Here is a 57,671-nt window from a genome sequence, read left to right on the forward strand (position 1 = left end):
GAAAAACATTTTTGTTCAACGGAAATAACCAGCCGGTCGAGCAGTTTGGTGCGTCGCTGAACCGCTTTTAAATATCCGGGGTGGTTGCCGGGAACCAGCAATGCGTCCACCCCGGAAATTTGTATCAATGCCAGCACAAAATCGAATTGCTCGCGCTGTAAAATCGACTGCACCGCACGGTCGTAATACCAGATGCGGATGGGTTTGGGCACACGTTTCATCGAACACCGGATCACCCGAACGCCATCGGGCAATTGCTCGTTGTGCTCAATTTTGGAAACGATCACGGTCACTTCGTGCCCGCGGGCAGTCAGTTCGTCGATGTATGAAAACAACCGCGTTTCCAGTCCGCCCACCCGTTTCAGCCGGGTGTGAATCAGCGCAATTCGCATTCGCGCTATTTCTCATCCATAAACGGATAACGCCAGTTGGTCGGCGGCACAAACGTTTCTTTGATTGTGCGTGCGGTCATCCAGCGGAGCAGGTTCATGGCGCTGCCGGCTTTGTCGTTGGTGCCGGATGCGCGGCCGCCGCCAAACGGCTGCTGCCCGACCACTGCGCCGGTGGGTTTGTCGTTGATGTAAAAATTGCCCGCCGTGTTGCGCAGTGCGTTGCTCATTTTCACGATTGCGGCGCGATCCTGTGCGAAAACGGCGCCGGTGAGCGCATACATCGAGCAGGTGTCGCACAATTCCAGTGCTTCGTCGAGCTTGTTATCGTCGTAAACAAAAATGGTCAACACCGGTCCGAAAATTTCTTCCTGCATGGTTTTGAAATTCGGGTTGGTGGTGACGATCGTGGTCGGTTCGATGAACCAGCCTTTGCTGTCGTCGTATCTGCCGCCGGTGAGGAATTCAGCGTCGTCCGATTTCGCAGCGTGATCGATATATTCGGTTATGCTTTTGAACGCGCCTTTGTCAATTACCGCTGCCATAAAATTGGTGAAATCTTCAGGATCGCCCATTTTAATCTGTTTGACTTCTGCGACATATTTTTCGCTGAATGTGCCCCATAGCGATTTCGGGACATACATCCGTGATGCAGCAGAGCATTTTTGCCCCTGATATTCGAACGCGCCGCGAACCGCAGCGATGACCAACGCATCCACATTGGCGGACGGATGCGCGAAAATGAAGTCTTTTCCGCCGGTTTCACCGACGATGCGCGGATAGTATTTCATGTTGTGAATGTTGTCGCCAACGGTTTTCCACATGTCCTGAAAAACGCCGGTGGAGCCGGTAAAGTGGATGCCCGCCAGATCCGGGCTGGCCATCACCGGGTTTCCGACCTGAGCGCCGGAGCCGGGCACAAAGTTGATGACGCCTGCGGGAACGCCGGCTTCTTCCAGCATTTTCATGATGTAATATGCGGAAAGCACCGCGCTGGATGCCGGTTTCCACAGCGAAACGCAGCCAACCATTGCCGGAGCAGTCGGTAAATTACCGCCGATCGAGGTAAAATTGAATGGGGTTATCGCGAACACAAATCCTTCCAATGCACGGTATTCCATGCGATTCCAGATTCCTGCGCTGGATTCCGGCTGATCGCCCATCAGTTGCGCCATGTAATGGGCGTTGAATCGCCAAAAGTCGATGAGTTCGCAAGCGGCATCAATTTCCGCCTGAAATACGGTTTTGGATTGATTGAGCATAGTTGCTGCGTTCAGCGTGTCGCGCCACGGTCCGGCGAGCAATTCCGCTGCTTTCAGGAATACGGATGCGCGGTGTTCCCACGGCATTTCCGACCATGTTTTGCGGGCTTTTTGCGAAGCCTCAATTGCCATTTGAACTTCTTTTTCGCCGGCTTTGTGATACACGCCGAGTTTCAGTGAGTGATCGTGCGGGCAGCGCAACTCGGCAGTGTTGCCGGTGCGGATTTCTTTTCCGCCGATGATCAACGGGATGTCGTGCTGTATTTGGCGCATCTCCGCAATTTTCCGTTTTAACGATGCTTTTTCCGGCGATCCGGGCGCGTAGGATTTGATCGGCTCGTTCACCGGTTTTGGTACTCTAAAATAGGCGTTGGACATGTTGCAGCCTCCGTCTTCAGTTGTTGATTGTATGTTTGGACCTCAATTTTAAGCCTCGAAATTTTAGACCTTTTCGAAGAATAGTCAAGTGAATTCACAGAAAGCGCTGCCGCTATGTTGCATTTTCTGCAAATCTGGCGTATGCAAAGTTTTAATCCGGTTAAGCTTGCCATATGTCATTGCAAAAAACCTTAATTCCGCATATATTTTCACGTCGCCAAATTATCGTTAAAAAAACCGTTAAATCGGAGAAAAAATGTCCGGCAAAGTTTTTTTTGCAGTGCTGAATCTGGGATTGGGACACGCCACCCGCAGTTTGCCGATCATCCGTGAATTTGTTCGCCGGAAATGGGAAGTGCTCATCGGCAGCAACGGGCGGGCACTGGCGTTGCTCAAAAATGAGGTGCCGGAAGCCCAGTTTGTGGAAACACCGTCGTATGAATTGACATACGCCAAAAATGATTCGACCAGTTTTGCACTGTTTCTGCAATCGCCCAAATTTTTGCGAGGCATTCGCGATGAACATGCTTTTTGCGAATATATTGTATCGCGTTTTCAGCCGAACCTAATTATCAGCGACCAATGTTACGGCATTCATCATCGTCGGGTGATTTCGTTTCTGATCAGCCACCAGATTTATTTTGAAATGCCCTCAGGTTTCGGCGTTGCCCGGAAAACCGTGGGGCGATTCAACCGCCATTATTACGAAAAATTCAGCAAAATTATCATCCCCGATTTCCCGGATGGCGACGGCGGCTTGCTCAGCGGCAGGCTCAGCGAAGTGCCGGATATGCGCCATAAATATGTGTTCGCCGGATTATTTTCCAGCGTACGGAAAACGGAAGTGCCATTGGAAATTGATGTGCTCGTCAGCATTTCCGGACCGGAACCGCAGCGCACTATTTTCGAAGAAAAGGTATTGCGGGAAGTTGAGCGCATTCCCGGCAAAAAAGTGGTGCTGCTCGGCAAAAGCGAATCTCAGGAAGTGCTAACCGACCGCGACGATTTGAAGGTATATTCCCATATGCCGCGCGAAAAAATGGCGGATTTAATGAACAAATCCGGTTTAATCGTATCGCGATCCGGCTATTCCACGTTGATGGAACTGGTGGAATTGGGCAAACCCGCTCTTTTTGTGCCAACGCCAGGACAAACGGAACAAATTTATCTGTCCAAACGAATGCAGGAAAAACGCTGGTTTTATTCGGTACCGCAAAAGGAATTATCGCTACGGCGCGATGTGGAAATCGCCCGCGATTACGCCGGATTGTTCAAACCGAAAGTTACCCAATGGACAATCAATCGATTGTTCGATAAAGTTTTCCGGCTGAATGCGCCGCAAGAAGTTGTGCATTCCCGGTAAATGTGAGAAACTTTTTTGACCGCTGCTCCATACAACAAAGCATCGGAATTTAACCAACTGGCAGTACGAATGATCTTTGCGCAACACTATTTAAAAAGTTGCGCCTATTTGCTGATGTTCGGCTCTTTGATATGTGCTTGCGCACCAAAATCGATAGAAGAACCTCGACCGTCAGCATTGGCGTTGCTTTCACTTGCGGAGTATGAAATCCGGCTGGAAAACTATGCCGCAGCGATTCCGCACCTCGATTCTGCATTGGCGATAAATCCAAAATTAGCAAATCTTTACGTGCTGAAAAGTGAGGTGTTGGAAAAAACCGGCGATTACAATTCGGCGATAGCGTCGCTCGAAAAATATCTGGAATATCGCAGCAATCATCCGCCCATTTGGAAGCGAATTGCCCAACTGCACATCCGTGCCGGTCGCTATGAGCAAGCGCATATTTTTTTCAAACGCTATTTGGTGGCCAATCCGGATTCGGTAAATACCTATCTGGATCTTGCTGAAACGAATTACCAAATGGGTGAATATCAAACCGCGCTGAATTATTTGCTGGATTACCGGAACCGGATTGCGCAGCCCGCCGCAGCATATTGGCGGTTACAGGGTTTTTCGCTGTTCAAGATAAAAGAATTTGATGCCGCCATTGCGGCGATAAACCGCTACATCGCCATGACAAAACCGGAGCCAGAAGCCATCAAGTTTTTGGGAATGGCCAAATTCGAAACCGGATTGCAGGAAGAAGCGATGACGTTGCTGAACAGCAATAATGTCGATTTATCAAAAGATGCCGAAGTGTATGTATACCGGGCAAAATATTTTTCGCTGCGTAACAAAAACGAGGCAGCTCGCGAACAGTTAAATTACGCAATTCAATTGGATGGTGAATGTAAAGCAGCCTGGTTTGAGCGTGCGGTTCTCGAATATAAATCGCAACAATTTGCGGCAAGCCAACGTTCTTTTGAGCGATTGCTGCAAATCGATCCGGAATTTTGGGAGGCGTATCGCTATTTGGGATTTATCGCGGAAAAGCAGTCGGATATGGAAACCGCCGGATCACATTATCGAACTTATATGAAACACACAGAGAATGATACAGTTGTCAGCGCCCGAATGGACGCATTGAAGCGCCGCCTGGATAAATAACCCAACCGGTATTATTAACAGAGGAAACCGATGAGAAATTTTCAAATGATTATTGTTGCGGTGTGTTGCATGGCTGCAATCCAATTGTGGGCAGCGCCGGACAGCACCAATTTTGGGCAGGTGACGCTTCAGGTGAATGATGCACCGGCGCAAACGTTTCGCGCCAAAAGCAGTAAATTGTATCGCAATGTGGCAATCGAATTTCAGGATGTGCTGCAAGTGCAATCCAAATCTGAGAATCATCAATATTATTACGCACAATTTTCCGAAGGCGAATCATCCGTTTTGCATTTGATCATCGAATCTGATTCACTGCCTTCGGATAAAATGGTACCTGCTAATTACGATATTTACATCGATTTAGGAAAAAATTTTGCGGGAACGGTAGATTTGGCAACCCGGGATTCGGCAGTTTTTGTGTTTCCGAACGGCAAATTTCCGGAAAATGAAATGTATTCCAGCAACCAATCCGGCACAATTTCCATCGACGATACCGAGCAGGCATATGGCGTCAGCGGTGCGTTTAACACCACATTCAATTTTCCATCGATGAATGCTGCGGGAACGGACACTTACAAATTGCAGGGCGAATTGGTAATCCCAAATCAAAACCTGATCACCGGCGGCAAAACCGGTTTTCTCAAACCGGGAATGAAACGCGGGCAATATACCCGTAACATTTTGATTGCAGTGGGTTTAGCTGCTGCAATTACGGCACTTGTATTTATACCACAATAATGAACACCATCTGGCAACGCATCATTTTTCATGTGGATATGGACGCCTTTTTTGCAGCGGTTGAGCAATTGCTCAACCCGTCGCTGCGCGGGAAACCGGTAATTATCGGGGCGGATCCCCAAAAAGGGAAGGGGAGGGGCGTTGTTTCCACTGCATCGTACGAAGCGCGGGTTTTTGGCGTGCATTCCGCAATGCCGATAACCCGGGCGTGGCAATTGTGCCCGCATGGTATTTATGTGAAACCCAACGGCAAGCTCTACGGCGATTATTCCCGGCGGATATTTTCCATTCTGGAAACGTTCTCTCCAAAACTGCAAAAAATCAGTGTCGATGAAGCATTCATGGACATGACCGGGCACGCCTCTTTTCGCGGAAAAAAACCGGATACCGAACAAATTCGAGCATTGGCAAATCAGGTAAAATCAGCGATTTACGACAACACAAAACTGCGCGCGTCAATTGGCGTTGCGGCGACCAAAAGCATCGCCAAAATTGCCTCGGATTTTCAAAAACCGGATGGATTGACCATCGTCGAGCCCGGAAAAGAACACGAATTTCTTGATCCGTTGCCAGTGCAACGCATTTGGGGAGTTGGCAAAAAATCGCTGATTTCGCTGGAAAAAATAGGCATTCACACCATCGGGCATTTGCGGCAATATCCGGCAGATGCGCTCACCAAAAAATTCGGCAAAATGGGCGACCATTTGCACAGAATGGCCAACGGCATCGACGAACGCGAGGTGCATGACCGCGATCCGGTGAAATCGGTCAGCCACGAAACGACATTTTTTGAAGATCAAACCGATCGCGAATTTTTGATCAGCACCTTACTAAAGCTTTCCGAAAAAGTCAGTACACGATTGCGGGAACAGCAGTTGCGCGGCAAAACGGTTCAGCTCAAACTGCGGTTTTCCGATTTTTCAACCTTTACGCGTGCCAAAACCATGCAGCAATCCACTCATTTAACCGGCGATATTTTTGCGATCGCCAAATCGCTTTTTGAGGATTTTAACGACGATCGCCCGGTGCGATTAATTGGCGTCGGCGTCAGCCATTTGGTCAGCGAGGAAGGATTGCAGTTGTCGTTGTGGGATCAGGATCAGCAACGAAAAGAGAAGCTGGAAAAAATAATGGATTCATTGCAGGCGAAATTCGGCAAATCTGCGCTAACGCACGCACAAACGTTATCTGCAAAGAAAAATAAATCCGGCAAAAACAAATCTTGATTACAGTAGTATTTAATAGTGAAAAATCCGGATTTACCAAACCGATTCTGTGAGTTATGGCGGAATGACGGGGTAAATTTTTTCTTTTTTTATCGCAGCGCAGCTAATCGCGCCGACAATTTACGACAGTTGAACATCGAAAGGGATCAGGACGTTTTGATGGCGTATCGAGAAAAAAACATGAATTTCTGGTGGTATCAGGCACCACCGGTAATCATTGCAATTTGCATATTTATTTTATCATCATTTTCAAAATTACCCACGATGGAGTTGACCTTCAAATGGCACGATAAAGTAGCGCATGCCATCGCTTACGGTACATTTGCATTCTTTATCGCGCGGGCGTTTTATTACCAAAACCGTTTCCCCGGTTGGCGACGAAATATGGTGATTTTGGCTATCGTTATCGCCACAGTGTACGGGGCGCTGGATGAGTTTCATCAATCCTTTGTTCCCGGCAGAATGGTTGATTTTTGGGACGGCGTTGCCGATGCTGTAGGAGCGACAATCGGCGCATTTTTCTTTCGCTGGGTGTTGACGCGGCGCTGGCTCCCGGCACTCTGATCGCAGCAACGATTTTTTTTTGCTGTTTGAGAAAGCAGCGACAGCGATTATTTTAATACGCTGCGCAAGCTCGTTGCACCAAATTAACATTCAGGACAAGTTGACATCAGGACAACAGGCCTGATCTTCGGGAGGGGAAGAACTGGGATGGGTAATCTCCCATCTGCGGATCGTCATACTGGATCAGGAGAAATTATGATTGAAACCAAAGCAAAAAATGTAAAATTGAAATCGATAACGCTGACGCGTGAACAAATTATCCGGGATTACCGGGTTGCCTACCAAAGCCGCCAGGCCAGCCTGATCGGGCGCCGCGAAGTTATGGGCGGGAAAGCCAAATTCGGGATTTTCGGCGATGGCAAAGAGGTTGCTCAAGTGGCAATGTCGCATGCATTTAACAAAGGCGACATTCGTTCCGGATACTATCGCGATCAAACCGTGATGTTTGCGTTAGGCGTGCACAGCATTCAGGAATTTTTTGCCCAATTATACGCACATGCAGATGTGGAAGCCGAACCCTTCAGCGCCGGACGACAGATGAATTCGCACATCGCGACACGCATGCTGGACGACAACGGGCGCTGGAAAAATCTCACCGAAATGTATCAGTCTTCTGCCGATCTATCGCCGACCGGTGCGCAAATGCCCCGGCTGGTTGGATTGGGTTATGCCTCAAAATTATATCGTGAAATTCAGGAATTACAACAGTTTACCCAGTTTTCAAAAAATGGGAACGAAGTTGCATTTGGCACCATCGGCAACGCCAGCTGCGCGGAAGGTATGTTTTGGGAATCCGTAAATGCCATCGGTGTTTTGAAGGTGCCGGTTGTCCTCTCTATTTGGGATGACGGCTACGGCATTTCTGTGCCGAATGAAATTCAGATCACCAAATCTAACGTCGGTGAAGTGCTGCGCGGATTTCAGCGTGAGCCCGGTTCAACCGACGGATTCGATATTTATGTAGTGAAAGGCTGGGATTATCCGGCGTTGATCGACACCTTTCAGAAAGCGACGGAAATTGCCCGCCGCGATCACATTCCGGCAATTTTGCATGTGACAGAAGTGACTCAACCGCAGGGGCATTCCACCTCCGGCAGCCACGAACGCTACAAATCCCGCGAAAGGTTGCAGTGGGAACGCGATTTCGATTGTCTGGTGAAAATGCGGGAATGGATGCTCGCTGAAGGCTTTGTCACAGAATCCGAAATCGATGCGATGGAATCCGAAGACCGTCAACTGGTCGAAGATTACCGCACACAGGCGTGGGAAGCGTTTCAATCGCCGATACGCAAAGAGATTGCTGCGGTAACCGATATGTTCCGGAAAATGGCTGAACAATCCGCGCATGCATCGAAATTGCAAAGCCTGGCATCGCAACTGGAGAGCAAGCAAATTTTGCTGCGTCGCGATATTTTTGTGGCAGTGCATCAGGCATTGCGACTTACCCGGAGCGAAAATTCTGCAATCCGGGAAAAATTACTGGCGTGGAAACACAGTCACTACGATGAAAACGCCAAAGAATACGAAACACATTTATATAGCGAATCAACTGAATCGCCATTGAATGTCACAGAAATTGCGCCAAAATACGGCCCCAATTCTCGCCGCGTAATGGGTTTTGAATTGTTGAACACCTTTTTCGATGCTGCGCTGGAACGCGATCCCCGGTTGGTCGCCTTCGGCGAAGATGTCGGATATCTCGGTGATGTGAACCAGGGATTCAAAGGTTTGCAGGGTAAATATGGTGAATTCCGGGTGTCGGATACCGGTATTCGCGAATGCACAATTATCGGGCAGGCGATCGGTCTGGCGATGCGCGGACTGCGCCCCATCGCCGAAATTCAGTATCTCGATTATCTGATGTATGCTTTGCAAATTATGTCCGACGATTTGGCAACGTTGCACTGGCGCACCAAAGGCGGGCAAAAAGCACCGGTTATCGTGCGGACACGCGGTCACCGGCTGGAAGGCATATGGCACGCAGGTTCACAGCTTGGCGGCATTTTGCACCTCGTTCGCGGTATGCATGTGATCGTTCCGCGAAACATGACCCAGGCAGCCGGGTTTTACAATACCTTGCTAAAATCTGACGATCCGGCAATCGTTATCGAAGTGCTGAACGCCTACCGCATCCGGGAAAAATTGCCGGAAAATATTGCAGAAATGACCATTCCATTGGGCGTTCCGGAAATTATCCGGGAAGGGAAAGATGTAACCATCGTAACGTATGGCGCGTGTTGCCGAATCGTTTACGATGCCTCAGAATTGCTGGCAGAAAACGGCATCAGCGCAGAAGTTATCGATGTTCGCACATTGCTGCCATTCGACCGGTTCGGCGTCATTGGCAAATCGCTTCAAAAAACCAACCGCATTGTATTTATCGACGAAGATGTGCCCGGCGGCGCAACCGCATACATGTTGCAGCAAGTGCTGGAAAAGCAAAACGGATACAGCTTGCTCGATTCTCCGCCGTTGACGATTACCGCAAAAGCGCATCGCCCGGCATTTGGATCAGACGGTGATTACTGGTCCAAACCGAACACCGAAGATGTGTTCGATGCCGTTTATCGGCTCGTCCACGAATCAGATCCGGGGCGGTTACCCCTCTTTTTTTAGCAGATTCCAACAAAAAAATAAGCGCGCAATTTCTTTTCCCAGATTGCGCGTTTTGACATTAAATAGATCAAAACATGATCAAAATCATTTTCGCTTGTGATTTGAATCATGGTTTTATAACTTTATTGCCGTTATGGGAATGATTTCACAATAATTTATCGTGTTTTCGTAAAGATTTTTATTTGTGGAATATGATTTTATTTCTATATTCGGCAGCTAAGTCAAACATTTTTGCAACGCGAAAAGCTGTAACGTCTCAATTCCGTAAGCAGGAAGGATTTTCAGATGTATTTGTTCAAAAAAACTGATGTAAAACAAGAATTTTCTCACTTAAAAACCGGTTTTTGGGCTCTGGCGTTATTGCTGATTTTCAGTTTAACAGCCAGCGCAGACACAGATCCTGCAAATGTTCCGATTGGTGTAAATGAACATTTGGGTAAAACAATCAACATGAATTATTCATTTGTCGATGAACATGGTGACACGGTTACCATCGCTGAATTGGTTGACAAACCTACCGTATTTTCCTTTGTGTATTATACATGCCCGGGAATCTGTTCGCCGTTGTTGAGTGGTTTACAGGAGTCGCTGAACTCAGTGAAATTAGAACCGGGACGCGATTTTAAGGTCATTACAATCAGTATCAACGAAGATGAAGACCATATTTTAGCGCAGGAAAAGAAAAACAATTATTTCCAACGGTTCGATCGGGAATTTCCGGAAGATCAGTGGCACTGGCTTACCGGTGATCTTGAGAACATCAACGGCATTACATCGGAAGTTGGGTTTGCGTTCGAACGCAGGGGCGATGATTTTGCACATTCAGCTGCACTGGTTGTTGTTTCGAAAGACGGTAAAATTGCCCGCTATCTTCACGGTGTCGATTTTAATCCGTTTGACCTGAAAATGGCATTGCTGGAAGCCGGCGAAGGTAGAACCGGGCCGACCATTGCAAAGGTGATCAAGTTTTGTTTCAGCTACGATCCCGAAGGCAGAAAATATTATTTCAATTTTTTAAGGGTGACAGGAAGTATCACGTTACTTTTTGCCACCGTGTTTTTTGTAATGTTAATTGTCAAATCAAAATCTAAACGTGCGGAAGGATAATACGTATGGCAAGTGTTACGTATTCGGATGTTCAGCATAAGGAGCCGAACTACCTCGAATACAAAGGTAAGCACAGTGGCATTTTCGGATGGATTTTATCCACCGACCACAAACGCATCGGTATATTGTACTTGATTGGCGTTTTGGCTGCTTTCCTTACGGCTATTGTATTCGGATTTTTAATGCGTTTTGAGCAACTCACCATCGGTGAAACGATTATGAGTGCTCGGATGTACAACACGGTTTTTACCATGCACGGCGTTTTCATGATTTTTCTGGTGATCATTCCGGGTATTCCGGCGACACTGGGTAACTTCATGCTACCGTTGCAATTAGGAGCAAAAGACGTTCAGTTTCCACGATTGAATTTGCTGTCGTGGTGGCTTTATGTCATTGGCGCAACAGTTGTTTTGGCTGCACTGTTCACCGCCGGCGGCCTGCCGGATACCGGATGGACATTTTACGCGCCATACAACACTGCAACGACAACAAATGTTCCATTGGCAGTTACCGGCGTGTTTATTCTAGGATTTTCCTCTATCCTGACCGGCTTGAACTTTGTGACTACAATGCATCAGATGCGCGCACCGGGAATGACGTTTTTCCGGATGCCGTTGTTTTGCTGGAGCTTGTATGCAACCGGATGGATTCAGATTTTGGCAACACCGATTTTGGGTATTACCGCATTGCTGGTTTTGGTTGAGAGAACCCTGAATATCGGCGTGTTTAATCCGGCTTTGGGCGGTGATCCCATTTTATATCAGCACTTGTTCTGGATTTATTCGCACCCTGCCGTTTACATTATGATTTTACCGGGAATGGGCGTCATTTCCGAAATTCTTCCCACTTTTGCACGCCGCACGATTTTCGGTTACAAAGCGATTGCATATTCAAGCCTCGCTATTGCGTTAGCCGGCTCGCTGGTTTGGGGACACCATATGTTTACCAGCGGTCAAAGTTTTACTGCAAACTTTATCTTTTCGTTATTGACCTTCCTCGTCGGGATACCGACTGCCATAAAAGTATTGAACTGGGTTGCCACGCTTTACAAAGGATCGATTCACGTTGAACCGCCGCTATTGTTTGCCGTTTCGTTTATTATCCTGTTTTCCATTGGCGGTTTTACCGGTCTGATGCAGGGAATCTTGGATCTGGATATTCACCTGCATGATACCTACTTTGTTGTTGCCCACTTTCATTATGTTATGTTTGGCGGAACGATTATGGCATTGTTTGCCGGTTTGCATTACTGGACGCCGAAAATGTTTGGAAGAATGTATAACAAAGGTTGGGCTAACTTCTCGTGGGGAGTTCAGTTTATCGGGTTTAACATGTTGTATTTTACCATGTTAGTGATGGGTTATGAAGGCATGCCCCGTCGATATTACGATCACCTCGAGCAGTTTCATGATGCCCACGTGCTTGCCACAGTTGGTTCATGGGTACTCATTTCAGGTATTCTGATTATGTTTATCAACCTTTTCCACGGGATGCTGAAAGGTGAAGCTGCACCGAGCAATCCATGGAACGGAACAACGCTGGAATGGACAGCCGTTGACGGACTTCCCCCGCTGGAAAATTTTGATGAAATTCCGGTAGTGACCGGTGGACCGTACGATCACAATACGAAAGCGGAGGTAGCATAATGAGTAGTCATGCACAAGTTGCCGGCGCACACGGCCACGAACATGGGCATGGACACGCGATGGTTGCCCACAAACATCCCAGTGATGTTATCGGTGCAAAAATTGCGATGTGGATGTTCCTATTTACCGAAGTTCTGTTATTCGGCGGTTTATTTATCGCTTATGCCGTTTATCGAGCCAAATATCCGCTGGATTTTCATAATGCCGCAATCGAATTGAATACCGCATTGGGCGGGCTGAACACACTGGTTTTGTTGACCAGTAGCTTGACGGTGGCTGTATCTATCGAAGCATTACAGCGCGGTAATCGCAAGTTGTCCATCTGGATGCTGGTGGTTACGATTGTTTGCGCAGCAACGTTTATTGTCATCAAATATTTCGAATGGGGACACAAATTTCATATCGGGTTGTATCCCGGTTCGGAAGAACTGCTTTCCCACAGCAGTGGTGAATACGTATTTTTCAGCCTTTATTATGTAATGACAGGCTTGCACGGTGTTCACGTTTTGCTGGGTATAGCTGTTTTGGGCACGATGCTCTATTTTATCGCCCGGAAACCCCGCGATCTGGAAAAAATGAATTACGATATTTTAAAGCCGATTCGCGGAAAATCCCGGCTCGCCGTTGTCGATGAACATGGCAAAGAGCTTGGAAATGTGCTCAATATTGATGGCACTACCGAATATATCGAAATCAAAGTGATATCCGAGCCAACTGCGGATAAAATCAATCCGCGCCATATTATCCAGTTGGAAAACTCCGGCTTGTACTGGCACATTGTTGACGTCATCTGGATTTTCCTCTTCCCATTGTTTTATCTTATCACATGATGCTGCAAAAAGGAGAAAAAAAGAATGTCTCAGCACAGTCAACATGAACATCATTCCCCGGGATACGGTGGATATCTGGTCGTTTGGTTTGCATTGGTCGTCCTGACCGGCATAACCGTGGTTGTTGCCGGTGTGCAACTCCATGCGCTGACGGTTCCGGTTGCATTGGGGATTGCCGGCTTTAAAACGATGCTCGTCGTTTTGTACTTCATGCACATTAAATACGAACCGATGCTTTTCAAATTCATGTTAGTGGTTTGTTTGATTACTTACGTGATATTTATCGGTCTGACATTTTCAGATTTCGGCTTCCGACCGGCATAATTAACGAATCGAATTTTGGAGAATAAACATGGGTTTTACAGACACATTCAATGATACTTTTGCATTTGTGTTCTGGGTGTCGGTAGTGTTGATGATTGCGATAACTTTTGCAATGGTGTATTTTATGGTTCGATATCACCATTCCCGCAATCATCAGGCCGAAGACATTCACGGACACTTCGGGCTCGAAGTAACCTGGACAGTCATCCCCACAATTCTGGTTATGGCCATGTTTTATTATGGCTATGTGGGCTACAAAGAAATGGATACAATTCCGGAAGATGCCATGGTTGTGGAAACCACCGGACGCATGTGGTCTTGGGCATTCAAATATGACAATGGCATTGAAACAGACACTCTGGTTGTGCCGCAAGGCAAAGCGGTTCGTCTTAACCTCGGCTCAACGGATGTGATTCACAGCTTCTATATTCCGGCATTCAAAATCAAAAAAGATGTGGTTCCCGGCGTGAATACCACAATGTGGTTTCAACCGGATACTGCTGGAACTTACGATGTTTTTTGCGCAGAATATTGCGGCGACCGGCATTCATATATGCTTACCAAGCTGAAAGTTTTGCCGAAAGCGCAATACGATAATTGGTACAGCACAACAGGTGCACTATTTACCAGCAATAGTTCAGCCAGCGGCAGCGGTGAGATCGGCGGAAATAACAGCGCCCGTGGCGAAATGTTAGTGAAAACAAAGGGTTGCGCTGCCTGCCATACCTTTGACGGCACAACGCTTTTAGCGCCTTCATTAAAAGGTGTTTATGGCAAAACTGAAACCGTGATTACCGACGGTAAAGAACGCACGGTAATAGTTGATGAGGAATACCTTATCCGTTCAATCAAGCAACCGGATGCTGACAAGGTTAAAGGCTTTGATGGCGTTGCTAGTGTTCCGATGACCCAGATCGAACTGTCCGACGAAGAAATTGCAGCAATCATCGATTATCTTAAAGAGTTAAAATGATCCAAACGTATCAAGCTGCCGGTGTGCGCGAGTGGGCCGGCATCGTCATCGAACTGAGTAAAATCCGGATTTCCCAACTGGTCGCGATGTCGACTATTTTGGGTTATATTATGGCGACGGGTGAGTTATCATTGTTTCTCGTTGTTCCGGCGCTGGGCACATTCCTGCTTTCCTGCGGTTCCTCCGCACTCAATCAATTTCAGGAATGGCAATACGACAGCAAAATGCTGCGAACCCGGTATCGCCCGATTCCCTCCGGCCGTATTTCACCGGAAACCGGATTGAAAATCGCAATTGCGCTAATGGTCAGCGGCGCCGTAATTCTGGGGCTGTTTACCAATTTCACCGCATTTGCACTCGGCTTGTTCAACATCTTGTGGTATAATGGCGTTTACACGCCGTTAAAGCGCAAAACCGCGTTCGCTGTTATTCCCGGTTCGTTGATCGGCGCGATTCCGCCGGCGATCGGCTGGGCTGCCAGCGGCAGGGGATTGGAGCACCCACAAATTATGGCGATCGGGCTGTTCTTTTTTATCTGGCAGGTGCCGCATTTCTGGTTACTCATCCTCAATTTAAGCGAAGATTACCAACGCGCAGGTTTCCCGACACTCTCGAATTTGTTCGATCAGCGCCAGATTTCCCGGCTCACATTTATGTGGACACTGGCAACCGCGCTGTCATGTTTGATGATCCCGCTTTTCGGCATCGGGCATTCGGTTGTGTTGCACTGGTTGCTCTATGGCGCGGCGTTTTGGCTGATCTGGATGAGCAGGGAATTATTGAGTAGCAGTGAAAAAAACGGGATGTTTCGCGCCATGTTTATGCGCATCAATATTTACATGTTGGTGGTGATGGTTTTTCTGTCGATCGATCGGCTAATCGTTTGAATTAACTGAAAATATGAAATTGTATCAATCGGAAATTGGCGGTGTGTGAACGAAAAATGCACCCCAGTTTCCGATTTTTTGTTTTATGGACAACCATCGGATTAAATCGACATTTGTTTTTCGAGGGTTTTAATTCGTATATTGCCGGACTAAAAAATTTGACTAAAGTAGCATCCACTTACAGATGGAGAGTTGAATATGGATTTTGATGTAGTGGTGATCGGCTCCGGCCCGGGTGGATATGTCGCAGCCATTCGTGCTTCCCAATTGGGTAAAAAAACAGCCATTATCGAAAAAGCGGATCTTGGCGGCGTTTGCCTGAACTGGGGATGTATCCCGACCAAAGCTTTATTGCGCAGTGCCGAAGTTTATGAGATGATGAAACACGCCAAAGATTACGGCTTAAAAGTCAACGATTACTCGTTCGATTTCGAAAGCATTGTAAAACGCAGCCGCGATGTTGCCGGACGACAGGCAAAAGGCGTTTCATTTTTGATGAAAAAAAATAAAATCGAAACCATTCTCGGTTTCGGTACCCTCAAAGATAAACATACGATTGAAGTAAAAAACAGCGACGGCGAAACCAAAACCGTCACCGCTGAAAACATTATTCTTGCGACCGGCGCGCGTGCACGGCAATTTCCCGGCTTGGAAATTGATGGCGATCGCGTGCTCAGCTATCGCGAAGCGATGGTCATGAAAAAAATGCCCAAATCCATTTTGGTTGTGGGCGCCGGTGCAATCGGCGTTGAATTCGCGTATTTTTTTAACGCGCTCGGTGCGGAAGTGAGCATCATCGAAATGCTGCCGAATATTCTGCCCATCGAAGATGAAGATGTATCCAAAGAACTGGAAAAATCGTTCAAAAAAGCGGGCATAAAAATTCACACCGGCACCAAAGTTGAAAACTTGAAAAAAACCAAAACCAGCGTAACGCTGACAGTCAGCAAAGACGGCAAGTCTGAAGATCTGAAAGCAGAATACGCGTTGATGGCCATCGGTGTTCAGGGTAACATCGAAAATCTGGGATTGGACGCTGCCGGCGTTCAGTTGACCGACAAAAACTGGATCAAAGTAAACGAATATTACCAGACCAGTCAGCCGAATATTTACGCCATCGGCGATATCAACGGTCCGCCGTGGCTGGCGCATGTCGGCTCAAAAGAGGGTATTCTGGCAGCGGAACACCTCGCCGGACATAAGGTAATTCCGATCGATTACAATAATATTCCCGGCTGCACTTATTGCCAGCCGCAGGTTGCCTCGGTCGGTTTAACCGAGAAAAAAGCGCGGGAAGCCGGATACGAACTGAAAATTGGTAAATTCCCGGTTCGCGTGAACGGCAAAGCGCAGGGAATGGGCGAACTCACCGGATTTGTGAAAATAATTTATGACGCCAAATATGGCGAAATTCTCGGTTGCCACATCATCGGGCCGGAAGCGACGGAATTGATCACGGAAGTAACGCTGGCAAAATCCATCGAAGCGACCCATGCGGAAGTGTTGCACACCATACACCCGCACCCGACACTCAGCGAAATTATCGCGGAAGCAACCCACGATGCGCTCGGCGAACCGATTCATTTGTAATTGAAAAATATGAACTTAACGCCTGTTCCCAAAATTGCGGAACAGGCGTTTCTGATATAACAAATATGCAAAAATCCGGCACAAACGAAACAAAACAATCACCGAAAGCGCTCTGGCTGATCGATCTCGGCAACTGCGGATATCGTCAGGTCTGGACGTTTCAGCAGCGGTTGCAGCGGCTGCGGATTGAACAGCGCATTCCCGATGTGCTGATATTTGTGGAACATCCGCCGGTGTACACCATCGGGAAAAACGGCACGGAAAATCATGTGATTGCCCCGTCGCAATTTCTCAATCAACAGGGAATCGAAGTGATTCCGGTTGATCGCGGCGGCGATGTCACTTATCACGGACCGGGACAGTTGGTTGGCTATCCGATTTTCGATTTGCATCAGCACCGAAAAAGCGTATCTTTTTATATGCGCCAGCTTGAGGAAGTGTTTATCGATGTGTTGAAATTGTGGGATATCACCGGCGAGCGCAGCGACGGCTACACGGGTGTCTGGATTCGCAATGAAAAGATAGTGGCGCTGGGTGTCCGGATTTCGCGTTGGGTAACCATGCACGGATTTGCATTTAATATCGATCCAGATTTATCGCATTATAACGGGATCATCCCATGCGGCATTTTCCACATGGGCGTAACGTCGTTGAGTCAACAACTTGGATATTCTGTTGAGCTGCAAGATGTCAAAAAACATGTGGTTACATCATTTCTCAAATTATTCGAATTTGCTGAAGTCCGCAACATTGCGGTCGATAGCGATGCAGTGATGACTGCGCCGGAAGCGGTTGCCGACAGTTTGTGCAGCATGCAGGAAATGCCAAATTTTATAGAACAGGAGAACATGCAATGAAAGTTGATGTGCTAATGCCAAAGCTCGGCGAAAGCATCACGGAAGGCACCGTTGTAAAATGGTGGAAGCAGCCGGGCGACTTCGTGAAAAAAGATGAAACGTTGCTGGAAATTTCCACTGATAAAGTGGATTCTGAAATCCCCAGCCCTTACGAAGGGGTTTTGGTGGAAATAAAAGCATCGGAAAACGATACGGTTGAAGTAGATGGCGTCATCGCCATTATCGATACGGAAGCCAGTGGTGCGGCAGCAAAAACCGACGCCCCGGCAGAGCCGAAAAAAGCAGCAGAAGACCAAAAGCCCAAACCGGCAGAAAAGCCTGTTGAAGCGACAGATTCCTCCAGCAACGGCAAATCTTCCGGCGGCGAGGTTGTCGAAGTGGAGATGCCAAAACTGGGTGAAAGCATCACCGAAGGTTCCATCGTAAAATGGTGGAAACAAGTGGGCGATGCTGTGAAAAAAGATGAAACGCTGCTGGAAATTTCCACGGACAAAGTGGATTCCGAAATTCCCAGCCCGTACGAAGGCACAATTACTGAAATTCTTGCCAAAGAAGGCGATACCGTTCAGGTTGGCAGTGTTATTGCGAAAATCAGCTCCGGTGCATCCGTCGGCAGCGCAGGCAAACCTGCCGCGCCAGCTCCGGAAAAATCGACAGATACCAACGGCGCCAGCCCGGAAGCAGTAACCGAAGCTGCCCAATCGACAGATTCGCGTGATGTTTCGCGGAGCAAAGGCGGGAAGTTTTTCTCACCGTTGGTTCGCAGCATCGCCCGCACCGAAGGTGTTTCGATAGACGAGCTGGAAAATATTTCCGGAACCGGTGTGGACGGACGTGTCACTAAAAAAGATATCCTCAATTATATTGAGTCGGGCAGAACCGTAAGCCGTCCGGCAGCGCCTTCCGCCCCGGAAAAAACCGCGGCACAGCCGAAGGCAGCCCCGGCAAAACCGGCTGCAGCACCGCAACCGGCAGCCGTTCAGCAACCCATGCCGTCGCTGGATGACGTTCAGCAAAAATTCGAAGGCAAACGCGCCGAAGTCCTGCCGATGGACAATATCCGCAAACGCATTGCCGATCACATGGTGATGAGCAAACATACTTCGCCGCACGTTTACGGCGTTGCAGAAGTGGATTTTACCAACGCACTATCGCTGGTGACCAAAAATCGCGAAAGCTGGCAACAGCGCGAAAAAATGAAGCTGACGGTCAACCCGCTGATTTTGTATTCCGTGGCCAAAGCGCTCACCGATTTCCCGGACATCAACGCATCGGTGGAAGGACATAATATTGTAAAATATAATTATTCGAACATCGGGATGGCTGTGGCAACCGATCGCGGATTGCTGGTGCCCGTCCTCAAAAATGCAGATGAAATGAATTTTCGCGGTGTTGCGCGAAATGCATATGATTTGGCGATCCGCACCCGCGACCGCAAACTGAAGCCCGACGAAGTAACTGGCGCAACCTTTACTGTTACCAATTACGGCGTGTTCGGAAACGTGATCGGTTTCCCGATCATCAACCAGCCGAACGTAGCGATTTTGGGTGTTGGTGCCATCAAAAAACGCCCGGTTGTTCTGGAAACCGAACACGGTGATATCATCGCGATTCGCCAGATTGGTTACATGACGCTGTCTTACGATCACCGGATTGTCGATGGCGAACTGGGTGACAAATTCCTGCAGCGCGTTCGTGAATATCTGGAAAACTTCCAGGAAGACTGGCTGTAGCAACTCAAGATAGCACGTTCATCCGACTGATTTTGAAATAAAAAAGGATACAAAATGGAGCGGAAACGCACCCGGCCAGATTGGCTGAAAGTAAAATTTTCCGTTAACGAGAGTTACAAAGACATGCTGGAACTCGTTCGGGAAAACAATTTGCACACAGTTTGCCAGGAAGCCCGTTGCCCGAATCAAAGCGAATGCTGGGGTAAAGGCACCGCAACATTGATGATTTTGGGCGATACCTGCACTCGCTCCTGCGGCTTTTGTGCCGTCAAAACCGGTCGTCCGACGGGATATGACCGGCATGAACCGTATCGCGTGGGGCAGGCTGTTCGATTGATGAATTTGAATCACGTGGTCATCACCTCCGTGAACCGTGATGAGCTGAAAGATCAGGGTTCGGAAGTTTGGGCGGAAACCATTCTGCAAATCCGCAAGCAATCCCCCAAAACATCGGTGGAAGTGCTGATTCCCGATTTTAAAGGCGTTTGGGAACCCCTGAAAACGGTGATCGACGCGCACCCGGATATTCTGGCGCATAACACGGAAACGGTTCCGCGATTGCACCGCCGGGTTCGCCCTCAGGCAAAATACGCCCGTTCGCTGGAAGTGCTCGAAAAATCCAAACATAACGGGATGGTTACCAAAACCGGCATCATGGTTGGACTTGGTGAGACCCGGGAGGAAATTATTGATCTGATGCGCGATCTGGCTGCAATTCAGGTAGATATTTTTACGATCGGACAATATTTGCAACCCACCAAAAGGCACCTTCCGGTGGAGCGTTTTGTGCACCCGGACGAATTTGCCGAATACAAAAAAATCGGTGAGGAATTGGGTATCAAACACGTTGAATCCGGACCGCTGGTGCGCAGTTCCTACCATGCGGAAGAGCAGGTTGAGACGATGCGACAAGGTCCCTGCGGAACGCCCACACCATCGGTTATTTAATTTGCTAAAAAAAGATCAAGCCCTTGCAAACAGTTTTTGTAAGGGCTTTTTCACAGCCTGAAAAACCATTTAATCTCTTGACTATTTCGAATAATTATTGTTAATTGTGCCTGCCGAACAAAAAATCAGTCAGTTTTTTGCCCCCAAATTTCCCTTAGCCGTTTAAGATTTTCAATCTTAATTGGGATTCATCTATTGCTTATAATTTCTGAAAAAAATGTATTACATAAATTAGTCTCTTACAGGTTATACAGAAAAGACGAAAAAGGCTGAATGAAATGAAAGTAGGCGTTCTGAAAGAGACATTTCCTGACGAACGACGGGTAGCTCTTGTTCCTGCCGGTGTAACAATCCTAAAAAAATCTGGTTTGGATGTTGAAGTTGAAGCTGGTTCAGGTAATGCCGCCGGTTTCACCGACGATGAATATCGCGACAAAGGGGCTGAAATTATCGCCGATCGCAACGCGATTTTATCCAATGCGGATATTTTGTTACAGGTGCGCGGATATGGTGCGAATCCCGAATTCGGAAAGAATGATCTCAAAAGCAGCAAGCCCGGTCAAATTGTGATTGGGTTTCAGGAACCGTTAACCGCAAAAGCCGAAATGAGCGCGTATGCAGAGCATAAGCTGACGGTATTTGCAACAGAGTTGGTTCCGCGTATTACCCGCGCTCAAAGTATGGATACGCTGTCTTCGATGGCGAACCTCGCCGGTTACAAAGCTGTGTTGCTGGCTGCAAACTACCTCCCCAAAATTTTTCCGATGATGATGACTGCCGCGGGGACAATTGTCGCTGCAAAAGTTTTGATCGTTGGTGTCGGCGTTGCCGGATTGCAAGCGATTGCTACCGCACGGCGATTGGGTGCGATTGTGCATGCATACGATATTCGTCCTGCTGTAAAAGAGCAGGTGCTGAGCCTCGGCGCCAAATTTGTTGAAATGGAACTGGAAGCCGGCGATGCAGAAACATCTGGCGGATACGCCAAAGCGATGGACGAGGAATTCTATCGCAAACAGCGTGAACTGATGACCAAGGTTGTTTCCGAAAGCGATGTGGTAATTACCACCGCTGCAATCCCCGGTAAAAAAGCACCGATTTTGGTGACGGAAGATATGGTCAAACATATGCATCCGCGATCAGTGATTGTCGATCTCGCTGCCGAGCGTGGCGGAAACTGCGAAATTACAGTTCCGGGCGAAGTCGTTGAAAAACATGGTGTTACGATTGTCGGCACAGCAAACTTGCCATCTGAACTGGCATACAATGCCAGCCAGGCTTACTCCAAAAACCTGACTAATTTTGTTGCACTTTTGGTGAAAAAAGGTGAGTTGGAAATCAACATGGAAGATGAAATTATCGCAGAAAGCATGGTCACTCGCGATGGTGCAATAGTAAATAACAAGGTAAAAGAAGCGCTTCAGCTTTAATAGTATTAGCGATTTACCTCGTATACATTTTGATTAATACGGTAGGAAAGAAATGGACTTAATATCAGCTCTAACGGTTTTTGTTTTGGCGATTTATGTCGGATTCGAAGTCATTACAAAGGTCCCACCAACATTACACACACCGCTGATGTCCGGTTCTAATGCAATTTCGGGCATTACTTTGGTTGGGGCAGTCATTGCAACCGGAGTAATGCTTCATCCGGATGTCGCTTCTACATATATCCTGGGGTATTCGCTGACGAATATTCTTGGATTTCTTGCAGTTGTTTTTGCGACGATAAACGTTGTTGGCGGTTTTATGGTAACCCACCGAATGTTGGAAATGTTCAAAAAGAAGGACTAATTCATGCCAAGTGCATTTATAAACATTACTTACCTTGTCGCTTCGGTCCTGTTTATTATGGGACTTAAAGGTCTGACACACCCTCGTACAGCTGTTCGGGGAAATATTTTGGGCGCTTTTGGGATGGGACTGGCAGTATTGGTCACATTATCTCAAGGAAATTTGAGTTTTGAATTAATTATCGCGGGCATCGTGATCGGTTCGGCTATTGGCGCTGTGCTGGCTGTTAAGATTGAAATGACCGCTATGCCCCAACTCGTTGCTGTATTTAACGGTTTTGGCGGTGGTGCATCGGTTTTGGTTGCCGGTGCGGAACTGGTGAATCCGGAGGCTGCGCCAATTCTGCAATCGTTGGTAGCAATTATGCTATCCGGTTTGATTGGTGCCATTACTTTTTGGGGTAGTTTGGTCGCTTTTGCCAAGCTGCAAGGGGTGGTTGTGCCGGATCAGCCGGTGCGTTATCCCGGTGAGCAAATTGTAAAAGTGCTGCTACTTGTCGGATCGATAGTACTTAGCGTAATCGTCGTTATGGATCCCAGCGCAGTTAATATGTATTGGATCATGGTGGCAATTGCTTCCGTTCTTGGCGTATTGCTGGTAATTGCCATCGGCGGAGCCGATATGCCTGTGGTTGTTGCTTTGTTGAACTCGTATTCCGGTTTGGCTGCGGCTGCTACCGGCTTTGTGCTTTCCAATAGTGTGTTAATTATTGCCGGATCTTTGGTTGGAGCATCTGGATTGATCCTTACAAATATCATGTGCAAAGCAATGAACCGCTCATTAACAAATGTGTTGTTTGGCGGTTTTGGTGCGGTCTCCCAAGTTTCCAAAGGCGACGATATTTACGGCGGTAAAGTAAAATCGACATCTCCCGAAGAATTGGCAATGCTATTAGAGACAGCCAGTCGAGTGGTTGTCGTTCCGGGATATGGTATGGCTGTTGCTCAAGCTCAGCATGCCGTTCGAGATCTGTTCAATTTTCTTGAATCGAAAGACATTTCCTGTGAATTTGCAATTCACCCGGTTGCTGGTCGTATGCCCGGACACATGAATGTGCTGTTAGCTGAAGCGGATATTCCATATGACAAGCTGGTTGAGATGGACGATATTAATCCAACCATGCAACAGGTCGATGTTGCCATTGTGCTCGGCGCAAATGATGTGGTCAATCCGCTGGCAAAAACAGATCCGACAAGTCCGATCGCCGGAATGCCAATTATCGATGTTGATAAAGCGAGAACTGCTGTTATTATCAAACGTAGTTTGAGCGCCGGTTTTGCCGGAATTCCTAATCCGCTTTTTGCCGCAGACAATGCATTAATGTTGTTTGGGGATGGAAAAAAAGTAATTCAGGAATTAGTGAGTGCTTTAAAGGAAAATGCATAAGTCAGCTTTATAGATGTCACAGCTCTCACCTGATCTGATATTGGAAAATATCCGGGATCAATTTTGCTACCCATAGCAGGTAAAAAAATCAGGAATTATTCCTGATTTTGAAGAAAAATTACTTGACTAAATGGCAATTTATTGCTAATGTTGGAATTGTCTTTTGGAAAAAATTCACAAGAAATGCTGATATTTTCTTGGATATAAATGTTCTTTAATGCCTACTGGCAAATCAACTCTTAAGGAGCAGTTTGTATGAACTTATTTGATTCTTTACTATCCGTGCCCCGAGCGGATCATTTACAGATTGCCAAATATATTGTTATCGTAATGTCGCTGTTGTTCATTCCTTATATAAGCATTTTATTTGGAACAACCCTGTTTTCACTGGGGTTCAGCGTTCGCGGTAAATTCGAAGAAAACAGCCTGTTTACAAAATTTTCCAAAGATTTGGTTGACAAGCTTTTTGGCAATTGGGCAACTGCTTTGGTTATGGGTGTCTTTCCTGTTGTAACAATGTTAATCAGTTTCAGCCAAATGCTCTATGGGACTACTGCAAATGTTAGCCAATACTTTTTAGTATTGCTAATTAATGTTGCCGTAGCGGTATTAATAACGTTTCTCTATCGCAAAAGTTTCGTAAATCGTGAGAAGTCGTTTTTAGTGCATGTTTTGCTGGGATTGGCTGCATTGGGCGGATTGAAAGCCACATTTTTCATATTTTCCAGCACTTTGTCTCTAGTTTTGTTCCCAGAAAGATGGAGCCTTATTCAATCGGTTGTGCCGTTAACGTTTGACTGGATCGTGGTTGCAAGATTTTCCCATTTTATGATGGCGGCTTTAGCTATGACGGGAGCAGCAATCTTGTTTTTCTTCTTCAACTGGATGGGCGGCAAAAAAGACATGAACACTGAATATAGCGATTATGTCCGCAAATTTGGCGGCGGAATTGCACTCGGAATGTCAATTGTGTCAACAATTTTTCTGCTCTGGTATTTTATTACGCTTCCGGTTATGGCGAAATCGTATGGTGTTTTTATCAGCGGGATGATTGGTGTTATCGTTCTGTTGATCGTTTGTTATTACGCTTATGCATTACTACGTGATGCGCAGGTTAAACATGGAAAATCCGTGTTTGGCTTTTTTATGCTCTTTTTCCTGATCGTATTGATAAACGACAATATTGCCAGAGAAAATTCACTCCACTACCAGAACTACGCGCTTAACATTCTTCATCTCGAAAAAATGCAACAAATAGAAAATGACCGTGCAGAGCGCGGTGGGGCAGAAGCATCCATTGAGCTTGGACAGCAAATTTACAATTCCAAATGCGTCGCTTGTCATCAGTTTGAACAACGCGTGGTTGGACCGCCTTATATTTCCGTTCTTCCAAAATATGAAGGTGATATGGAAAAATTGAAGCAGTTTATTCTGAATCCTGTAAAAGTAAATGCGGATTACATTGCAATGCCCAATCAGGGACTCAAGCCTCATGAAGCGGAATCTGCTGCGATGTTCTTGATGAAGGAATACGAAGAGAAATACAAAAATCAATAACAATGAACACTAAAAAAACCATAGATAGCAGGAGTTAAATATGCGGTTTGTCGTACCAATATTATTAACCCTTGTGTTTAGCGTTTTTGTACTGGCGATTCTGGGAATGACCACGTTTTGGGTAGAATGGCAAAAACCGGATCCGCAGCCGATTGCTTATCCTCACGATTTTCACGCAGGATCTGCAATAACGACGCTAAGCGACGGCAAAGTGGCTGCCGGTTTGGGTTTACAATGCACCCATTGCCATCAATATGTGGATAAATCGCGATTCGCGACGATTCCGGCGGTATCAATCTGCGCAGAATGTCACACAAAATTGCCACCAAGGACTGATGAGTTGCAAAAACTGAAAGCCTACCTTGATAACAACGAACCGATCGTTTGGCAGCGAATCCACAGTGTTCCCAAACATGTTTACTTTTCTCATAAAAGGCATGTGAAATATTATGCCGACGAAAAGGGTATGGAAGTCGGGAACGGTGAAATTTGCGCCAAATGCCATGGTAATATGCAGGTTGTAAAAGAAGTTAAACAGGTTACTACATTAAGAATGGGATTTTGCGTTTCTTGCCATCGAGCAGAAAATGCTCCGCAGGATTGTTGGACTTGTCATAAGTAATTTTGAGACCACCTGGAGGAATAGCTCTAATGAAGAGAAGAGATTTTTTGAAATTTATCGGGATGGCATCAAGCGCAACGGTTTTAACATCCTGTGGTGTGGAAAAGAGCACCGAAAAGATTATTCCGTTGCTGGTTCCTCATACGGAACCGGATTACCTCCCCGGTGAACCCATGTTTCGCAATTCTGTCTGTACTGAGTGTAGTGCGGGTTGCGGAGCCGAAGTTCGTTTGGTAGAATTCAATGCTGTAAAATTGGATGGCATTAAAGGGCATCCATTAAATGATGGTGCGCTGTGTTTGCGCGGACAGTCTTCGCTGATGCGTTTATACCATCCGGAACGATTGAAAACACCCATGCTCCAGAAAAGAAATATGACGGAATTGGAGCGGATGCAAGGATCAGCCTTTGAAGTTGTAACTTGGGCCAAAGCATATGAAGTAATTGCTGAGCAACTGAATCAGTCCAACAATAGCGGCAAACAAAATGTTTATCTCTCCGGTAAAGTATCCGGTTCCACCGCCGCGTTGCTTTCTGATTTTATGAATGCTACTGGAACGGCTCATGTTTCGTATGAAACATATACCCACGCAAATTTGCGAAAAGCGAATGAAGTCGTTTTCGGTAGAAATGAAATCCCGGCTTACCAGATCGATAAATCAGATTTATTGATTTCCATCGGTGCCGATATGATCGAAACATTTGTCAATCCGGTCAGCAATTCCGTTCAACTGGAAAAAGCCCGCAAAAATAATAACTTGAAATGGATGCACATCGAACCGCATGCATCACTTTCCGGTTTCAAGGCAAATCATACGCTAAAGGTAAAGCCGGGTAGTGAAGGATATTTACTGGCGTTTCTGTTGGGTAATTTTAGCGGCGGAAATGCGTTACCGGCTGGCATTGCAGAACAATTGCCATCGGTAAATGCTGGCAAAGCAACGCAGGAAACCGGATTATCCGCAGATCAACTAAACGAAATTGTTAGTGCAATGCGTAATGCCCGTAACCCGTTATTGGTTGTTGGTGGCGTTTCTACCGAACAACCGGGCGGGTTATCTGTTGCATTGTTGGCTACATTGCTTCAGGCTGCATCCGGTATGATTAATAATACCATCGATTTTTCTCACAGCGTTGCCAATACCGCCGGAACTGCCAAAGATCTTGAAAATCTCGCACGTCAATTGAAAGCAAATCAGGTTGGGGTGCTGTTCGTTTCAAATACAGATCCAATGAGCAATGCACCGGCAAGTACTGGAATCGCTGAAGCAATCTCAAATGCTGGTTTCAGGGTGGCGTTCAGTGATTTTATGAATGAAACGACCAAAAATTGTGATCTCGTTTTGCCGCTATCCCATACGTTCGAAACCTGGCAGGATATCGAAGTTCGACAAGGTTTAACGGCGTTTAGTAAGCCGGTCTTGAAAGAAAAATTGTTTGATACACGTAGCGAAGGCGAAGCCTTATTTGAGCTTTCCCAAAAAATAAAAGGCGGCGAAACAACAGCAACCTACGCAGACTGGATTCAGCAACGATGGTCTACCCGTTTTGGCGCAGAAAATGTGGAAGGTGTTTTGCAAGCTGGATTTAGCTACGATAAAACCAACACTGTTTCTGTTGCAGTACAGCGAAATGCTGTGATTTCCGCGATGGCATCTTTAAAAATGGCGAGCGCGGTCAGTGGTGCAACTGCATATGTGATGCCCTCGATTCGTGCGTTTGATGGTCGCAGCAGCGTGTTGCCGCTGGCATATGAAATCCCCGATCCACTGACGACAATCAGCTATGGACAGTGGATTTCGATGTCGAAAGAAGATGCGGAAGAGATGAATATTCACGATACAGATCTGGTCATCAAAATGCGCGATGTCCTGACTGTTTCATCAAATGGCGCTTCCAAAGATTTTGCGAACTTTGTTCAACCCGGATTGCAAAAAAATGTGTTCACATTGCAGCGCGATCAGGTTGGAGCAGACATGCTCACCTTTGATACCGAAACAGGTGAATGCATTTCCCGGCTTGATGGCGTTCAGATCAGTAATGCCGGCACCAAACGGTCACTGTCGATCATGGCAGGTTCCATGGAGCAAGGTCACAGAAATATTGTTCGGGAAGAACATCCTCATGAAATTCCATGGTTGAAAGGCGATGAAACGCTCTATCCGGATATGAATGAGTATTATCCGACCTATCGATGGGGAATTTCAGTTGACATGGAATCCTGCATCGGCTGTTCTGCATGTGTTGCCGCATGTTATATCGAAAACAACATTCCGGTAGTTGGCGAGAGCGAGCATCTCAAAGGACGCGAAATGTCCTGGTTGCGTATCCAGCCGTATTATTTTGAAGACGGCTCAATGGATACATTGGTTATGATGTGCCAGCAGTGCGATTATGCACCCTGTGAAAACGTCTGCCCTGTATATGCAACCTATCATAACGAAGAAGGGTTGAACGTGATGGTTTATAACCGCTGCGTGGGTACCCGCTATTGCCACAACAACTGCCCGTATAAAGTTCGTCGCTTTAATTGGTTCGATTGGACTGATCAAGGTGCATGGGCAGAGCCGATGACCCGAATGGTAAACCCGGATGTTTGGGTTCGCCCGAAAGGGGTTATGGAAAAATGCACGTTCTGTGTTCAACGGATTCGCCGTGGAAAAGATCGTGCAAAAGATGAAGGCCGGACCGTTCGCGACGGTGAAATTCGCACCGCCTGCCAGGATGCCTGTCCGACAGATGCCATCACGTTTGGTAATATGAAAGATGAAAACGCAATGGTTTACAAAAAATCGCAATCCAATCGAAAGTTCCGTGTGCTGGAAGTATTGGGCGTTGGTCCCGCAGTGCACTACTTGCGCAAGGAGGAACAAGCATGAGTTCTTATGTAAATGCTCCGGGTGATGCCAGCGGCACTCGCGAGCAAGAATATTACGCATTCAACTACAAGGAGCAGATGGAACGGGATGTTTTTGCCGCAATCGGCAAGCCCAAACCGCTGTTCTGGCTGGCATTATTGATTGCACTTACCTGCGTGGGTATCGGAGCCGTTTGTTGGGCGATTCAGATCAGCAATGGTCTTGGGGAAGCCGGGATTATGAATCCGGTGGGTTGGGGTGTTTATATTACAGACTTTGTGTTTTGGGTCGGTATTGCACACTCCGGAACATTGATTTCTGCAATTCTCTTTTTGTTCCGGGCTAAATTTCGGAATCGTTTCAATCGAACAGCAGAAGCCATGACCGTATTTGCAGTGTTAACTGCAGGGCTTTTTCCGCTAATCCACCTTGGACGGGTTTGGTTCGGGTATTGGCTGTTTCCATATCCCAACCAGCGCTACCTTTGGGTTAACTTTAAATCACCGTTGGTTTGGGACGTGTTCGCAGTTAGCACTTATTTGACGGTGTCGGTAGTTTTCTGGTATATCGGGTTAGTGCCGGATTTGGCAATTGCCCGCCGAATAAAATCCGGTGTCATTCAGAAAAAACTTTATGGCATTTTCTCGCTCGGTTGGACAGGCACTTATAATGAGTGGAAACATTACAATCAGCTTTACAAATTTCTTGCAGCACTTGCTACGCCACTGGTGCTTTCAGTTCACTCCGTCGTGTCCTGGGACTTTGCGATGGGCGTTGTTTACGGTTGGCACACCACAATTTTTGCACCGTATTTTGTTGCCGGTGCAATCTTTTCCGGGTGTGCGATGGTAATCACCCTGATGGTTCCAATGCGTAAAATTTTCAGCCTTGAAAAATATATTACGGTTGATGATTTTGAGAAACTGGCAAAATTACTCATGCTAACCGGTTTGATTGTTTCATATGCATATATTGTGGAATTGGCCTTAGCAATTTACAGCGGCAACGTTTTCGAGTATGAACAATTTGTGTATCGACTTACCGGCGACTATGCATGGGCATACTGGACAATGATATTGTGTAACGTTATTTCGCCGCTTAGCTTGTTTGTAACGCGCTTGCGCCGTAGCTTAATCTATCTCTGGATCTTATCAATACCAATTAATATTGGTATGTGGTTCGAGCGATTCAACATCATCGTTATTTCGTTGGCAAAAGATTTTGATCCTTATAATTTTGGAATATACTCTCCCTCTATGATTGAATGGGGAATCACTATCGGTAGCTTTGGCTGGTTTTTTATGTGGTTCCTGATGTTCACTAAAACCATACCTGTTCTTCCTGTCACAGAATTGAAGGAGGAGGTCGAATAATGGAATTTAAATTTAAAGACAAATCGGAATTTCTGAGCAAACTGGAAGAGCTGCTGAAAAAAGGGTTAACACCAAAGCAAATGAGTTTGGTGATGCCTCACCCGGATCACGATATTGAACATCTGGTTGAGCATTATTGGAAGCCTAGCAAATTGAAATTTTTCACGCTCGCCGGTGGTTTAACAGGTTGCCTAAGCGGATACGCGCTTACGATCTGGACATCTTATGACTGGCAACTCGTGACCGGTGGTAAGCCATTCGCATCCATCCCGGCATATACCGTCATCGCATTCGAATTAACAATTTTGTTGGGTGCGTTGGCTTCCTTTGCAGGATTGCTTTTGATGGGGCGTTTGCCGCGATTCAGCAAAATGCTGACTCCCGACAATTATGGAAATGAATACGTAATAATTCTAAATGAGGATAAGTAGTGGGCATGAATTCAAAAGTATTACTGGCATTTGTTTTAGGTGCGGTTGCCCTCGGGGTCTTTGAATTTTTTACTCACGGTGGTTCCCTGCTCTATTGTTTGATGTTTTTTGTGGCAGTATCCCAAGGCCCCATTACGATTATGGCAGCAGCGGATATTGTTAGTGCAAAATGGCATCATCCTTACAAATCTGTGATGTTCTCAATGCGGCACATGAATCTGTTCTTGGCAATTGCCTTTGCAATTTTTTTCGGAATCAGTATGTCAAATGGCAGTTTTGAAGAGATATTTGTCAATTGGATGCACGGACACCAAACCGCATGGCTGAATCCCGAGTTCTTCGGTATTCGGAATGTTGTTCTATTGTTACTGGCATGGCTGGTATCCAATAAATTTGCCAAAACATCGTTAACAAATGGCAAAGGACGCACTCCATGGGCTTTAGCTTGGGTGTTTACTTTTGTGATCGGTCAAACCATTTATGCGTTTGATTGGGTGATGTCTTTACAATACCCGTGGATTAGCACGTTGTTTGGCGCATATTTCTTTGTGGAAGCATTCTACTCTGGACTGGCTTTGGCAGCTGTATTCACTTTCTTTAAATATCAACATTTTATTGAAAATTATTCCGAAAAATCATTTAAAAAATCTCAAATGGATATGATGACCCTGTTTTTCGGATTCAGTGTTTTTTGGGCATATCAGTTCTTCTCACAATATATTGTGATTTGGTATGGCAATATCCCCGAAGAAGTTGCTTTCATCAAACAACGTTTGGATATGTTTTCCGGATTGCTGTATATGGTGATTGTGATCATGTTTGTGATCCCGTTCATCACTTTATTATTCCGCAGCAACAAAAGTAACCCCAAATTTGTAATGGGAATCGGGTTTCTTGTGTGGTCCGGAATTTTACTGGAACGTGTGTTTATGTTGGCACCACACGCTGATCTGAATCCTGTTATTACACTGGTGGAATTTTTGATAATGAGCGGTGTCTTTTACTGGGTAATCAAAAACCAGAACGATCCATTGCCTCAGTCTGTAAACTCTTAATTTACAATAGATTATGTGTTTAAATTAAGCCCGATCACCTGTGGTCGGGCTTTTTTTAATTTGGAGGAAAAATGCGATCCGAAAAACTTGTTTTTACGAATGCCAAAGGCCAGCAACTGGCGGCACGGCTGGATTTTCCGGTAACCCGGAAACCTGGTGCATACGCGTTATTTGCACATTGTTTTACCTGTTCCAAAAATTTGAATGCCGTTCGCAATATTAATCGTGCGTTAACAGCGCAGGGGATTGCGGTTTTGCGCTTCGATTTTACCGGGTTGGGGGAAAGCGAAGGCGATTTTGCCAACACCAATTTCTCATCAAATATTGATGATTTGTTGAGCGCAGCCGAATTTCTTGCAAAAGAGTACGAAGGTCCGCAAATTCTGATCGGGCACTCACTCGGTGGTGCTGCCGTGTTGCAAGCCGCTGCCGAAATCCCATCCTGCAAAGCGGTTGTAACCATTGGTGCACCGTGCGATCCTGCCCATGTTTTGCAATTGCTCAATGATGCTCGGGAAACAATCGAAGCATCCGGCGAAGCCGAGGTTGAACTTGCCGGACGTCAATTCAAGATAAAAAAGCAATTTCTTGACGATCTGGAAACTACCCGAATGAAAGAAAAAATTGCAAAGCTCAAAAAAGCACTGCTGATTTTTCATTCGCCGATGGATAATACTGTCGGTATCGAAAATGCACGACATATTTACGAAACAGCCAAACACCCCAAAAGCTTTATAACATTGAGCAATGCGGATCATTTATTAACTAAAGAAGAAGATTCCTGCTATGTTGGTGATGTGATCACTGCTTGGGCGAAACGCTATATCACATTAGAGCATACTGTAGAGTTGCTCGGCGAAGAACGCGGTACCGTGGTTGTACGAACCGGGCGTGACCACTATTACACTGAAATTTTGGCAAATGGACACCCGATAGTTGCTGATGAACCGGAAAAACTGGGTGGCACGAATTTGGGTGCTGCTCCATACGATTTGCTTTCCGCTGCGTTGGGTGCCTGCACAACAATTACAGTGCGAATGTATGCGGATCGCAAAGAATGGCCGATGGAATCTATCACTGTGCGGATCAACCATCGCAAAGTTGATGCAAAAGATTGCGATGAATGCCACAGCGAAACCGGAAAAGTGGATATCTTTGACCGCGAGCTCGAAATTATTGGTGATTTGAGTGAGGAGCAACGCGCGCGGTTATTCGAAATTGCCGATCGGTGTCCGGTTCACCGCAGCCTGCATGGCGAAACGCTGGTTCGCAGCAAATTGAAGTCCGTCGATTGACAATTTGCACATTTTTGCGCAACGAATTTAAATTTTGCGAAAACCATTAATATAGAATTGCTAAGTTCAATATTAACAGATAATAAGCTGTCATTAATATGTTTATGTTCCCCAACCGTTTTAATTGACCGGAGTTAAAATGTTGGGGAATTTTTTTAACCAAAAATCTAACGTAATGCTGTTCTAAAGTATTGTAATTATTGAAATAAGACATCAAACAACATCTGTTTTACAATCCCGTTAGTCAGGATATTAATAATTGTGTAGATGACATTTGGCAATCTGTAAATCGCTGCAATCCCTTTATTAGCATATACGTTATGTGAAAATGGAGATGACATGCGGTTGTTGCAATTAATGATTTTTCTACAGATGTGGTCAATTGCCATCCATGCCGCCAATTGCGATTTGCGGCTGTTGATCCATAACATTGATGACCAGAACATAACTGTCGAATTTCAGGCAAAATCCCCTGAGGGAATCGGATCGGGAAATTTGGTGATCCGGTTTAACCCGTTGGCAATTACTGCACCCACATTACTCAAACACCAGTTTCCATCTGCGAATTTTTACCCACCACAATTAACACAGCCGTATGGCAAAAGCAGTTTGTCGCTCAATATCGAACGCCGGGAAAATAGTTCAGGATTGTTATTTTCTGATGATTTCCAAACGGTGGCTACTGTTCGGTTTCAAAAAATAAAAGAGGGCGAAGCGTTCAATTTTGAATGGATAAATAGCGTTGATCTACCAAATTCAAGCATTGTTTTTGATAGCTATGATAATGAAAAACAAGAGGTTGTGAGCTTGCAGATTTTCGATGTTGAAAATATCACTCCAACTCAACTTCCGGAAAATTTTGTTTTGCTGGACAACTACCCAAATCCATTCAACCCAGAAACGACCATTCGATTTTATGTGCCGGAAAACCAACAGTTAACAAAGCTTGAACTCAATGTTTTTAATAGCCTTGGCGCACAAGTTCGCAATTTGGTGGTCGATTATTTTACCGGTGGTTTTCACGAAATTCGTTGGAACAGTACGGATAATGCCGGAAATCAGGTTGCATCCGGGATGTATTTGCTTGTTTTGAAAACGCCTTCGGGTATCAAAACCCGAAAACTGCTGCTGGTAAAATAAAATGGTTTTATAAACAAATGCCCCTTTCTTCGCCAAAAATTATTCCGGTGCTGTTATTTCTTGCGGCAACAATTTTACAACTATACGCCCAGATTGCACCGCCAAAACCCGGCGTTTCCGTGCCGCTGGTTTATTTCTCCCGCATTCAGGAATCACCGGATGCATTTACATTCAAACAGGCATTTTTGGCAGAATCCAGAGAAATAGCGGCAACCAATCAACGGTTGGAAAATCACCAGTCATCGAATATCCCCCAACAGAGATTGCATTTTTCGGGCGAAAAAGCAATTCCGGTTTTAACCGTAAAATTCGCAAATGCATTAATTGAGCCATTTTCTGTAACCGATTTGCAGCAACAGCTATTCGACGGTCCCTGGCCAACAGGAACGCTTTCCGATTACTACCGGGAAATTTCATACGGTCAATTTTCATTCACCGGAACGGTATATGATTGGCACACGCTATCCCGAAATGATGCATATTACGAAGGCGCCAGCAACGGATTGGGGCACGATTCGCGAACAGGCGAGTTGCTGAAAGAAACACTGCAATCCAATGATGTGCTGATCGATTTTGGAGCATACGACAACGACGGTCCCGACGGCTTTCCCAATTCCGGCGACGATGACGGTTTTGTGGATTTTGTGACGATTGTGCATGCTGAAAGCGGTGGCGAATGCGGCAACAGTAATATTTGGTCGCACCGCTGGACGTATGGCGCGTGGTGGAACGGTGCCGATTTTGTGACTGATGACGCCGCAGCAAACGGCGGCAAGATTCGTATTCGCGATTACGTGATAACTCCCGGATTAAATTGCGATGGCGTTACCATGATCTCCAAAGGCATTTTTTGTCATGAATTCGGGCATGCGCTCGGGTTGCCGGATTTATACGATCTCGATCAGAGTTCGGAGGGCATCGGCAACTGGTGTTTGATGGCATCGGGAAATTGGCTAACGCCGGATTCGCCGGCGCACATGAGTGCATGGTGCAAAGCACAACTGGGTTGGATTCAACCGGAAATTATTTCGTTGCGGGACAGTACGGCGATCAACGATTGGCTTTTCGATGGGCGGTTATTGCCGGTGGAAACGGATGCATCCGCATTAAAAATTTATCCTGACGATGATGTAAACGAATATTTTTTAATCGCTTATCGCACCAAAACTGGATTTGATAAATATTTACCGGGTGAAGGTTTGCTGGTTTGGCACGTCGATGATACGCAAACGAGCAACCGAAACGAGTGGGTGCCCGGCAGCGATCCGGGACGCCATTTTCGGGTGGCGTTGGAGCAGGCGGACGGTCGGTGGGATCTCGAAAATAGCAGCAATCGGGGGGATGGCGGGGACCCGTTTATTCAAACAACGTTCGATTGCAACAGCTTGCCAGCATCCCAAAATTATGCATCCGATGGTTTGCCATTTCGATTGCACCCGGTTCAGCAATCTGCCAGCGAAGTCATTTTTACAGTGGACGGCATTTGCAGTGTTCCCGAAATTACCGTCACACCACAACAATTGCAACTTCAACCGACAACGGGCGATTCCTCTTTTTTCACATTCGAGATCGCAAATTTGGCAGCAGCAAACGCACCGCCGCTGGAATGGCAATTGGTGAAACGATTGGAAGCTGCCGCCGCTTTGCAGCCAGCAGCTTATGTAAATTCATATTTATCAACAGCCTCACCTGAAAAAGGTGGAACTGATTTTCGGGGTGCAAATGTCGCAAATTCAAGTCAGTCAGGAAATTCCTTTGGTTACCGTTGGCACAGCAGCGATTCGGCAAATGGGATCCCATTTCAATGGACGGATATTTCTGCCATCGGCGAACGATTGCCGCTCGGTGATGACAACGCGATTTCTGTAGCTCTACCTTTCGATTTTCCATTTTACGGCAAACTGTTTGAAACAGCAATCGTATCGGCAAACGGATTTTTGACATTCGAAAGTGATATTGGCAATAGCTATTGGCATCAGTTGATGCCGGATGTTCAATCGCCGAATGGGCTGATTGCCGGATTTTGGCGTGATTTGAATCCCGCCCGGAGCGGTAATGTTTTTGTTTCTCACAATATTGCATTAAATAGCTGGGTATTGCAATTTGAGAAAGTGGTAGATTACTCCGGCAGCAGCGAATATACTTTTCAAATTTTGCTATTTCCGGACGGAGAAATTCGGTTGTTGTATTTGGCGATGACGGGCAATTTGCAAACCGGGAGCATTGGAATTGAGGCACCAGGCGGTGTTGATGGGTTGCCAATTTCGTTCAATTCAGCATTTGTTCACAACCAGTTAGTTGTGCAAATTCTCCCGCCGGATGATTTTCCGTGGCTAACCATTTATCCGAAAAACGGTAAAATTTATCCGGGCGAAATCCAAACCGTTCAACTGGCGTTTCGGAACAGCGATGTACCGCCGCAATTTTCGGGAATGTTCCAGGTTTACAACAATAGCTCCATCGGTGCGATTTTGGATATTCCGATATCCATTCAATCAACAGAAATTGACCAGCATTTGCTAAACATAAAAGTGCTGTTGGAGGGAGCGATTTCTGGTGAAATAATGCGCACTGATCTGGCTGACCAAATGATTTTGCCGATGCAGCAACCCTTTTCCGGTTTGCCGTGGGAATATCGCAGCAGCGAATCGATTGCAATCATGCCGGAAAATGTCACCGATTGGGTGTTGGTGACACTTTCGCCGGATGCTGGCGGAACGAATATCGCGGCTCAGCGCGCAGGACTGCTGACCCGCGATGGGCAAATCACCGAAGTTGACGGGCAAACACCGCTGGTGTTCGGTCATTTGGCTGCGGGAGAATATTTTATCCGGGTTGACCATCGTAATCACTTGCCGGTGAGCAGTCGATTGCCTGTTCGTATCGATAGCAATATTGTAAATTATGATTTTTCCACAGCAGGGACATTTGCCGTTGAACGGGCGCAAATCGAAATTGACAACGGTGTTTGGGCAATGCGCAGCGGCGACGCAACCGGCGATGCCGGGATAGATATACGCGATAAAATCAACGGATGGCAATTGCAAAAAGGTGCCGTTAACGGCTATTTCAGTGCGGATTTTAATCTGGATGGCAAAGTGGATTCAGTGGATGTGGCAATTTGGCGAAAAAACAATGGCATTTCTGCCATCGATTTTTCCGGCGAAAATTAACTATTTTATCTCGGCAGTTTCATCATACATATCACCTTCATAATTTCCCGCAACAGAATTATTTACCAAATTTGGTCGCGAGCCTTTCAAAATACTGATGCCGTAACCCTGGTTGCCACGGCAGGTATTATTTTGGATCAGACCGCCGTTTTGGGTGATCAGCAAACTGATGCCATCGCCACGATTTTGCAAAATTTCGTTGCCCTGAATGGAGGGTTTTGCCTGGTTGAGCACTTCGATGCCGTCACCTTTGTTATTTTTGATCGTGTTACGTTGCAGTTGTGGTGATGACGCATTTGCCGAACGGATGCCAAAAATGCTGTTTCGCTCGATTCGGTTTTCCCTGACAATGCCCTGTGCTGTTCCCTGAACCAGCACACCGCCGGATTCGTTCAGGTTTATTTCGTTATTTTCCAGAATGGGTTGCGATGTGCCGTCAATCAACACGCCTGCACCTTTGTTGCTGTTCACCGTATTTTGTTTTGCAGTCCCGCTGAACCGCTCTGTATTGAAAACAATCCCGTTACCACGATTTTCGGTAATCAGATTTTCCTCCAAAATCGGCTGCCCCTGTTCGGAAATGACGATGCCGTCGCCAAAATTTCGCCGGATTTGGTTGACGCGAATCCGCGGCCGCGCACTGCCGTTAATGTGAATGGCAGTCATATTTTGCCAGAATTCATTTTTCTCCAGCCGTGGCGATGCATCATCACCAACAATAATACCCACCGCATGATTGGTAAATTTACTATCGCGAATTTCGCCTTTGCTGCGATTCGAAAAAAGCACGGCGCAATAGTCGAGCGTTTCACTCAAGCTTTGTGCATCGCGGAATTCGCCATTTCGCAACTGCAGCTCACCTTCATTTACTGCAATAATTGTCGCGCCGGATTTCGCCTGTTGGCGGCTGAATCCGACATCTTTGATGCTCAACTTTGCCCCATTTTCGATTTGAAAAATGGTATTTCCTGTTTGAGAAACGAGGGTGGTGTAACTCCCGCCGATGCCCTCGAATTGCATATCGAAGCGCACAATTATGGGGTCGGTGATTTCGTAAATACCGCGCGCCAGCCGGAACGTTGCAAATGGCGGTGCCGCAGCGACGGTTCCCGCGAGGTCATCCTCCGGGCGTAGTTCAATTTGCGCTGGTTTTTGTTGTGTGCGAACAGGTGCAGTTTGCGTTGCGATTTTGCGATTGAGGTCGGCGAGTCGTCCGGCGGCAACAGAGTCACCGGGAAATTCTGCCAAAATCTGCTGATACATTTCCCCGGCTGCGTTCAAACGCCCGGCATTTTCCAGCGAATCGGCTGTGAAAAGCAAATTGCTCAACCGGACTTCCACGCTGTCCAATGCGGCAAGCGCGGTTGTGTCTGCACGGAGTTCTGCCAAGATCATATCCTGGGATTCTACCAATCGTTTTTGAGGATATTCGGCTTCCGGTTTGTAAATCAGCGCCTGCTGATAGCTCGTCGATGCCGCTGCATAATCTTTTTGTTCAAAAAACTGGTCTGCTTTTTGAACGTAGTCTTGAAACATGCGATCGGCGGTGGCTTGCTTTTCCAATTGCCAATAATAAGTGCCGCCAGTAGAAAACAAAATGACGACAAATATAGCTGCAAGCCAGGGCCATTTTGCTTTGCTGACAGGTTTGGTTTCCGGAACCGGTGGTGTTTCGGATTCGATTGGCTGCGGCTGCGACGCTGTTTTCTTGGGCTGCTTAACTTTCTGTTTTTTATCAACTTTGGCAGCCGATTCTTTTTCCGGGGCTTCTGCCGGAGCAGATCCAAAACCCAGCTCCCTGTCCAAAATATCGTCGATGTCGCCCGCCAGCGGCGTCGATGCTGCCGATTTCCGGCTCGACTTTCCGATGCCGGATGTTTTCTCATCCGCTGATTTTGGCGACTGTTTCTCGGGAATTTTGATCTGCCCCACATCGACACCGGAATCCGGTTCCGCCTCTTTTGGCGGAGCTGTCGTCACATCGCTGTCATCTTTTTCGATGCTGTCCAGCTCGATTTCCCACTGAAATTCGGCGGATTCGTCGTCTGTTGCAGCAGTTACTGCAGCTTTTTCCGGGGCTTCTGTTTCCGTGACTTCTGACGAATCGATTGGTGCGGAATCGATGGTTTGTTCCGGTACTTCTGGTGTTTCTGCTGCCAGAGCCGGTTCTTCCGCAGGTTCGATTTCCGGCTCATCAAAAATTTCCGGTTCTGTAAAAGCGATGGTTTCTTCGGAAACGACGGATTCTTCAGCCGAATCTTCGACTTCCAGCGGTTTTGCATCCGGTTCGTCGGGAATTTCGATCTCAGGCGTGACCGCTTTTTCCTCAGGTGAAGCTGTTTCCGCATCCGGCTCTTCGATGATTTCCGGCTCAACAGATTCAGTTTCATCGATTTCCGGCTGAAATGCTGCAGCGTCGTCAATTACTGGTTCGTCAATTGATTCGGCATCTTTCTCATCGATGATTTCTGATTTATCAATCGTTTCCGTGTCCGTTTCATCGATGACATCTGGTTCAGCGAACGTGGCATCGGCTACTTCGAAAATCGTATCTACCGATTCGTCAACCTCATCAACCGGTTCCGTTTCTGTCGCCTTTTCATCTGTTGGTGATTCCGGTTCTGCTATTTCGGTAGCAGCGGTGATGGCTTCCAAATCCGGCATTTCCGGCACATCTTCCGGATTTTCCTGTAACAGTTCGGTCAACGAAAAGTCGTATTCTTCGATGATTTCGAGCGCATCTTTTGGTAACGGCGTTCCGCAGGTGACGCAATGCGCGAGCGAACCCAACTCGTTGACCAACACCTCGTTGGGTGCTTTACACACCGGACAGGCAACTTTGACAAATTCCGGCTCATCGGTCGGCGCTTTTCGGCGTACCTCAAAAAACGCGCTTCCTGTAGATTGCAGGGTAAATTGTTTGTCCGGCGGATGAATGGTTTGTCTGGCGGTTGGGTGATCCACCGCTTTGCTCAGCACCAATTGCTGCCCGCAGGCGAAACAGGTGCTGGTGCCGCTTTCCAAATCGGTGGTTAATACCTCGTTCATGATGCCGCAACTGTTACAATCCACATAGCTGAACGCATCTTTTGCAATCGTGGATTGTGCGGATTTCCGTGATCTCCAAACCTCGGTGAGCACCAACCGGAAGTGACCGATTTGTTTAAAGCGTTTTTCTGTATCTTCAAAAGTAGCGTAGGATAAAGCTTTCAGCACAACGCGCGGCACACCCGTTGCAACCGATTCGTTGGTAAATAACTCGTCCGGCCGTTGATCCGGTTTTGGGAGTGGTTTCCCCGTGATCAGCCGAAATAAAATGGCACCTAACGCATAAACATCCGATCCCGGACGGGCAGATTCGATCTGATCGTAAAATTCCGGCGGTGCAAATTCGCTATCCAGAAATTGGGAGAGCGTGTTGGTGTGGTGTGCCAAAATCGCATCTGTGCCACTGAAATTAACCAACGTTGCGATGTTATCATCGCCGATCACAATATTTTGCGGGGTTAGGGCGTAGTGCAGCAAGCCCTGGCTGTGCAGTTGCTCCAACACCAGCATCAACGGGCGGAAGGTGGTCAACAATTTTTCGCGGGGTGGGCGGAGGCTGTCTTCCTCGAGTAAATCGGATAACAGCTGTCCTTCCGGTTGAATGGAAACCCGGTAAATCGTGCCGTTTTCCTGAAAATTATCGACGATGTGGGCGATACCTGGCTGCGCTTTTACTGCCGCAAGCGCCTGTGTTTCTTCGGTAAATTTGCGAATACCGAATTCGTATTCTTCTTTGAAATCGGGATTTCGCAAAAGCACCCGCAAGTTGCTCTTTTCCCGAACAACCATCGATTCCGGAAAAAACTCCCGAATCCGCACTTTGCGTTCACTTTTAGGATCAAAACCCAGATAAGTGATGCTAAACGGCGTTTTGGTTAAGCATTTTCCAATAATATATCGCGAATGGAGCAAGGTTCTGTAGGGTAAATGTGCGGCGTTTTCCGCAATTGCGTTTTCCGCAAAATGACAATACGGACAAACCGAAACCGGGCCTTTGTCTGCCATGCAGTTCATACACAGCGTGTTATTTGCGATTAGTTTATCCATAAAATACGGAAATTGTTGCCATTCCGGGGCAAAATCCATCCACAATTGTTGATATAAAGCTCAAAAATAAGATGAAATATAATCTAATTATTATCGAAGATCACGCGCCAGGCTTTAATTATTCAACAAAATACATATCCTGACAAAATAGTTTTTTCACACATTCTTCGAAATAATCTTACAAAACTGCATATATTTTTTTCCTGTAGCAAGATGATATCCTGTCATTTTCAAGAAATAACCATGAATTCAGCTTTATTTTTTCGCAAAAACCCTGTCGCATTTACACGCTGGACTTATGCCGCGTGGCTCACGAAATTCAAATTTTGCAACGCTTTTTTAATTTGTTTATTCAGGGGGAAAACCGTATTTTAACAGCCTATAATAATTTTACTCAAATATATGAATATGCTGCGTTTAGAAATTCACAATCAGAATCCCCAACAGCGGATATTGAGCCAGGCTGTCGATGCATTAAAACGTGGGGAAATTGTTATTTACCCGACGGATACCACTTATGGTGTTGGTTGCAGTATTTTTAACAAAAAAGCCATTGAACAACTGTATCGAATAAAAGGGAAATCCAAATTTGACCATATGAGTATGATTTGCAGTTCTATTCAGCAAGCCGCGGATTTTGTTAAAATTTCCAACGATGCTTTCCGGTTGCTCAAAAAATGCTCTCCCGGACCCTACACCATTATTCTGGATGCCAAAAAAAATATCGCCAAATTGATGCTTTCCCGCCAAAAAGAAATTGGTGTGCGAATTCCCGCAACACCGGTATGTCGGGATCTGGTTGAGTTGCTCGGACATCCCATTTTGAACACATCTTACGATCCCGATGTAGCGGATTTTCCCAATAATTTATATAACAGTTTTGATGAAAATAACCCGTTTACCCTTACTGCATCGGTATTGCTGGATGCCGGCCCGATGGTGGATGGCGAGCATTCAACCGTCATTCGTTTTGTGAATGACGAGTTGGAGCTCCTCCGCGAAGGCAAGGGAGCGATCGATATACTTTAAATCGAGGGATATGTCATGAAAAAAATTGTAAAAACTGCCGATGCACCCAATCCGGTTGGACCTTATAATCAGGCTGTGGTTGTCAACGGAATGGTGTTTACCGCGGGGCAAATCGCTATCGACCCAAAAACGGATGCCCTGTTGAACACAGATATCCAAACCCAAACGCGGCTGGTGCTGAACAATCTTGGCGCTGTGCTCCGGGCTGCGGGTTCGGAATTTGAACACGTTGTCAAAACTACTGTTTTTTTGAAAAATATGAACGATTTTGCAGCGATGAACGCTGTGTACGCAGAATTTTTTACCACCGCTGCACCGGCGCGTTCGGCAGTGGAAGTGAGTCGTTTGCCCAAAGATGTGCTCGTTGAAATCGAGTGCGTTGCAGTGGTTCCCAACGGGCAAAACGCCGGATAACCGCAATGGCGACGCATGTCATTCTCAACCCCGCCGCCGGACGTGGTAAAGCCGGAAAATTGCTGGAGCCGTTATCGCGATTGCTGGAAACGGAATTGCCGGGGAGCCGGTTGCATGTTACGGCATACGCAGGAAATGCCCGCGAAATTGCAGCAACATTCAAATCCGGTGATCATTTGGTTGTTGCAGTTGGTGGCGACGGCACTATTCACGAAGTTGTCAATGGCATTGCCGGCGGTTCTGCAATGCTGGGCATTATTCCGGTCGGCACCGGCAACGATTTTGCCCGAATGTTCCATCTCCCCAAAAATCCCGCCGAAGCTGTGCGAATCCTGAAAGCAGGATTTCTCAAAACAATAGACCTCGGCAAGGTAAATGACACCTATTTTTTGAACGGGATGGGTATTGGATTCGATGCGGATGTAGTGGTCGAAAGTCAAAAAATTCGCTATCTCGATGGATTTTCACTATATTTGAGCGCGGTTTTCAGAAAAATTCTGTCGTATCAAAACTACGCGATTGATCTCGGAAAAGACGGCACAACCGAACACCGCGACATATTTCTGCTGTCGGTCGGTAACGGGCAGTTTCTCGGTGGTGGATTCCGGTTGCTGCCAAAAGCAGATTTATCGGACGGATTGCTGGATGTTTGCATGTTGCATGCCCTGCGGCGCAGCGAAATTTTTCGCCATCTGCCGAAGGCAATTAACGGCACACATCTCGGGATTTCACAGGTTGAGTATTATAATATCCGTAAATTGGTGATCGATTGCGAAACTGGCATTCTTGCCCATGTCGATGGCGAATTGTTGGGCACCCGGCTCCGGCATTTTGAAATTGAAGTTGTTCCATCGATACTAAATGTGGTTTGCCCGGCGCCGGCTTGATAAATAATTATAGTTCTAAACTGCTGATATTTAATGATTTACAAAATATTTAGATTTCGAAAAACAGAACAGGGCAGGGGAGTGTTATTACATTCGGCTAAAATTTGGTTATTGCTTTGCCTGCTCTCGTTTATTGGATTGCATGCTCAAAATGCAAGCCCAAGCCGTTCAACCAGCGACATTGACACAACTCGATTGTTCTCCGATAAGCCTTTGAAATCGCCGATGGGCGCAACGCTTCGTTCGGCAGTTTTGCCCGGATGGGGGCAGCTTTACAACGAAAAACCGGTCAAAAGCATTTTTGTTGCCGCATTAAACGGCTATCTGATTTATCAAATCGTTGACAATAATCGCAAATATGAACGCACCGGCAACACTACTTTTCGAGACCGCCGGGGCACCAATAGCTGGTATTTTGGGCTGACATATCTGTTAACTTTGGTAGATGCGTATGTGGATGCCTATTTGTTCGGGTTCGAGAAAACAATGGATATCGGTATCGGGACGCCGGAGAATGGCGAAAATCAATTGCAACTTATGTTTCGCTGGCAATTTTAGAGGGATAATCAAATTTTGAGCGAAATTTTTATTTATCTGGCGATCGCCTATGCCATTAGCGGCGTGGTGTTGAGCCTGACGCGACGAATGAAACTGGCAGATTTTGTGGCATATTTAGTCAGTGGATTTATTTTGGGCGGGGTTTTGCTCAGCTGGCAAAATTACTCTGCCGAACCCGGCGCGCCGCCATTTTCCCGCGAATACCGGATTTCCTCAGAAACGCTCACGTTGCTACAGCCTTACCTGCCGGATTCTACCAGCATCAGCATGATATCGCATCATCGTGTTACAAATATTGTCGGCGAAAAGCCATTTCTGGATTCGTTGCGATTTTACCTCGATGTGCCGCTCAGCGACAGCCTTTCGTGGCAGGTGCTGAAAACTGCCCGACAAACGCCGGCAAATCCGGCAACCGGACTGATTACCTTGTTTGCGAGCATTGGCATGTTGTTGTTTATGATGAATTTAGGTGCAAATTTCGAACTGCGGATGCTGCGCTTCAATTTCGATAGCAGCCTGCTCTGGCAAACCACGATGATGGTGCTTATCAACGCCGCTATCATTGGCAGTTTCGGATTTTTCCTGCTGTTCAACGGGCAAATCACCCCGACAATTTTGTTGCTGGTCAGCCTGCTAAGCATCAACGCCGGTTCAATTATCGCGTTTCGATTCCCGATTCAACCGGGTTGGAAACGTCCGGTTTCCCGGCTGTTGCAAATCACGGCAATTATCGATGTGCTGGCAATTACCGGATACGCATGGGTTGTGCTGTTGGAAAACTACCGCGAAAATTTCCTCCAAAAAATTTCCGGTGATGTCGGCTATTGGCTGATTTTGATGCTGATTGCCGCAGCTTTTGCATTTACCGGCGTCACCAAGCGATTGATGAAACCGGTCGGGTTATGGCCTGCGGAACTGGTTGCATTTCTGCGGATCAGCTTAATTCTGCTGTTTATTTACTGCGGATTTCGCATTAACTTTCCGCTGATCGTGTTGGGATTAGGTTGTGGGCTGTTGCTGAATCTGCTGCTCAGCAGCAACGATTTGTTGTCCAAAAAACGTTTTTTTAGCGCAGTAATGATCCTTTATCCGCTCCCTTTTATCGAAGTCGGGCGATCGGCTTTTATGATTTTTCAGCAACATATTAGCGGTGTCTGGGTGAATGCGGCGGTGCTGCTGTTGGGATTCGGCGCAATTGCGGCAGTGGTTGGCGTATTTTGGTTGTCACAAAAATTGTATCCAGTGATGATGGCGTTGGGTGTCTTTCCGCGCGGCGAAATTGCAACGCTTATTCTCTGGCAATTTTGGGAATTGAACCTCATCTCCCGTAGTGCCTTCGCCAGCGGATTTGTCGCGATTGTTTTGAGCAGTGTTATCGGAATTATCGCTGCACGCTTTTTAATGAAACCGGAATCTTGATCAAGTTTGTAATTTGTTGAATTTATTGCAAATACATATCAAAAATATAAAGAAAAAAATAACAGAGGATAGTCAATGTCGATTTGGATTGACAAAATAAAAAAGGGATTTGCCAAAACGAAATCTCAGGTTTTCGACAAAGTGTCGCTGGCCATTTCCGCCAAAAAGAAAATTGATGACGAATTATTGGAAGAAATCGAAGAAATTTTGATCTCCGGTGATGTGGGTGTCGATGCATCGATGCGCATTTTGGAAGCGGTAAAACTGCGGGTTCGCAAAGAAAAATTCGAGGACGCTACTGCGCTGTTCGGCATTCTAAAAGATGAGATCGCCAATATTTTCCCCGAAAGCTCGTTTTCTGAAACCGATTTTCAACAGCATCCATACGTAATTCTGGTGATCGGCGTAAACGGTGTGGGGAAAACCACATCGATCGCCAAAATTGCCCGTCGATTTCAACAAAACGGCAAAAAAGTGCTGCTGGCAGCGGGCGACACATTTCGCGCAGCGGCTGTGGAACAATTGGAAATTTGGGCAAACCGGCTGCAGGTGGATATCGTCAAACACGGTTCCGGTGCCGATCCCGCTGCCGTTGCCTTCGATGCGATACAGGCTGCCAAAGCCCGCAAAGCGGATGTGGTGCTGATCGATACCGCCGGGCGTTTGCACACCAAAGCAAACCTGATGGAAGAGCTCAAAAAAGTGCAACGGGTCATCCAAAAAGTAATGCCGGATGCGCCGCATTACCGCCTGCTGGTGCTCGATGGCAACACCGGACAAAATGCACTCAACCAGGCGCGCGAATTTGTGAACGCTGTCGGCGTTAACGGAATTGTGCTAACAAAGCTGGACGGCTCTGCAAAAGGCGGTGCGGTTATCGGCATTGCTCACACGTTGGGCTTGCCGGTGGAATACATCGGTGTTGGCGAAGGCATGGACGATTTGCAGCCATTCGACGCAAAATTGTATGCCGATAGCCTGATGGGACAGTAAAATTGCCCTCTTTGGGTAATTGAAAACGTATTTGAAAAAAGGTAAATTGAAGTAATGAATAAAAATGGAAGTATAACGGCGGCATCCCGGAAAATACATTTGACCACTCTGGGCTGCTCCAAAAACACATACGATTCGGAAATTCTGCTCGGCCAACTGAAGGCGCATAACGCCGAAATTGTCGATGACGCCGATAATGCGGATGTCATTATCATCAACACCTGCGGTTTTATCGAGATGGCCAAACAGGAATCCATCGATGCCATTCTGCAAGCCGAACAGCTCAAAAAGAATAATCCTGACAAAAAAATTGTTGTTTGTGGCTGTCTTTCCCAGCGATACGGCGCGGAGTTGCGAAGCGAAATGCCCGCGGTGGACGGCTTTTTTGGCGCGGAAGATTTTGATAACGTGCTCAATTTTCTCGATTTTCCCAAAGAGCGATCACCGGAATTTTTATACGAACAGCGGTTGCTCACCACGCCGAAGCATTTTGCATATCTCAAAATTTCCGAAGGGTGCAACCACACGTGCGCATTTTGCGCCATTCCGTTAATGCGCGGACGCCACCGCAGCCGCCCGATTCCCCAATTGGTTGCAGAGGCAGAAATGCTCGCCAAACAGGGCGTAAAAGAGCTGATTATCATTTCGCAGGACACAACATTTTACGGATTGGATTTGTATAAATCTCAAAAAATCAGCGAGTTACTGCGGGCGCTGGAAGATGTGGACGGCATCGAGTGGATTCGGTTGCACTACCTCTATCCCACAACGGTGCAGGATGAGCTGATCGACTGGATGGCGAACAGCCGCAAAATTGTGCCGTATCTGGATATGCCGGTTCAGCACATTACGGACAACATGCTGAAAGTGATGAAACGCGGCGGAAAATCGTATCGGATTCGCCAGATTTTTGAGCAAGCTCGCGAAAAAATTCCCGGTGTTTCGCTGCGAACCACATTTATTGTGGGTCATCCCGGTGAAACAGAATCCGATTTCGCAGCGTTAAAAAATTTCATGGAAGAAATGCGATTTGACAGAGCCGGCGTTTTCACCTATTCGCACGAAGAAAACACCAGCGCATTTGAATTGGACGATCTGCCGGCTGAACTAAAAGAAGAACGCTACGCCGAGCTTATGGCGTTGCAACAAACGATTTCACTGGAAAACAATCACAAAAAAACCGGACAGACGCAGCGGGTGTTGATCGATGAGGTTGATTTGCAAAATATGTCTGCAATCGGCAGAACCGCCGGCGATTCACCGGAAATTGATAACGAAGTTATTATTTCGCCATTGGATCGAGCGATACACGTCGGGCAATTTGTGAACGTCCATATTACGGACGCATCGGAATACGAACTTTATGGCGTAATTGAGGAAAACATATGAAAACCAGGATCATGTCAGTGATATTGCTGCTGCTGGCAATTTGGGCATCGCCGCTTGCAGCACAATTCAGCGGCGGTTTGGCTATTGGGGCAGGATTGCCGTATTTTCAGATCCGGGTGATCTCCACGTTCGATAGCGATACCGGCGACCGGCTGGCGCGTATTTATACGCAAATCCGCAACGAAAACCTCACGTTCATCAAAAACGATTCCGGATATGTGGCAGAAATCCAGCTCGATATGTTCGTAAATGAAAAAGAAGAAGAGTTTGCTTTTAGCAAAACCATCAACAAATCTGTATTTGTGGAAAATTACGACGAAACCATTTCCGGTGAAATCAGCAATACATTCATCACCGATATTCCTGTGAACGCCGGACGATACGAGGTGCGCGTTACCGCGGTAGACCGCAATAGCAGCAGCCAGTTTAGCCGGAACGCCAAATTTGAAGTTACCGATCCAACGGATATGAACCTGCGCGTGACGCTCAGCGATGTGATATTTTTTAACGATTATTCTACCGATGACGCCGGAAAAATCATCGATTATCAACCGGCGATGTCCAACTCTTTTTCATCGGAGAGCGAATTTATTTACGTCAATTTCAGCACGTACAACAAATATCCCGATGAACCGACCGAAATTCGCTACACCGTCAAAGACGAAAATAATATTGTTGTAATGGAGCATTTATACGATCTGGACAGTAAGGAAGCATACGTCGAGCATTTCCTGAAATTGAGCCGCTACTATCTGGATCGCAACCAGTATTTGCTGGAATTGACGGTTCACAACGGTGATCAGTGGGTCGTAAAAAACGCCTCGTTTTCATTTTTCTGGCGGTTTTCGCCAACAACTGTTCAGGACCTGGACCTGGCGCTCCGGCAGATGAAATACATTTCCGAAGATGATTCGATCAAATATTTTTTGAAGAAAAATTACGACGAAAAGAAAGCCTATTTCGACCGGTTCTGGAACCAGCGCGATCCGGACCCATCGAGTGCCCGGAATGAATTGATGGAAGAATATTTTCGCAGGGTGAACTTTGCCAATGCGAATTTTTCCAGCACCAACAATACGGGCTGGCTGAATGATCGCGGCCGGATCTTCATCAAATTTGGTGAACCAGACGACATCGAACGGCATCCATTTGAAGCGGAAACCTATCCGTATCAGATTTGGCGGTATTATTCTATCCAGAAAGTTTTCCTGTTTATCGACCGCACCGGCTTTGGCGATTATGATTTGCATCCGTCCTATTATTACGTCGAGTACGACTGATTTACAACTTTTTACAACATCTTTTGTTTGTCGTTTTGCAACCCGTTACCCGATTCGTAACGGGTTTTTTTGTGTACGGAAAATGGTGATTGAAACACTGCGAGAGCTGTGATTTTACTCCCTTTCTCCGTGAAACATTTTGGACTTAAGATCAGGTTTTCGGCTATATTAGCTGCAATTTACCGATAGAAATTTCGCCGTAAATAAATTACGGTTCCGCAACGATTATACTACATTCGCGTTGCAAGAATCAACTACACGGGATTCCGGGTCGGTGCGCATAACGTTTGACTAAAGAGATGTTAGGGAAATAAGATGCGGTAATTAAAGTATTAACAGTTGTTTAGGCGTGTATTTAGCAACAGTGGGAACGTTAGGTGTTTTTGCAAAAATTTAAAAAACCTTAAAAATATGAAATATATGAGCCGAAGTCAACTTAAGAAATGATTACCAAAGTGAATATTTTTTTTCGTGCCCTAAGTGGTTATTTACTAAAAAGGTATAAATCCGTTTAACGTGAAACACTCAAAAATTTAAAAATTTTTGTTCCATCCGATTTGTTTTTTTAGGTGGTCTTTTTTTATAATGTCACGCTTCGAGGCTGGCATTTGGTCTCTGTTGATCCTCTATCGCCGCCTTCACATAATAATTATGATACGGGTTATCCCATACGATGGGAAGGGTATTGGTTTGTCTAAGGAATTAGCCGCTGTACGGTTGAATATGCTGGAAAAAAGCAAGGATATGCACGAAAGAACACCGGATGTTCGTTTAGCAGGAAATCCTGCACCCAGCCAAAACCAACCGGCCACAATGGAAGGGCTTTGGGCCGAATGCCTGGAGCTGATTGCCAGGGCGCTACCCAAAGGTAAATCCGAACAGACGATGAACACCTGGTTCAAGCCGATCCATCCGGTGCAATATGTTGATAACATTTTATATCTCCGGATTGAGTCGCAGTTTTTCGGCGAGTGGCTGGATTCCCATTACCGTGCGGTGTTGCTCAACGCGGTGCGATCCGTTTTCGGGGATAATGCCCGGCTCGAATATCAGGTAACTCCCGGTGCCAAAAAGAAATCCGAGCCGGAAGAAACACCCGTCACAATTTCTGCGGATGAAACATCTGCGCCAAAACCGGAAGCGGTTCGCAAAACGCCCGGCGCTCACCGGCTGGATGCACAATATCGATTTGCAAATTTTTTTGCCAATGGCAATAACCGTTTTGCACTGAAAACGGCTGAGCACGTTTCCCGGAACCTCGGTGAGCAGGTGTTTAACCCGCTTTATTTTCATGGGCAGGTAGGCACCGGCAAAACGCATTTGATTCATGCACTGGGGAATAATTTGTCGGAGAATTACGACAACCGGCGAGTAATTTATCTGACAGCGGAATCATTCGTTCACGCATACATCACCGCGGTTCAGTCGCAATCGATCAACAAATTTATTTCGGCAATGCGCAGCGTTGATGTGTTGTTGCTCGATAACTTCCACTTTCTGGCGGGAAAAACCAAATCGCAGGAAGCGCTGATGCTCATTTTGCAGGATCTGTTGCATCGCGGCAGTCAGGTGGTTATCGGATCGAATGTGCCCCCAAGTTTGCTGCCACAGTTCAATCCATCTTTGGTCGCGTTGGCGCAGGGCGGACTGATTGCCGATTTGCATCATACGGATGTGACCACCCGTGAGCAAATTGTCCGGCATTATCTTTCGGAAAACGGAATTGATCTCGAGGAAGCTTCGGTTCAATATCTCGCCAAAAATCTGGGAACAAATATTCACCACATGCGCTCGGTAGTTGTGCGGATTGTCGCCCAAATTTCGCTGATGAAAAAAGCGCTGGGTACAGAAGATATCCGCTACATCGTTTCGCAACTTTGCCCGCAATCTGAAAACGAGATGTTGCAACCGGGAACATTGAAACGGGCAATTCGCATTCCGGATATCGTCAAAGCCGTATCCGGTTTTTTTGATGTGCCGCTGGAAATGTTGCAGGGTGTTTCCCGCAAACAGCGGGTGTCCAAAGCCCGGCAAGTGGCGATTTATCTATGCCGCGAACTGACGGACGAATCGCTGAGCACCATCGGCTATTATTTTTCCAGCCTGCACCATGCCTCGGTGTTGTATGCCTATAACAAAACCAAATCGGACATCACCGAAAACCCGCGTCTTCGCTCAAATATTGAAAAAATCCGCGCTTTGCTGTAAATTTTCTCGCCGAAACATTTCACTCCAACACAAAATCAAATTGAATTAGGGATATTTTTTGGCTTATCCGGCGTTTATATTTGCGAAAAATATTGCGGAATTCGCACAAAAGAGGGATAGCATTGCGAAATAATAATATGATTTTACTGTTTAATAATTCATTCTTCCGAAAACTGATGCTGTTGACGCTGGTTGTCGGTCAACTGTTTGGGCAGAATAGTGATTCTGTGAAAATCGACGGTCCGATGCCAACGATTGCCGACAGCCTTGCCGCCGACACGATGGTTGTGCACAAACTGGATCGCGTGGTGAAAAACCGGGCGTTTTCAGTTGGTGAAAAACTCACGTTCAACATTCGTTACGGTATCATCAAGGCTGGCGAAGCAACAATGGCAGTTGCGGAACAACTGCCCATCAACGAATCGCACGAGGCATACCGGATCGTTTCCACTGCCCGATCCGCATCGTTTTTTGATAATTTTTACAAAGTGCGTGACTCTGTGGAAACATTTTTGGATACTCGCGGGCTGTTTTCGTGGCGATTCGAAAAGCGGCTGCGCGAAGGTGGTTACAAATTTGATCTGTTGGTGGATTACAACCAGCGGATGGGCAAGGCTGAAATTCAGCGGATTCGTTATCATGGCGATGAGCCGCTGCGCATCAAAAACCAAAGCAGTTTCGATCTGGACATGCCCGCATATGTGCTGGATGTGCTCGGTTCGTTTTATTTTGTGCGCACCCAACGGCTGGAGCCGGGAATGCCGTTGTATATGATCAATCACGATAATAAAAAAATCTACGATTTGCAGGTATTTGTCCAAAAACGCGAGCGCATTTCGGTGGATGCAGGTAGTTTCAACTGTATTCTGGTAAAGCCGGTGCTGCTCGGTGAGTCCATTTTTAAACAGGATGGCGAGATGTGGATTTGGCTGACAGACGATCAATACAAAATTCCGGTTCAGATGAAATCCAAAGTTGCGGTCGGTTCGATCACCACAGAATTGAAAAAAATTGAGGGTGTTCCGCTGCCGTTGCCCTCGCAGATTCGCTAAAAAACATTCAAAAGAAAGAATTTGACCGGAAGTAGCTAAATTTTTTTAGCGAAAAAGTTGGTGTGGACGAAATAATGTTGTATTTTTGCCTGCTTCACGTATGAGGGGTAGGCTAACTGCTTTCTTCTGATCGATTTTTCCCCCCGTGTTCCATTCAATTCAAAACCGGATTTGAAATCCATCAAATGGAGTTTTACATGATTAATGTCGCGATTGTCGAAGACAAAGATTACATCCGCGAAGGTCTGGTCATGTTGATCGAAAGCACGGAAGATATTCGCTGCATCGGTGCGTATGGCGATTGCGAAAGCATGCTGGCATCGCTGAAAAAGATCGTCCCCGATGTGTTGCTGATGGACATTCATCTGCCGGGAATATCCGGGATTGAAGGGGTTCGGCAGGTTAAAAAAATCGTTCCAAATCAGGATATTATCATGCTGACGGTGTTGGAAGAACGGGACAGTATTCTGGAAGCACTGTGCGCTGGCGCCACCGGGTATCTCGTAAAAAACACCGAAAGCGATCAACTGCTTTCCGCGATTCGCGAAGCACATGCCGGCGGATCGCCGATGAACGCGCACATCGCCCGCAAAGTGGTTAAAATTTTTCACGAATTGCCGCTCAAAACCATCTCCCGCGAAACCGATGCCGAAACCGAAAATGTGGCTCTCACCTCACGCGAACTGGAAGTGCTCAGCGGGCTTTCCGCCGGCGAAAGTTACCAATCCATTGCTGATTCCTTATTCGTTAGTGCGAACACAGTTCGCTATCACATCCGCAATATTTACCGAAAACTGCACGTACACAGCCAATCCGAAGCCGTTGCCAAAGCGCTCAAAAGCGGCCTGATTTGACGATTCCATTTTCTTGACTTAACGCACACCGGATTTTTCGATCCCCCGTAATATGTGATCCGGCATCAGTTATTTTTTTGCTGTAATGCTGGATTTCCTATCGTTTTCTGATGTACCACAATTGTGATAATTGTTCATATAATTCCGCAAACGGATATAGGATTTTGAATGAAAAATCTCGCTAAAGCACGAAAATTCACCGCTTGTCCATCCGCTGCAATTCTGTTTTTTCTGGTCACATTTGTTTTTTCCGGAAGTATCGCTGCCAAAGAAGCGGCATATCAACCCGGCGAATTACTGGTGCAACTGCGCTCCGGTGCAGATATCCAGCAGATGATCTCGTCATTGAAAATCGCAAAAATGCACCCCCAAAAATTGCTTTCGGCACGGTTGAACATCTGGCTGGTAGCCTTTGACGAGCAGCAAATTTCCGGCATCGCCGCTTTAAAATCGGTAAAACAGCAGCCGGATGTCCAAAATGTCCAATTCAACCATTTTGTTACCCGGCGGAGCACGATCCCGAATGATATGCAATACGCAAGCCAATGGGCGTTGAATAACACCGGGCAAACCGGCGGCGTAGTGGATGCTGATATTGACGCCCCGGAAGCATGGGATATTTCCACCGGTGGGCAAACCGCCACAGGCGAGGAAATCGTGATTGCCGTCATCGACGGCGGCTTCGATCTCGATCACCCGGATCTCAATTTCTGGAAAAATACTGCCGAAATCCCAGGCAACAATATCGACGATGACGATAACGGTTACGTTGATGATGTTGACGGATGGAACGCCTACCAAAGCTCCGGCAATATTCCCAATGACGATCATGGAACGCACGTTGCCGGAATTGCCGCGGCAATCGGAAACAACGCTGTTGGCGTGAGCGGCGTAAACTGGGGTGCGAGCGTGCTGCCGGTTGCCGGATCATCCGGTCAGGAATCGGTGGTGATCGAAGCTTACGGCTATGTGTTGGAAATGCGTAAGCGATACAACGAATCCGGCGGTACGGATGGAGCGTTTATCGTGGTCACAAACGCTTCCTTTGGGGTAGATTTTGGCGATCCCGCGGACTTCCCCCTCTGGTGCGCCATTTACGATTCGCTCGGCTCAGCGGGGATTTTGAACTGCGGCGCGACGGCCAATCTGGGCATCAATGTGGACGATCAGGGCGATGTCCCAACCACCTGCCCAAGCCCTTTCATGATTGCCGTAACCAACACAACCCATTCAGATTCGAAAAATAACGGCGCGGCATTCGGGCAAATCAATATCGATTTGGGTGCGCCGGGAACCGGCATTTTGAGCACTTTGCCGTTCAACAGTTATGGCAGTTTGACCGGAACCAGTATGGCAACACCCACGGTTGCCGGTGCCATTGCGCTGATGTATTCGGCAGCGAGAGCGGAAATTATTCAGGCGTATCACGACGAACCGGCAGAAATTGCGCTCCAGTTCCGGGAGTTTTTGTTGAATGGCGTGGATCCAATTCCGGCGCTGGCGGGCATTACCGCCACAGGTGGACGATTAAATGTGAACAACAGTTTGCAACTGGTGCAGCTGTTTACGCTATCTGGATTTTCGATCGTTCCGGGTGAATTGAGCTTTGGCTCCGTCGAAATCGGGTTTTCTGATACGCTTTCGCTGATCGTTCGCAATAACACCGATGCGAACGCAACTTTCAATATTTTGCCGGATACGGCGATTTCGAATTTTTATCCGTTGACAGATAATTTCACCGTCACTGCACATAACCGCGATACGGTGATGATCGTTTTTACGCCATCCGAACCCGGCGAGATCAACGCGCTGCTGACCATCAGCAATCCCGATACCGTGATGACAACCCCTTTGAACGGTAGCGGTTTGGCATATCCGGTGATGGCAGTTGACGGCAGCAGCATCACCATTTTCGCGAAACCGGGCGAAACGGTCAGCCGGAATCTGGCGATCGCCAATCAAAACATTCCCGGCGGGGAAGCGCTCCGTTGGACAGCCTTCGAAATGCCGTTACCCACTTCAGCCGGTTCAAGATATCAAAAACCGCAGCCCCGCCGAACGTTCGCTGAACTCAACGGCAACAATCCTGTGACCGTAAATCGCGCGCGCCGCGCCCAAAAAATTGGCAATCCCCGGGTCATCTTTTTCGAGGATGATATGGAAAACGTCGTCCACAATTGGACAACAGAAGTTCTCGACGGTGCCACTGACGATCTCTGGCATCGCAGCGAATCCGCCGCCAATAGTCCGGTTACCAGTTGGTGGTGTGCCGACGAAATTGCGGGGAATTACAACACCGGCAATCGCATTAAAACGGCGCTGGTTTCACCCGTAATCGATCTGACCAGTGCGGTTGCGCCCGTAACGCTTTCATTTTATGAAGCTTACAACACGGAAGAAGGTTGGGACTTTTGTATGGTCGATGTGTCAATCGACGGTGGATTAACCTGGCAAACCATTCGCAACGGCGTCAGCGGGAACAGCGGTGGCTGGCTGGAAAGTGCGGTCGATCTCTCTGATTTCGCCGGAGAAACCGTTCAGTTTCGCTATCATTTCGATTCGACGGACGATTTTTCAAACGATTTTCCCGGCTGGCGGGTGGACGATGTGCGCGTCAGCGACAGCAATGTGGATGTCTATTCCTGGCTGCAAATCAACCCGTTTACCGGGATTGTTCAATCCGGCGAAACGGAAAATATCGCTATCGAAATTGATGCAAACGGTTTGACTGCCGGCACATATCCGGCACACATCCGCATCACCGGAAACGATCCGGATGTGCCGGAAGTGACCATTCCGGTCGAGCTGGTGGTTTCCGAAATCCAGATTTTTGACGCAGCCATGAATCTCAATTTTACCAATGGCGTTTCGTTTGATACGCTAAAGTTTGGCACTGCGTCAGATGCGAGTGATTTATTTGATGCTGCATACGATTTGTACGCACCGCCACAGCCACCCGGCGGCGCGTTCGACGCCCGTTTTCGGACACAGACGGACGATTTGCGCCGCGATTTCCGGAAAACCAATGAGCCGGGTGACACAATTATCTGGCGAATGCGATTTTCCGCTGGCAGTAGCGGATTGATGACCGTTTCGTGGCAACCCGGCGAACTGCCGAAATCCGGCAGCTTCCGAATAAAAGATGTGACCGGCGGGCAATTGCTGGATCTGGATATGCGCATCAAATCGGCATTTACCGATAACCTCAGTATCGGACAGTATTACGTCGAATACATCGCAGATGGCAGCAGTGCGCACACCGCGCAATCCGCAGATGGCTGGAATTTGGTCAGTTTGCCGCTGGCGGTGCCTGATCCAAACTATCAACAATTATTCCCGAGCGCAACGCCGGGCAGCCTGTACGGTTACGATGGCGTTTATGTCACCGGCGATTCGCTGGCGGTGGGCGCCGGTTATTGGCTCAATTTCGCGAACCGCGATACGGCGGCGATTTTCGGTTCGCTGATCGATACTGCAACGCTGCAGTTGCAAAAAGGCTGGAATTTAATTGGCGGCATATCTTACAATATTGCATTGAATGAAATCGATGATCCGTTAGCAATAATCGTTCCGGGAACGCTCTACGGTTTCAACGGCGTATACGGTGCGAGCGACATCATCCGGCAGGGCAGGGGATACTGGATCAACGCTGCGGATTCCGGCGAAATTTTTCTGCAGGCATCGTCGGTGAAATTGGAAAAATCGATGATACCGCCAAAAACGGTGAGTCGTGATGCGCTGTCGAAAGCGGCGAAATTGCTGGTTCAAAGCGGTAACGTTTCGCAAACGCTTTATTTTAACGCGACAATTGACGAACGCATCGATCGCCGCAGCTTCAGTTTGCCGCCGCTCGCGCCGGTCGGATTTGATGCCCGATTTGCCGGTGATGTGTTCGCGGTGACCACTGCAGAAGCGTCCATCCGGCTGCAAAATAACGGAAATCCGGTGATCGTCACGCCGGAAAATCTGCCGCTCGCCAACGGCGATTCATTTATTTTGGAGGAATTGCTCGGCACAACGGTCGTTGTAACGCACTCGCTGCAGAACGGTCAGCCGCTGCAAATCAGCAGTCGCGCAGTGACGCAACTGGCGCTTCGAAAAGTGGCTGCAACTTTGCCAACCGCATTTGCTGTTGAGCAAAATTATCCGAATCCGTTCAACCCGGCAACCGAAATTCGATTTGCGTTACCGGGTGCAAGTGATGTAGAAATAACCATTTACAATGCGCTTGG

General features: G+C 46.9%; 43 protein-coding genes (2 of these 43 cut by a window edge). 40 read left to right on the forward strand and 3 right to left on the reverse strand.

All coding sequences use genetic code 11. The annotated features are described in order from the left end of the window. A protein-coding gene (locus tag H6629_22560) for a glycosyltransferase family 4 protein (protein MCB9070567.1) crosses the window boundary here: on the reverse strand, nt 1-392 show its 5' end (the start). It extends 661 nt beyond the left edge of the window; the window shows 392 of its 1,053 coding nt (coding positions 1-392); its start codon is at nt 390-392; its stop codon lies beyond the left edge, outside the window. Between the two features lie 5 nt (nt 393-397). Continuing rightward, on the reverse strand, nt 398-2,029 hold the full coding sequence (gene pruA / locus H6629_22565; protein MCB9070568.1) for an L-glutamate gamma-semialdehyde dehydrogenase: 1,632 nt from the start codon (nt 2,027-2,029) through the stop codon (nt 398-400). Between the two features lie 256 nt (nt 2,030-2,285). Here pruA and H6629_22570 point away from each other — a divergent pair, with 256 nt between their 5' ends. The 28 genes from H6629_22570 (at nt 2,286) to H6629_22705 (ending at nt 37,261) form a co-directional block, all read left to right on the forward strand. Continuing rightward, nucleotides 2,286-3,392: a hypothetical protein gene (locus H6629_22570; protein ID MCB9070569.1), complete on the forward strand. Its 1,107-nt coding sequence runs from the start codon at nt 2,286-2,288 to the stop codon at nt 3,390-3,392. A 15-nt stretch (nt 3,393-3,407) separates the two neighbouring features. Further along, nucleotides 3,408-4,538, forward strand: coding sequence for a tetratricopeptide repeat protein (locus H6629_22575; GenBank protein MCB9070570.1), 1,131 nt, complete (start codon nt 3,408-3,410; stop codon nt 4,536-4,538). A 30-nt stretch (nt 4,539-4,568) separates the two neighbouring features. After that, entirely contained in the window at nt 4,569-5,276 is a 708-nt protein-coding gene (locus tag H6629_22580; protein MCB9070571.1) for a hypothetical protein, read from the forward strand. Continuing rightward, the gene (locus H6629_22585) at nt 5,276-6,502 is read left to right on the forward strand and encodes a DNA polymerase IV (GenBank protein ID MCB9070572.1); all 1,227 of its coding nucleotides are present in this window, start codon (nt 5,276-5,278) and stop codon (nt 6,500-6,502) included. The genes H6629_22580 and H6629_22585 overlap by 1 nt, the downstream gene beginning before the upstream one ends. A gap of 18 nt (nt 6,503-6,520) precedes the next feature. Then, nucleotides 6,521-7,066 (forward strand): VanZ family protein, encoded by a 546-nt coding sequence (gene vanZ / locus H6629_22590; protein MCB9070573.1) that lies wholly within the window; start codon nt 6,521-6,523, stop codon nt 7,064-7,066. Between the two features lie 195 nt (nt 7,067-7,261). Further along, a complete protein-coding gene (locus H6629_22595) occupies nt 7,262-9,682 on the forward strand; it encodes a transketolase (GenBank protein MCB9070574.1) in 2,421 nt (806 codons plus the stop codon). A 285-nt stretch (nt 9,683-9,967) separates the two neighbouring features. Further along, nucleotides 9,968-10,789, forward strand: coding sequence for an SCO family protein (locus H6629_22600; protein MCB9070575.1), 822 nt, complete (start codon nt 9,968-9,970; stop codon nt 10,787-10,789). Nucleotides 10,790-10,794: 5 nt separating this feature from the next. After that, complete coding sequence (locus H6629_22605; GenBank protein MCB9070576.1) at nt 10,795-12,435, forward strand: cbb3-type cytochrome c oxidase subunit I; 1,641 nt, start codon at nt 10,795-10,797, stop codon at nt 12,433-12,435. 59 nt (nt 12,436-12,494) lie between these two features. Continuing rightward, nucleotides 12,495-13,265 carry a cytochrome c oxidase subunit 3 family protein gene (locus H6629_22610; protein ID MCB9070577.1) on the forward strand — a complete coding sequence of 257 codons (771 nt, stop codon included), beginning with the start codon at nt 12,495-12,497 and terminating at the stop codon, nt 13,263-13,265. A gap of 24 nt (nt 13,266-13,289) precedes the next feature. Continuing rightward, nucleotides 13,290-13,589, forward strand: a complete 300-nt coding sequence (locus H6629_22615; protein ID MCB9070578.1) for a cytochrome C oxidase subunit IV family protein — start codon at nt 13,290-13,292, stop codon at nt 13,587-13,589. A 28-nt stretch (nt 13,590-13,617) separates the two neighbouring features. After that, nucleotides 13,618-14,562: a cytochrome c oxidase subunit II gene (gene coxB, locus H6629_22620; GenBank protein MCB9070579.1), complete on the forward strand. Its 945-nt coding sequence runs from the start codon at nt 13,618-13,620 to the stop codon at nt 14,560-14,562. Further along, nucleotides 14,559-15,449, forward strand: a complete 891-nt coding sequence (locus tag H6629_22625; GenBank protein MCB9070580.1) for a protoheme IX farnesyltransferase — start codon at nt 14,559-14,561, stop codon at nt 15,447-15,449. Before coxB ends, H6629_22625 begins: the two co-directional genes overlap by 4 nt. A gap of 198 nt (nt 15,450-15,647) precedes the next feature. Beyond that, nucleotides 15,648-17,039, forward strand: coding sequence for a dihydrolipoyl dehydrogenase (gene lpdA / locus H6629_22630; protein ID MCB9070581.1), 1,392 nt, complete (start codon nt 15,648-15,650; stop codon nt 17,037-17,039). A 65-nt stretch (nt 17,040-17,104) separates the two neighbouring features. Continuing rightward, the gene (lipB, locus tag H6629_22635) at nt 17,105-17,896 is read left to right on the forward strand and encodes a lipoyl(octanoyl) transferase LipB (GenBank protein MCB9070582.1); all 792 of its coding nucleotides are present in this window, start codon (nt 17,105-17,107) and stop codon (nt 17,894-17,896) included. Beyond that, nucleotides 17,893-19,629 carry a 2-oxoglutarate dehydrogenase, E2 component, dihydrolipoamide succinyltransferase gene (gene sucB / locus H6629_22640; protein ID MCB9070583.1) on the forward strand — a complete coding sequence of 579 codons (1,737 nt, stop codon included), beginning with the start codon at nt 17,893-17,895 and terminating at the stop codon, nt 19,627-19,629. The genes lipB and sucB overlap by 4 nt, the downstream gene beginning before the upstream one ends. 54 nt (nt 19,630-19,683) lie before the next feature. Further along, the gene (gene lipA, locus H6629_22645) at nt 19,684-20,577 is read left to right on the forward strand and encodes a lipoyl synthase (protein MCB9070584.1); all 894 of its coding nucleotides are present in this window, start codon (nt 19,684-19,686) and stop codon (nt 20,575-20,577) included. Between the two features lie 278 nt (nt 20,578-20,855). Then, nucleotides 20,856-22,007, forward strand: coding sequence for a Re/Si-specific NAD(P)(+) transhydrogenase subunit alpha (locus H6629_22650; protein MCB9070585.1), 1,152 nt, complete (start codon nt 20,856-20,858; stop codon nt 22,005-22,007). Between the two features lie 52 nt (nt 22,008-22,059). After that, nucleotides 22,060-22,371, forward strand: coding sequence for an NAD(P) transhydrogenase subunit alpha (locus tag H6629_22655; GenBank protein MCB9070586.1), 312 nt, complete (start codon nt 22,060-22,062; stop codon nt 22,369-22,371). Nucleotides 22,372-22,374: 3 nt separating this feature from the next. Then, nucleotides 22,375-23,757 (forward strand): NAD(P)(+) transhydrogenase (Re/Si-specific) subunit beta, encoded by a 1,383-nt coding sequence (locus H6629_22660; protein MCB9070587.1) that lies wholly within the window; start codon nt 22,375-22,377, stop codon nt 23,755-23,757. Between the two features lie 255 nt (nt 23,758-24,012). After that, nucleotides 24,013-25,314: a hypothetical protein gene (locus H6629_22665; GenBank protein MCB9070588.1), complete on the forward strand. Its 1,302-nt coding sequence runs from the start codon at nt 24,013-24,015 to the stop codon at nt 25,312-25,314. Between the two features lie 40 nt (nt 25,315-25,354). After that, nucleotides 25,355-25,936: a cytochrome c3 family protein gene (locus H6629_22670; protein MCB9070589.1), complete on the forward strand. Its 582-nt coding sequence runs from the start codon at nt 25,355-25,357 to the stop codon at nt 25,934-25,936. Nucleotides 25,937-25,965: 29 nt separating this feature from the next. After that, on the forward strand, nt 25,966-28,815 hold the full coding sequence (locus H6629_22675; GenBank protein MCB9070590.1) for a molybdopterin-dependent oxidoreductase: 2,850 nt from the start codon (nt 25,966-25,968) through the stop codon (nt 28,813-28,815). Then, entirely contained in the window at nt 28,812-30,167 is a 1,356-nt protein-coding gene (gene nrfD / locus H6629_22680; GenBank protein MCB9070591.1) for a polysulfide reductase NrfD, read from the forward strand. Before H6629_22675 ends, nrfD begins: the two co-directional genes overlap by 4 nt. Next, nucleotides 30,167-30,598 (forward strand): DUF3341 domain-containing protein, encoded by a 432-nt coding sequence (locus H6629_22685; protein MCB9070592.1) that lies wholly within the window; start codon nt 30,167-30,169, stop codon nt 30,596-30,598. The genes nrfD and H6629_22685 overlap by 1 nt, the downstream gene beginning before the upstream one ends. Further along, a complete protein-coding gene (locus H6629_22690) occupies nt 30,598-31,653 on the forward strand; it encodes a hypothetical protein (protein ID MCB9070593.1) in 1,056 nt (351 codons plus the stop codon). Before H6629_22685 ends, H6629_22690 begins: the two co-directional genes overlap by 1 nt. Nucleotides 31,654-31,724: 71 nt before the next feature. Then, entirely contained in the window at nt 31,725-32,948 is a 1,224-nt protein-coding gene (locus H6629_22695; GenBank protein ID MCB9070594.1) for an alpha/beta fold hydrolase, read from the forward strand. Nucleotides 32,949-33,305: 357 nt separating this feature from the next. Further along, complete coding sequence (locus H6629_22700; protein ID MCB9070595.1) at nt 33,306-34,088, forward strand: T9SS type A sorting domain-containing protein; 783 nt, start codon at nt 33,306-33,308, stop codon at nt 34,086-34,088. 17 nt (nt 34,089-34,105) lie between these two features. Further along, complete coding sequence (locus H6629_22705) at nt 34,106-37,261, forward strand: M6 family metalloprotease domain-containing protein (protein ID MCB9070596.1); 3,156 nt, start codon at nt 34,106-34,108, stop codon at nt 37,259-37,261. Here H6629_22705 and H6629_22710 read toward each other — a convergent pair whose 3' ends face one another. Next, nucleotides 37,262-41,356: a right-handed parallel beta-helix repeat-containing protein gene (locus H6629_22710; GenBank protein ID MCB9070597.1), complete on the reverse strand. Its 4,095-nt coding sequence runs from the start codon at nt 41,354-41,356 to the stop codon at nt 37,262-37,264. 408 nt (nt 41,357-41,764) lie between these two features. Between H6629_22710 and H6629_22715 the strand changes: the two genes are divergently transcribed. The 12 genes from H6629_22715 to H6629_22770 form a co-directional block, all read left to right on the forward strand. Then, nucleotides 41,765-42,385 carry a threonylcarbamoyl-AMP synthase gene (locus H6629_22715; GenBank protein ID MCB9070598.1) on the forward strand — a complete coding sequence of 207 codons (621 nt, stop codon included), beginning with the start codon at nt 41,765-41,767 and terminating at the stop codon, nt 42,383-42,385. 15 nt (nt 42,386-42,400) lie between these two features. Beyond that, nucleotides 42,401-42,799, forward strand: a complete 399-nt coding sequence (locus H6629_22720; protein ID MCB9070599.1) for a RidA family protein — start codon at nt 42,401-42,403, stop codon at nt 42,797-42,799. Nucleotides 42,800-42,804: 5 nt separating this feature from the next. Beyond that, complete coding sequence (locus H6629_22725; GenBank protein MCB9070600.1) at nt 42,805-43,686, forward strand: diacylglycerol kinase family lipid kinase; 882 nt, start codon at nt 42,805-42,807, stop codon at nt 43,684-43,686. A gap of 213 nt (nt 43,687-43,899) precedes the next feature. Continuing rightward, nucleotides 43,900-44,244 (forward strand): hypothetical protein, encoded by a 345-nt coding sequence (locus H6629_22730; protein MCB9070601.1) that lies wholly within the window; start codon nt 43,900-43,902, stop codon nt 44,242-44,244. Between the two features lie 15 nt (nt 44,245-44,259). Then, complete coding sequence (locus H6629_22735) at nt 44,260-45,663, forward strand: hypothetical protein (protein ID MCB9070602.1); 1,404 nt, start codon at nt 44,260-44,262, stop codon at nt 45,661-45,663. Nucleotides 45,664-45,738: 75 nt separating this feature from the next. Continuing rightward, entirely contained in the window at nt 45,739-46,656 is a 918-nt protein-coding gene (ftsY, locus tag H6629_22740; protein MCB9070603.1) for a signal recognition particle-docking protein FtsY, read from the forward strand. A gap of 54 nt (nt 46,657-46,710) precedes the next feature. Continuing rightward, complete coding sequence (gene rimO / locus H6629_22745; GenBank protein MCB9070604.1) at nt 46,711-48,045, forward strand: 30S ribosomal protein S12 methylthiotransferase RimO; 1,335 nt, start codon at nt 46,711-46,713, stop codon at nt 48,043-48,045. Then, complete coding sequence (locus H6629_22750) at nt 48,042-49,325, forward strand: GWxTD domain-containing protein (protein ID MCB9070605.1); 1,284 nt, start codon at nt 48,042-48,044, stop codon at nt 49,323-49,325. The genes rimO and H6629_22750 overlap by 4 nt, the downstream gene beginning before the upstream one ends. A 690-nt stretch (nt 49,326-50,015) precedes the next feature. Beyond that, on the forward strand, nt 50,016-51,533 hold the full coding sequence (locus H6629_22755) for a chromosomal replication initiator protein DnaA (protein ID MCB9070606.1): 1,518 nt from the start codon (nt 50,016-50,018) through the stop codon (nt 51,531-51,533). A gap of 122 nt (nt 51,534-51,655) precedes the next feature. Next, nucleotides 51,656-52,585, forward strand: a complete 930-nt coding sequence (locus H6629_22760; GenBank protein MCB9070607.1) for a DUF3108 domain-containing protein — start codon at nt 51,656-51,658, stop codon at nt 52,583-52,585. Between the two features lie 197 nt (nt 52,586-52,782). After that, nucleotides 52,783-53,439 carry a response regulator transcription factor gene (locus H6629_22765; GenBank protein MCB9070608.1) on the forward strand — a complete coding sequence of 219 codons (657 nt, stop codon included), beginning with the start codon at nt 52,783-52,785 and terminating at the stop codon, nt 53,437-53,439. A gap of 168 nt (nt 53,440-53,607) precedes the next feature. Continuing rightward, nucleotides 53,608-57,671 carry the 5' portion of a S8 family serine peptidase gene (locus tag H6629_22770; protein ID MCB9070609.1) on the forward strand. 166 nt of this gene lie beyond the right edge of the window, so 4,064 of the gene's 4,230 nt are visible here — the first part of the coding sequence; its start codon is at nt 53,608-53,610; the stop codon falls past the right edge of the window.

It is taken from the genome of Calditrichia bacterium (assembly GCA_020634975.1).
Lineage (GTDB): Bacteria > Calditrichota > Calditrichia > RBG-13-44-9 > J075 > JACKAQ01.

What these genes read in the sequence shown, in the direction of transcription:
- H6629_22570 (MCB9070569.1), top strand. Translation starts at nt 2,286, where the DNA reads ATGTCCGGCAAAGTTTTTTTTGCAGTGCTGAATCTGGGATTGGGACAC.
- H6629_22700 (MCB9070595.1), top strand. Translation starts at nt 33,306, where the DNA reads ATGATTTTTCTACAGATGTGGTCAATTGCCATCCATGCCGCCAATTGC.
- H6629_22710 (MCB9070597.1), bottom strand. Translation starts at nt 41,356, where the DNA reads ATGGATAAACTAATCGCAAATAACACGCTGTGTATGAACTGCATGGCA.
- H6629_22600 (MCB9070575.1), top strand. Translation starts at nt 9,968, where the DNA reads ATGTATTTGTTCAAAAAAACTGATGTAAAACAAGAATTTTCTCACTTA.
- rimO (MCB9070604.1), top strand. Translation starts at nt 46,711, where the DNA reads ATGAATAAAAATGGAAGTATAACGGCGGCATCCCGGAAAATACATTTG.
- lpdA (MCB9070581.1), top strand. Translation starts at nt 15,648, where the DNA reads ATGGATTTTGATGTAGTGGTGATCGGCTCCGGCCCGGGTGGATATGTC.
- sucB (MCB9070583.1), top strand. Translation starts at nt 17,893, where the DNA reads ATGAAAGTTGATGTGCTAATGCCAAAGCTCGGCGAAAGCATCACGGAA.
- H6629_22580 (MCB9070571.1), top strand. Translation starts at nt 4,569, where the DNA reads ATGAGAAATTTTCAAATGATTATTGTTGCGGTGTGTTGCATGGCTGCA.
- H6629_22695 (MCB9070594.1), top strand. Translation starts at nt 31,725, where the DNA reads ATGCGATCCGAAAAACTTGTTTTTACGAATGCCAAAGGCCAGCAACTG.
- H6629_22765 (MCB9070608.1), top strand. Translation starts at nt 52,783, where the DNA reads ATGATTAATGTCGCGATTGTCGAAGACAAAGATTACATCCGCGAAGGT.
- H6629_22715 (MCB9070598.1), top strand. Translation starts at nt 41,765, where the DNA reads ATGCTGCGTTTAGAAATTCACAATCAGAATCCCCAACAGCGGATATTG.
- H6629_22650 (MCB9070585.1), top strand. Translation starts at nt 20,856, where the DNA reads ATGAAAGTAGGCGTTCTGAAAGAGACATTTCCTGACGAACGACGGGTA.
- H6629_22585 (MCB9070572.1), top strand. Translation starts at nt 5,276, where the DNA reads ATGAACACCATCTGGCAACGCATCATTTTTCATGTGGATATGGACGCC.
- H6629_22655 (MCB9070586.1), top strand. Translation starts at nt 22,060, where the DNA reads ATGGACTTAATATCAGCTCTAACGGTTTTTGTTTTGGCGATTTATGTC.
- nrfD (MCB9070591.1), top strand. Translation starts at nt 28,812, where the DNA reads ATGAGTTCTTATGTAAATGCTCCGGGTGATGCCAGCGGCACTCGCGAG.
- lipA (MCB9070584.1), top strand. Translation starts at nt 19,684, where the DNA reads ATGGAGCGGAAACGCACCCGGCCAGATTGGCTGAAAGTAAAATTTTCC.
- H6629_22595 (MCB9070574.1), top strand. Translation starts at nt 7,262, where the DNA reads ATGATTGAAACCAAAGCAAAAAATGTAAAATTGAAATCGATAACGCTG.
- H6629_22610 (MCB9070577.1), top strand. Translation starts at nt 12,495, where the DNA reads ATGGTTGCCCACAAACATCCCAGTGATGTTATCGGTGCAAAAATTGCG.
- H6629_22675 (MCB9070590.1), top strand. Translation starts at nt 25,966, where the DNA reads ATGAAGAGAAGAGATTTTTTGAAATTTATCGGGATGGCATCAAGCGCA.
- H6629_22625 (MCB9070580.1), top strand. Translation starts at nt 14,559, where the DNA reads ATGATCCAAACGTATCAAGCTGCCGGTGTGCGCGAGTGGGCCGGCATC.
- H6629_22750 (MCB9070605.1), top strand. Translation starts at nt 48,042, where the DNA reads ATGAAAACCAGGATCATGTCAGTGATATTGCTGCTGCTGGCAATTTGG.
- coxB (MCB9070579.1), top strand. Translation starts at nt 13,618, where the DNA reads ATGGGTTTTACAGACACATTCAATGATACTTTTGCATTTGTGTTCTGG.
- H6629_22670 (MCB9070589.1), top strand. Translation starts at nt 25,355, where the DNA reads ATGCGGTTTGTCGTACCAATATTATTAACCCTTGTGTTTAGCGTTTTT.
- ftsY (MCB9070603.1), top strand. Translation starts at nt 45,739, where the DNA reads ATGTCGATTTGGATTGACAAAATAAAAAAGGGATTTGCCAAAACGAAA.
- H6629_22705 (MCB9070596.1), top strand. Translation starts at nt 34,106, where the DNA reads ATGCCCCTTTCTTCGCCAAAAATTATTCCGGTGCTGTTATTTCTTGCG.
- H6629_22665 (MCB9070588.1), top strand. Translation starts at nt 24,013, where the DNA reads ATGAACTTATTTGATTCTTTACTATCCGTGCCCCGAGCGGATCATTTA.
- pruA (MCB9070568.1), bottom strand. Translation starts at nt 2,029, where the DNA reads ATGTCCAACGCCTATTTTAGAGTACCAAAACCGGTGAACGAGCCGATC.
- H6629_22660 (MCB9070587.1), top strand. Translation starts at nt 22,375, where the DNA reads ATGCCAAGTGCATTTATAAACATTACTTACCTTGTCGCTTCGGTCCTG.
- H6629_22615 (MCB9070578.1), top strand. Translation starts at nt 13,290, where the DNA reads ATGTCTCAGCACAGTCAACATGAACATCATTCCCCGGGATACGGTGGA.
- lipB (MCB9070582.1), top strand. Translation starts at nt 17,105, where the DNA reads ATGCAAAAATCCGGCACAAACGAAACAAAACAATCACCGAAAGCGCTC.
- H6629_22725 (MCB9070600.1), top strand. Translation starts at nt 42,805, where the DNA reads ATGGCGACGCATGTCATTCTCAACCCCGCCGCCGGACGTGGTAAAGCC.
- H6629_22720 (MCB9070599.1), top strand. Translation starts at nt 42,401, where the DNA reads ATGAAAAAAATTGTAAAAACTGCCGATGCACCCAATCCGGTTGGACCT.
- H6629_22685 (MCB9070592.1), top strand. Translation starts at nt 30,167, where the DNA reads ATGGAATTTAAATTTAAAGACAAATCGGAATTTCTGAGCAAACTGGAA.
- H6629_22605 (MCB9070576.1), top strand. Translation starts at nt 10,795, where the DNA reads ATGGCAAGTGTTACGTATTCGGATGTTCAGCATAAGGAGCCGAACTAC.